This is a genomic window from Coleofasciculus sp. LEGE 07092, from assembly GCF_015207375.1.
Taxonomy (GTDB): Bacteria; Cyanobacteriota; Cyanobacteriia; order Cyanobacteriales; family Coleofasciculaceae; genus LEGE-07092.
In genome coordinates this window covers 1-41,001 of the sequence record NZ_JADEWY010000052.1, presented here as the reverse complement: position 1 = coordinate 41,001, position 41,001 = coordinate 1, and the positions used below count along the sequence as shown (strand labels likewise).

Here is a 41,001-nt window from a genome sequence, read left to right as displayed (position 1 = left end):
CCCCAACTTCCCCAACTTCCCCATCCAGAGGATTTTGAAAAAAGTCTCCTGTCTGAGGGGGTAGGGTTGGATCGAATACTATTTCCGCTAGACTTTTCACCACACCGGTCAGGGGAATTGCCAAAATCACGCCTAGTATTCCCCCTAATCTGGCTCCCAATAGCAGGGATACAAAGATAATGACGGGAGATAAACCTGTCAACTTGCCCATAATGCGGGGCGCAATCAAATTGTCTTTTACCTGTTGTAGTGCTACCGACACCACCAACACTTCTACTGCTAGCCACCAATTTATAAATGCTACAACTGTCACCACTGTGAAAATTCCCAAGGTTGCTCCGACAAAGGGAATCACCTCCATAAAGCCGATAAAGACGGCAAATAGCAGGAAAAACGGCACTTGCAGCAGGCGAAAGGCAAGGGTTAAAGTTGTTGCCATAAATAAACCCAGCAATAGCTGACCCGATACAAACCGCTGGAGATTGCGTTGCAAGGCTTGGGTTAAACCCTCTCGGATTCTGGGGGAGAAAAAACTCGTCAGACCTTGCCAAAGCCGCTCGCCATCGATGAGCATATAAAAGGAAATTACCAGCACTAAAATTAAGTCTAAAAACCAGTTAAATGTCCCCACTACTAAGCCTAAACCCGTTGAAGCGATCGCTTCTGCCTGGGCTTGGACTCTTGCCAGCAGTTGATTTCCCAAAATTCGCACGTCAAAGGGCAGCTTGTGTTCGACGCTCCAAGTTTGGAAGCTCGTCAGTTGCTGTTGACCTTGTTCGACCAACTCCGGGAACCTGACTATCAACTGCCGCCCTTGGTTGAGTACAGGCGGTGCTAGGGTCAATGCCAGAAATACTACCGCGAAGGCAGCCGTTAAATAGACAAGGATTGCGGCTATTGTCCGAGGCAAGAACGGTCGCAATGCAGCGACGGCATAGTTAAGCAAAAAGGCAATCAGTGCTGCCGTGAGCAGAATACTGATGAGTTCACCCACGTAACTCAGCGCACTCAGTGTTACCCAACCCGTTACTAAAATCAGCAGCCACGTAATTAGGAACTGTTGGAACGGTGAAAATATAGACTTCATTGTAGTTCTTTGATTTGGCAGTTCCCTGCTTGCACAGCAATTGCTCCTATAATTCAGTCGTTTCACTTTACGAGTGAATCAATTCAGAAGACTTCAAGTTCAGGGTAGCAGGTTAGAGCTGACAACTCAGAATTTCTCGATATTTTACCAAATAACTAGTACAAACAACTATTTAAACGTCTAAGTTATTATTTAAGTAAATAGGCGATCGCTATATTTTTGGAGCAAACTAAAGTAACATTTATGAATACATTCAGAGGTAAAAAGCTTGGCAAAAGTCTTGAACCAAAAATACCAGAAAGTGAAGACAACAACACAAATACAGTAATGTCCTACACCCATGTAGGCAGTCAGGCTGTATAGCTTGGCAGCTTGGCGGCAGATCTGAGTCTACTTACCCTGGGCGATACACCCAAGGGATAGGTTACACTCGCTAGAGAATGTAGAAATTCTCTCACTATTATCCCAAATACTACCCATCTTTACCTTGTACCTTGTGGTTTTTGGACAGAGGCAAATGTCGTAAAGACGTTCCGGTGGAACGTCTCCCTCGCCAGGGAATCCCGCGAACTTGTTGAAGTAGGGGAGCTGGGGACCTGGGGAGCTGGGGAGCAAGTAAAACTCTTGAAAAACCTTGACCGAAACTGAGTTCCGGGTAACTTCCCCATCTTCCCCACTTCCTACTCCCTATTGAAGCTGGAGTTGAGGTTCTGAAACGGGCCAATCGCTACGTGGGGGAAAGGTTTGCTGGGTGTGTAAGATTGTCGATCCCGGATCATTCGGTCGGTTGAGCCGCAGGGCAAAGCCAAAGCCTATTCCAGCAGATGCTGCGACAGCTCCCGTCATTAGCAGCGCTTGGAAGGGCAATAGGATTTTAGTTTTAGCAGTTGTGGCTTTTGAGCGTTTACTTGGCTGAGGAAACTCTTTTGCAACACGAGCAAAAGCCGGATTGTAAGATTGGAGCTTTGTTTCTGAGGGTTGTATGAAAGTACGAACTGGGCGACTTCCTATGTATATATTGTCGTGCTGTCCTGGAAGTGAGGATTTGTGGCTGGGGATGGGAGCTTGAGGGTGGGTTGGTCGATTGTCGAGCAGACGCTGTTGAGAGGGTTGTTTTTCGGCTCTAGATAAAGGTTCCTGTTTTTTCTGGTGTTTAGTGACGTTTTGCCCTGGGGTGAGGGCTTTTGTTGAACCTGGAAGCTGGGACAGCCAAGGTGCTAAAGTTTGGGGGCGTTTTTGAGGGATTAGTTCCAAACCCGATTCCAGTACTCGTTTAATCCCTGGACTGATTTTATGCTGGTAGTTGTGCCAGTCTGAGGAAAAAAGATTGTTGTCTGTGTGGGATTGCAACGCCTCTCGCACGGGTGCTGGTAAGGGTGGACGTCCTGTCAGTAAGCAGTAGAACGTTGCTGCCAGAGCATAGAGGTCTGTTGCCGGGGTGCGCTTACCCTGCAATGTATGCTGTTCTATGGGGGTATATCCTGCCGAAAGGAGATTGGCATGGGTTTGCATCACGCCTGGTGTAAACTCACAGGTAATCCCAAACTCACACAGTACTAAGCGATCGCTCTCTGGACGCCGAATAATCGTTTCAGGCTTGATATCTAGGTGCAGTAAACCCGCTTGGTGCAAAACGTTCAGAGCGCTACCAATTTGGCGGATATACTGAATCGCTTTAGCTGGGGACAATCCATTGGCTCGAATAAGTTCAGCGAGAGTCTGCCCCGGAATATCTTCCATTACCAGATAGGGGTATCCGCCCTCTTCAAACCAGTCCAGTACCCGAACTAGACTGGGGTGTTGGCATCGGCTCACTCGTTCGGCAAAGTCTAGAAATTGCTGCTTGAACTGCTCAACATCCGGGTGCTGGCGCAGAGATTCGCCAAGGGTTTTGATGATGACAGTTTCACCCGACTCGCTCTGAGTGGCTCGGTAAGTGAGATGGAAGACACCCCTACCTAGTCGATTGCCGAGGATGTATTTGCCTTGGTGCAGAGCTGGTTTTGACGTTACGTTCATAAAAGTTCACTCCCCACATTTCCACTTAATGCTATAGCTTAGCTGGAATTTATGAAAGTTCGGTCAATCAAAAAGTTTAAGTTCTGTAGACAAAAGCCGAGCGAACTTGTAATTGCGATCGCCCTTAGCGTGAGAAGGGGTTTGGGTAAGGTGTCATATCCATCATTACCTTGACCTTGACCAAGAGGATCAAATGATAGCTGGCTTGCGTAAGCTTACTCAAGACCTATGATAGTATAATTTTTAGCTTTAGACTTACAAAACTTAAATTCCACCAAGCTGCATCGTGATAAAGTGCTGACAATTTAGACGTTCTTAATAGTTCAATCAACCAGTTAGTCGGTTTTTAGCTCAAGACAAATTCGTTCAAAAAACAACCATTCATTATTGCGTTCAGGGGATGTCTAGCAATGAAGTCTGCATGGTTTTCCTTTCGTTGGTTGTCTGTCCGTTTATCCCTAGTCCAATCTCTTCTCTATGGGATAGGGATAATTTTTTCTGCTTTGCCCACACTCGCTCAATCCATTACTCCAGCAGCAGATGGCACGGGTACGGTTCTTACTCCTGATGGTAATCGTTTTGATATCAACGGTGGCAGTCTTTCGGGAGATGAGGCGAATCTATTTCACAGTTTTGAACAGTTTGGGTTAGATGCGGGACAGATTGCTAACTTTTTAGCAAATCCTAACCTGGAAAATATCTTGGGACGGGTAGTAGGAGGCAACCCTTCTATTATTAATGGTCTGATTCAGGTCACGGGAGGTAATCCTAACTTATTTCTCATGAATCCGGCTGGACTTGTTTTTGGTGCAAATGCCAGTTTAAATGTCCCGGCTGACTTTACGGCAACAACTGCCACAGGTATTGGTTTTGGTGATAATAAGTGGTTTAATAATTCTGGTATAAATGACTACCAATTATTAAACGACAACCCCAGTCAGTTTGCCTTTGATGTATCACAAACAGGCAATATTATCAATGCTGGTAATTTAGCGGTTGCAGAGGGTCAGACTTTAACTTTACTTAGCGGTAATGTTATCAATACAGGGCAATTAACCGCACCGGGAGGCACGATTACTATAACGGCAGTGCCTGATTCTAATCGAGTCACAATTAGCCAAGATGGGCAATTACTGAGCTTGGAAATTGAGCCACCCAGAGACACTTCTGGGCTAATTTTACCAATTACACCCTTGGACTTAGCCACACTCCTGACAGGTGTACCGGAAAACGTGGAGACAGGAGTTAGTATGTCTCCAGGGGGTAATATTCAACTAACGAGTTTCAATACAACTATTCCCAATGAAACGGGAACTGCCATTGTATCCGGTACAATTGATGCTTCAAATTTAACAGCCGGAAACGTTGGAGGTGAGGTGAATGTATGGGGTAACTCCGTTAGTTTGATTGGCGCAAATGTAGAAGCTTCTGGTGACAACGGTGGCGGTACAGTAAGAATTGGGGGAGATTATCAAGGAAATGGAACTGTACCCAATGCTCTACAGACAACGATTAGCAGTGATTCGATCATTCATGCTGATGCTTTGCTCAATGGCAATGGGGGTAGAGTCATTGCTTGGGCAGATGGAACAGCAGACATTCAAGGACTATTAACAGCAAGGGGAGGAGAAATTTCTGGGAATGGGGGGTTAATTGAAACGTCTGGCGAGCAGCTTCTCCATCTCAATCTCATCAGTACTCCTGATGCTAGCGCCCCTCATGGCATCGGTGGCATTTGGTTAATTGATCCGACTGATATCACGATTGTGAATCGTGGTGGCGGTGGGATTGGTACGAATCAAGTGGATGTTGCTAATATCAACAATGCGCTAAACCTTGGCACTAACGTTACAATTACAACTGATATCGGTGGAACTGACCAAGGCAATATCACCCAGGATGCTGATGCAGCTATTAATAAGACAGCAGGTGGAGACGCTACGCTTACCTTGAATGCCGATAACGATATCACCGTAGATGGGGGAATCAGTTCTAGTAGCAGTAAGCTGAATTTGAACCTGAACGCACAGGGTAGAGTTGTAATTAATAGTGATATTTCGACGTTGGGTGGGGATATCCTTGCCCAAGGGAGTAGTACTGACAGTACTGGTATTGAAGTTCGAGGGGATATCATCTCAGGGGGAGGGGAAATTGCCTTCACCGGAAGTAGCGATGATACAGGCATTAATATCTTCAACCCAATCGACTCCGGGGGTGGGACGATTACCTTCTACGGGACTGGCACCGGCAGCGGGGGTATTAGGGGTAGGGGCATCAACATTCAAGGGACTATCACCTCAGGGGGCGGTGAGATAATCTTCACGGGCAATAGCAGCAATGAAATTGGCATTATTAATTTCAACCCCATCAACTCTGGGGGAGGGAAAATTACCTTCAATGGAACTAGTACCGGAACAGGCAACACTGCTGGCATCTTTGTTGATGGAACTATTACCTCAGGGGGGGGCGAGATCGTTTTTACTGGTAATAGCACTAGCTATGTGGGTATCTTAAGCAGGAGCTTGCTTGACTCTGAAGGTGGAACAATTACCTTCAATGGGACTAGCACTGGAACTGGCACCTCTGCTAGGGGCATCAGCGTTGAAGGGAATATCTTCTCAAGAGGTGGGGAACTTATTTTCATTGGCAATAGCCTCAGCGAGTTTGGCATCTTTAATAACAGCCCAATTGACTCTGGAGGGGGGACAATTACCTTCAACGGGACTAGTACCGGGACTGGCACCGATGCTAGGGGCATCTTTGTTAATGGGACGATTACCTCAGGGGGCGGGGAAGTTATTTTTACCGGTAATAACGGTAATACTGGTATTTATGTTTCAGGTGCAACAATAACATCGGGCAACGGCGACCTTACTCTGACAGCAGACAGAATTATCTTAGATGATGAGAATTCTAATTGTGGGTGTGAATCTGCAAGCGGCACTGGCAATCTGCTGTTACAGCCGTTGAACCCTAACCAGTCCTTAGAAATTGGCGGAACGGGTGACGCGAATATAGCGTTTCTGAATACAGCCGAATTGGGTCAATTAGCGGATGGCTTTGCTTCCATCACTATTGGACGCACGGATAGTAATGGTGCAATTACTTTAGCAGGTGATGTCACATTTAACGATCCAGTAATATTGCGATCGCCCATTGACTCCGGTTCCATTGACACTACAAGTGGCACCCTCACTGGGGCAGACAACGCCACGATTACCTTAGAAGCCAGTCAAACTATTACCACTGGCGATATTATCAATCCTGGTCGAGATATTACCATAACCAGCACCAATGGTGCGATCGCTACAGGCAACCTCAACAGTTCCGGAGCCAGTGGCGGCACTATCTTGCTGGATGCCGCACTAGGCATTACCACGAGTGCAATTAATTCCAATGGGAGTTCTACCGACGGCGGTAATGTCACCCTAAATTCTAGAGGTAATAGTCAAGTGAGTTCCATTAACGCCCAAGGTGGTAGCAGGGGCGGTGAAGTTAATATCACAACAGAGAAATTTTTTCAATCTCTAGATACATTTATTGACCGCAATGGCACCCAAGCCAGTATTTCTACGGCTGACGGGAATGGCGGGGGAGATATTACCATTCGCCAGGGTGGAACCAATGCGACTCCCTTTGAGGTTGGAAATGCTACCACCAATGGCACAACAGGTGCTATTACCAGTGGTGAGTTTACTATTGCCCCCTTTCAATCATTTCCTTTCAGCTACAAGTTAGGCAATATTGAGATTATTCGAGATGACCTTCCCTTCAATATCATAGATAACCCACCTGTAAATCCTGTAGATCTCATCCAACCGAGCGAAGTTGGCAAACAATTACTAGAAGATGTTAGTCAACCCTTAGAATACAATTCTTTCTCCTCTACAACTAGCACCACCGCCCTAACAACTGAGCGTGAAATCATCCAACAAGAAACTAACTTCACCGACGCCTATGAGAATTATCTGGGCATCAGCGATACCCGCATTGTCACGACAGCAGAAATCCAAGCCACTCTCGGTCAAATCGAACAAACCACTAAGATTAAACCCGGTTTAATTTACGTCTTCTTCAAACCCCAAACCCCGTCTCAAGACCAAACGTCAGAAGCAGCAGACACACTTTGGCAGTTCAAGGCTCCAAGTTCCACCAACCCCCAAGAACGAGCAACTGACCAGCTAGAATTAATCGTCGTCACATCTTCTGGAAAAGCGATTCAACGACAAGTCAAGGGAGTCACACGCGAGCAAGTCCTTCAACTGTCAAACCAACTGCGTCGGCTCGTTACCGATATCCGCATTCCCCTTCCCTACCAGGAAGAAGCTCAACAGTTGTATCAGTGGTTAGTGGCTCCCATTGAGGCAGAATTACAAGCTCAACAAATCACTAATTTGACATTTGTCATGGACGAGGGGTTGCGTTCTCTGCCAATTGCTGCACTGCATAATGGTCAGGGATTTATCGTCGAGAAATATAGCGTTGGCTTAATGCCCAGCTTCAGCCTCACCGATACTCGTTACAAAAGTGTGAGGGGCTTGCAAGTTTTGGCAATGGGAGCGTCTCAATTTCAGGAGAAGTACGATTTACCAGCAGTGCCAGTAGAGTTGTCAATTATTGCCAGTCAGTTGTGGCAAGGTCAATCTTTTCTCAATCAAGCGTTTACCCTAAATAATCTCAAGCAAGCACGCGCCTCTCAGCCTTTTGGCATTATTCATTTGGCAACCCATGGCGACTTTATACCAGGAAAACCCGCTAATTCCTATATCCAGTTTTGGAATACCAAGCTGAAACTGAGCCAATTGCCTGAGTTAAAGTTAAATGACCCACCCGTGGAACTGATGGTTTTGAGTGCTTGTCGTTCCGCTTTGGGTGATAAAGAAGCGGAATTGGGATTTACAGGGTTGGCAGTGCAAGCGGGAGTGAAGTCAGCGATGGGGAGTCTGTGGTATATCAGTGATGAAGGCACATTGGGCTTCATCACACAGTTTTACGAGTCTTTGAAAACAGCCCCCATGAAAGCCGAAGCACTGCGGCAGGCACAATTGGCAATGCTTCGGGGTGAAGTGCAACTAAAAAACGGGCAGTTAGTCACTCCACAGGGGACGTTTTCTTTACCGCCAGAGCTAGGGGAGTTGCCAGACGCCGAATTCACCCATCCCTACTACTGGAGTAGTTTCACCCTAGTTGGCAATCCTTGGTAAGGTACACTCGATTTGTATTTCCCACACCCCACACCCGAGCAAAAACCTATAGATGAGGATGGGGCATCTTGGACGCGACACGTTGAAGGTTGGTCTGGTGGGTCGATGTTGCCATTGGCTGGTAGAATACTTCTCCAATCCCCTGCACGCCATCTACCTTAATTCCCAAGTTAAAAAGTATTTCCCAACCGTCTCCTAAAAGATTCAACCCTAGTAAGGTTCCGTCTTCAAAGAAAACTCCTTGCTCTTGAAATCGGCTTACCTCTATTTCTTTTTCATTCCACACCAGAGATTCTAAGGGTGCAGACTCTAAACCATTATTATGCAAATGACTTTCAGAGTAGCGAAAAGACCCACTACCTAAGTCCGGTATCTGAAACCAGACCTGGCTCAATCCGGCTGGCAGAGAATTGTCAGGGGTTGCAACGTTGACTGTCTGGTGATTTGTATTCATGGGAATCTACCTAGTTAAACAGCAAGTGAAGGATAATTGGCGCACCTCGTACAACACCCTGGAAAGGATTGAGTATTTACTTCTTATTTTGTGTACTTTCATTAAGAATAGTAACGTGAAATATTCCAGCTCGTCTAGTGTTTCACAAAAACTTCATCAAAACAACAAAAATTAACTGAGCAATGTAATTATTTACTTCAACAAAAAGGATTGAATTAACGATTTAATTTTTGAAAAAAATAGAGAAGTTTCCATGACTGTGGTCAAAATCAGAGAATTGGTCTAGATTAGATGCGCACGAGAACTCAATCCGGGTTCCCACAAGCTTAGAGATTCTGCCGATAAAAAATTCAATCATGCCCGATGGAAAACGAACTGCACGGGAAACAGTGATACTGGAATCAGGCACTCTGTGGTCAAAGGTTACAGAGCGAACCGAACACGCACTCCGATGCGGCGCACTCCAGCCGATATCGACAGAGTACGAATTTGTAGAGCAAAGCGGTATTCGTTTCCTGGTTCGCATTTTATCTAACCTAGTCCGCAAGGATGAAGCCCACAAAAAACAGGAAAAAGAAGGCAACTCTTCCAAAAAAGAGTTCAACCCGTTCCTTCCTTACGAAGAAGACCTATTTGTTACCGACATTTCCGAGACACATCTGTGTCTTTTAAACAAGTTTAATGTCGTTGACCATCACCTACTCATCGTTACACGAGAATTTGAGGAGCAAGATAACTGGCTTAACATCCGAGATTTTGAAGCGATGTGGGCGTGCCTTGCCGAAATCGACGGCTTGGCATTCTACAACGGTGGAAAAGTAGCGGGTGCCAGTCAGCGACACAAGCACCTACAACTTGTCCCCTTTCCCCTCACACCTGAAGGACTAAAGATACCTATTGAACCCGCCATTACATCTGCCAGGTTTCGGGATGCGGTTGGGACAATACCAGATTTTAAATTTAAACACGCTCTTGTCCAACTAGACTCCCATTCGGCAGAGTCTCCGTTAGACGCTGCGGCAGGAACGCTAAAACTTTACCATACCCTATTGCGTGCAGTGGGTTTGCTAGAGAAAGAAGCGATCGCTCTCCAGCAATCTGCTCCTTATAACCTACTCGCCACACGGCAATGGATGCTCATTGTACCGCGATCGCAAGAGGATTTCGCCTCAATTTCTGTAAACTCCCTAGGATTTGCGGGTGCTCTGCTCGTGCGAAACCAGCAGCAAATGCAGATTCTCAAAGAGCAAAGTCCCATAACCATCCTACAAAACGTTGCCCAATCCCATTAATATTCTTTGTCCTTGGTCATTAGTAAACTAACAGAAAAATTCGTAGGTAACGAGGGATTAAGTTCTCACTACAAGCCTTCAGTCAGCAACATTCGACGGCAGAACAAATGACCAACCTACTAATGGATAGCGGCAGCCGGAGGCAGGACTAATTTAGGGGCAGGAGTTGGCTTGCGACCGTTAGAAATCTCCTCCCCAGGCGCATTCTGGAGTAATGTCTCCCGAATCAGCCGCGCTATCACCCGCTGGGCTAAACCTCCTGCAATTTTTTGCCCCATTTGCTGAGTTTCCGGCTTTGCCAATAGAGGAGGAATAACACTAACTAGCTGTAGCGGGTCAAAACCTGGAGTATCTTGGAGAATTTGCCAAATCCGCTTAATATGCTCCGTATTATGAGATACTTCCACCGTCTTAGCGGGTGTTTTCAGATCTTGCTCCCATCCAACTCGTCGGCGCAGAGAATAGGTAACATTATCAAACGTCCGCCGTCCTACGCTATCGACAGCCTTCACAATTTCCTCAATTAACTGTTCCCGAATGAAAGTCCCACGATCTGAAAACAGAAACTCTAGCGTTTGAGTCAACACTTTGTTCAGGTCGTAATCGTCAGAATTTGCCGCATTGCGCAACAAGTTTTCTAGACGGTTCCAGCGAAAATTGCCATCTTTGATCAGCAAATCTTTCAAAGATGCCCGCAAACGGGGCGAAGGGTCAGTTAATAGGCGCTTCGCCACATAGGGATAGGCTTTACTCAACACCTTGAAATTAGGATCGACATTAATAGCAATTCCTTCTAACGTCACCAAGGAGCGAATAATTAAGGCGTAGTAAGCAGGCACCCGGAAAGGATACTCGTACATCAGCGCCGACAACTGGTCGGTAATGCTCTTGAAGTTAAGTTCTGCCACACTTGCTCCCAATGCATTGTTAAAAACATTTGTCAATGCCGGGATAATTGGAGCCAAATCGGTATCGGGGGTCAGAAACTCCAGCTTCACATAGTCATGAGCCAACCCAGAAAAATCACGGTTTACTAGATGAACGACTGCCTCAATCAAACCGTAGCGCTGATAAGGCTTAACTTCGCTCATCATGCCGAAGTCCAAGTAAGCTAGCTTGCCCTCAGGCGTTGCTAACAAATTTCCTGGATGGGGGTCAGCATGGAAAAACCCATGCTCTAATAACTGCCGTAGAGAACACTGCACCCCAACTTCAATCAAGTACTTGGCATCGATATTTTGCGCCTGAATTGCCTCCATATTCGTCAGCTTTGTACCCCTGATCCATTCCATGGTTAGCACACGCCGCCCTGTGTATTCCCAATAAATTCGAGGCACGTAAATATTTTGAAGGTGTCCGTAGAGCTTCATAAAGCGCTCGGCATTGCGCCCTTCATGGTTGTAGTCCATTTCTTCAAAAATGCGGGTGCCAAATTCGTCCATAATGGCAACCAAATCGCTGCGCACCTGCTTGATGTTCTTTTTCGCCCACTTAGCAATGCGTCGCAGGATGTAGATATCCAAGGCAATGCGCTGTGCCAGCCCCGGTCGCTGCACCTTCACCGCCACGGTTTCCCCAGTCTTCAACTTGCCTTTGTAAACTTGTCCTAAGGATGCCGCTGCGACCGGTTCGGAGGTGAGTTCGGCATAAATTTCATGGGGATGAGCACCCAATTCTTCCTCAATAAATTGGTAAGCTATCTCATTGGGGAAGGCAGGCAACTGGTCTTGTAGCAGAGACAACTCTTCTAGGTAAACGGGCGGAACCAAATCCGGTCGTGTTGAGAGTGCCTGTCCTACCTTGATGTAGGCTGGACCCAAGTTAGTGAGTAGTTTTCGTAACTGAATCGCTCGCTGTCGTTCATTTTTGGGATTTCGACCCCGGACGCCATCCCACCACAGTTGAATCACAAAGTAAATAGACGGTAGGGCAATACCGAGCAACCGCCCTAAAACTTGCAGAGGTGCCTTACGATATTGGGCTTCGATTGCCACAGGGTCGTAGCGCAATGCGGCTGTTTCCAGTACGGGTGGCGTTTCTGATAAAGCTGACTCTAACTCTGATGTCGGGTTCAGTTCGTACTCAACCGCTATCGGCTCGGCTGGCACCTCTACAACTGACTTATCCAGCTCGGCTTTTGAATCTATGGGGTAGGAGGCTGGGGAAACTGTTTTAAGATTCATATTTATAATTCACCGATAGGAGCGACTCTGTAAAGAATTGTAACAAAAATCAGTAGAAACACCACGCCACTTAGTTTATCTTGACTGGGTTTGAGAACGAACGAGAACAGTTGCTTTCGGCTTATTCCTTTACCCTTGAGACTAAACTGCCTTTGGGTCGTAACTTCTGCTATGAGAACCTGACTGTACCGATTATTTGTTGAGTGTTCCTTTTCTTCATTCAGTATCCACGCTTATCGGTCTGTATTGCCTCTTCCTTATCGGTGAAATTTTTCAAACAAGAAAGAGTACTCAGGCAATATAGCTGAACTCCTGTATTCTTCTAAGTCAGTTCATGTCCGTCACTCATTCCCAATTTAATCTTTAAACGCTCTATGCTGCTGTCTTTGCGGATTCAAAACTTTGCTTTAATTGACAAGCTGGAACTGGAATTTGACGCGGGTCTGAATGTATTGACTGGCGAGACGGGTGCAGGTAAGTCAATTATTCTAGATGCTATCGATGTGGCGTTAGGGGGAAAAGTCTCTAGCCGTCTGGTTCGCACGGGTTCCAAACGCGCTTTGGTAGAAGCCAATTTTCGGGTTGATGCTCCCTTGATGGCGTGGTTAAATGAGCAAGAAATAGACTTGCTCGACGAGGCAGATTTGGTTTGCAGTCGAGAAATTACGACCAACCCGAGCAGTTTGCGTTCTCGTTCACGCATTAACGGTATTTTGGTTAACCGACGATTTATGGAGCTGTTGCGCGATCGCATTGTAGAAATTACCGCCCAAGGTCAAACCGTACAGCTCACAGCACCTGCTCGCCAGCGCTTACTCCTCGACCTCTACGGAGGTTATCCCCTCATCCAACAGCGAGACAAAGTTGCCAGCACTTACTTAGCCTATCAAGAAGCTGAAAATGCCCTCCAGAAACGGCGACAGTCTGAGCAAGAACGCTTACAACGACTAGACTGGCTAGACTATCAAATTCAAGAATTGAGTGCTGTCAACTTCGGCGAACCCAACGAACTCGAACAACTTGAACAAGAACACCAGCGGCTCTCTCATGTAGTGGAACTGCAACAGCAGAGCTACCAAGTTTATCAGGCACTTTATCAAAACGACAGCGGTACTCCAGCTTGTGCTGATTTGTTAGGAGAAGCCGAAGCAAGGCTCACAGATATGGTGAACTATGATCTTCAGTTACAATCTGTTTTGGATCTCGTCAGTGGCGCACTCGCCCAGGTGACAGAAGCTAGTCATCAAATCAATACCTACGGTGATGGACTCGAAACCGACCCAGAGCGTCTGGTGGAGGTGGAGGAGCGCATCCAAGCTTTAAAGCAAATTTGCCGCAAATATGGACCGACTTTAGGCGATGCGATCGCTCACTATGAAAAACTCCAACAGGAACTGGCAGAACTCCGTGGCGAAGGTCAATCTCTAGAAGAACTCGAAAAAATCTATACTCGCTGTCAAAGAACGCTGACAGATGCCTGCGATCAACTGACGCAATTGCGCCGCACGGCTGCCGAGAACCTGGAACGCCATTTAGTGGCTCAACTGAAACCACTGGCAATGGACAAGGTACAGTTTCAAGTTGCGATCGCTCCTATTCCCCCCACCACGACAGGTGCTGACCAAGTAATCTTTCAGTTTTCTCCCAACCCCGGAGAACCCTTGCAACCCTTAAGTGCTACCGCATCGGGTGGCGAAATGAGCCGCTTTTTACTAGCGCTGAAAGCTTGTTTCTCAAGTAGCACCGAGCGTTCGGATACCCTAATTTTTGATGAAATTGACGCCGGCGTTTCCGGTCGCGTAGCCCAAGCGATAGCCGAACGACTTCATCAACTCAGCCAACACCATCAAGTCCTCTGTGTTACCCACCAACCCTTAATTGCTGCCATGGCAGACCGACACTTCCGAGTTGAAAAACAGGTGATCGACCAACCCCTTCAACTCAACGAGCAACAATCCGTTTCCAAACGTAACGGTAAAACTCATTCAGAGGTAAATGAACTTGTCCCCGACTCCGAACTTCCCGATCTGCGCACTGTAGTCCGCGTCAGTCTCCTAGATGATCGCACCCACCGCCAGAAGGAAATTGCTCAGTTGGCTGGGGGTGACTCGGGTCAAGAAGCCATGACGTTTGCCGCGTCTCTGTTGAGTCAAGCCCGTCACTGGCGTCAAAATTAGTGCAGGGGAGCGGGGGAGCGGGGGAGCAGAGGAGCAGAGGAGCAGAGGAGCAGAGGAGCAGGGGAGCAGAGGAGCAGGGGAGCAGAGGTGCAGGGGAGCAGAGGAGCAGAGGTGCAGAGGAGCAGAGGAGCGGATTCTCCCACTGAGAGCGATCATCTAGAATTGGCTCATAGGGCAAAGGATATCAACAGTGGTAAATCTTAAACCTATAGAGTACTCTTATTCGTATGCCAGGAACGTTCTCTGACGCTAAAAAGAGATATGCAAGCTCCATCTTCCAATCGGTCTGCGGCTCGCAGTGAAACAACTATTGATGTTTCTCCTACCTACACCGAAGACCAAGTAGTTTATCAGCAACAGCAAGCATCTTCCGGTGCATTAACGACGACGACGGGAACTTTTACGGCTTTTCTCGCTCCCCTCACTCAGGATAGTTTCAAAGAAGTTGTCACGGGGGTAGAAAAGAAACTTGAAGTCGTCAACCAAACCCTGTCAATGCTGCTTGACAGTCAAGGGTTTGAGACGATCCTCCAGGAGATGTTGAATGCCATCACCTTGAAAACAGCGGAGCTATTGGCTGCAGACCGGACAACGATATTTTTACTCGATGAAGACAAGAATCAATTATTTTCGATAGTAGCTGAGGGTGAAGACGGCAAAACCATTGAACTGCGGATTCCAGCGGACAAAGGAATTGCAGGTGAAGCAGCTACTTTAAAGACCGTTGTTAATATTCCTTACGATTTCTATGACGACCCGCGCTCAGTTTTCGCCCAGAAGAAAGATCGCGAAACGGGCTACCGCACTTACACGATGCTGGTTTTGCCCCTGTTGGGTGAGAATGGAAATCTAGTTGCTGTCGTCCAATTACTCAACAAACTCAAAAATCCGTTTGACCCCAGCGCTCCCTTAGAGCAAAAAATCGATCAGAAAGGCTTTACCGAAGTCGATCAAAAACTGTTTGAGGAATTTGCCCCGTCGATTCGCTTGATTCTAGAGTCATCCAAATCCTTCTACGTGGCAACCCAGCAACAACGGGCAGCCAATGCCTTGATGAAGGCAACAGAATCTCTCAGTAAGAGCAGTTTGGATCTCGAAGACACCCTCAAACGGGTGATGAATGAAGCCAAGGAGCTGATGAATGCAGATCGCAGTACCTTATGGCTAATTGACCATGAAGCCAATGACCTGTGGACAAAAATTCCCCAGTCAGACGACTCAATGATGGAACTGCGTGTGCCAATGGGAGTTGGCTTTGCTGGAAAAGTCGCTGAAACGGGAGAAATTTTAAATATCCCCTTTGACCTTTACGAACATCCTGACTCAGATAACGCCCAAAGAACCGATCCCCAAACGGGTTATCGCACCTGTAGCTTGCTGTGTATGCCTGTTTATAATGCTGATAATAAGTTAATTGGCGTTACTCAGCTACTTAATAAGAAAAAGAAAGGTGAGTTTCCCCCCTACAATCCTGAGGATTGGCCCAAGGCACCAGAATGCTGGAAGGCGAGTTTCGACCAAAGTGATATTGCCTTTATGGAGGCGTTTAATATTCAAGCAGGTGTCGCTCTCCAGAATGCTAAGTTGTTTGCGATGGTCAAGCAACAGGAACAACTCCAGCGCGATATCTTGCGCAGCTTGACCAATGGTGTCATTTCCACTGACAAAGGGGGTAAAATTATTGCTGCCAACGAAAGCGCCAAAGAACTGCTGGGCTTTAGCAAGGAAGACAGCATAGAGGGACTATTGGTGCCGGAGTTGATCAAGATTAAAGAGGGGAATTTTTCTAACTGGTTCCGAGAGGCTTTAGATGCCAAAGATGATAAAGCCCGCAATCAGTACTACCCCGACCAAACTTTAAGGACTAAGAATAAGAAAGAAGAACACAGCGTCCACCTGTCAATCAACTCGATTGCTGATGCTAACGATTCGAGTAATGTTTACGGTGCGTTGGTGGTTATGGATGACATCAGCGATGAAAAACGCCTTAAGAGTACCATGTATCGCTACATGACTCAGGAGTTGGCAGAGGAGCTACTTAAACTCGGCGATGCCAAAATGGGAGGCGATCGCAAAGAAGTGTCTATCCTCTTTTCTGATATTCGCAGCTACACCTCTTTGACTGAAAAGCTACAGGCAGAAGAGGTGGTAAGTATGCTCAACGAATATTTTGAGTCGATGGTTGAGGCAATTTTTAAGCACAAAGGCACCCTGGATAAATACATTGGCGATGCGATCATGGCGGTCTTTGGTTCGCCCTTACCCCTGCCGGATCATGCCTGGAAAGCGGTGCAAACGGCTGTCGAAATGCGCCACCGATTAGCAGAATTTAATGCATGTCGCCTTAGCAATAAAAAGGAAGAGATCCGTATTGGGATTGGCATTAACTCCGACTGTGTTATTAGCGGCAATATCGGTTCGAGTAAGCGGATGGAGTTCACCGCCATTGGAGATGGCGTAAATCTGGGTTCTCGCTTGGAAAGTGCTAGCAAGCAGTACGGTAGTGACATCATTATCAGCGAGTACACCTTTGAACCCTGCAAGAATCTGATTTGGCACAGGGAACTAGATTGTATCCGCGTTAAAGGCAAAAATAAACCGGTCAAAATCTATGAAGTTGTCGATCTCATCGAACCCAATCGCTCACTTCCAGAGGAGAAAGAAAAAATCATCGAACTTTACCATAAAGGACGCGAGTATTACCTGAAGCGTATGTTTCGCAAAGCCTGGAATGAGTTTGCCACGATCGTCGAAGAAATTGACCCGGATGATAAGGCAGCAAAGTTACAGATGGAGCGGAGTCAGCATTTTCTGCAAGAATCTCCACCAGATGACTGGGATGGTGCCTGGACAATGACTGAGAAGTAGTTGAGAAAGACTAGGTGCTAGGGGCTAGAGAGAGATTTTCCCAGTCCCTATCTCCTGATCAGAATTATTTTTAAAGTCCGCTCTAGGAAACTCGAAAAGATAGATTATCCCATGGGATAGGCAAGATGCCTGCCTTACAAAAATACTGGGGTATTTTTTTATTTGGAGAGTTTTTAGCAGAGTTTATCGTTGTGTTACAGTTTGCGAAAATTATTGCTAGCGTTGAGGTGTTCGTTATGGGTAGTCAGGTACGTGAAATTGACGAGTGGGGAGTTAACTCAAAATTCAACAGACGAGATATCCCTTCTTGAGACGCCTCAAAAATCGAAACTCTCTAGAGTGGTGTCCCATTTCAAACGCATCAGTAGCTTTGTCGTCAAGCATCCGGCATTGGTGGCAAGTCTGACGGTAACAGGGATGTTGCTAGGAGTACGGCAGCTTGGTTTGTTGGAGCCAATGGAACTGAGTGCTTTTGACCGAATGATGCAGGTGCGTCCAAGCTTACCACCAGACCCGCGCCTTTTGGTGGTGACAGTAACTGAGGAGGATATTCGGTCTCTAGAGCGGTGGCCCATGCCTGATGCGGTGATGAATCAGCTTTTGCAAACCTTAGAGCAATATCAACCCGCAGCAATCGGCTTAGATATCTATCGGGATATTCCAGTGCCACCCGGTAACGCTGAACTATCTGAGCGGCTGCAAAAAAGCGATCGCATTATCCCCATCTGCCAACTCAAAGATGCTGAAAATCCTGGCACTCCACAACCACCAAGAGTGCCAGAATCCCGTGTTGGTTTTTCTGATCTAGCCGTCGATGCGGGTGGCACGGTTCGCCGGGGTCAGTTGTTTCAGTACCTACCTGCCTCCCCTGGTTGCACAACTCCCTATTCTTTGAGCTTTCAGCTAGCACGGCGCTATTTAGAGGAAAAGGGGATTAAGCCAAAAACGATCCGAAAAGACCAGCAGCAAGAGTATCTACAAATAGGTCGAGCTGTCTTCAAACCGCTCTCCTCTACCTCGGGTGGCTACCAGAAAGCAGATACAGGTGGCTACCAGATTTTGCTGAATTACCGCTCTCCCGAAAAGCTAGCCCAGCGCGTTACCTTGACCGAGGTTCTCCAAAACCGCATTGATCCGACTTTGGTCAAAGATCGCATTGTTTTGATTGGGGTTACTGCTCCCAGCCTAAAGGATACCTTTTACACTCCCTACAGTACCGAAGAAGAACGCCTCCGGAAAATGCCAGGAGTTGAGGTACACGGTCAGATTGTCAGCCAAATTCTCAGTACAGTGTTGGATGGACGACGGCTGTTTTGGTTTTGGCCTGAGTGGGGGGAAGTTTTGTGGATTTGGGTCTGGTCGCTGACTGGCGGTCTCCTTGTGCAGGTGACTCGCCATCCTGTCCAACTCGTGTTGATTGAAAGTTTGGCTGTTGGTCTTTTGTTAGGAACATCTGTCGTTCTGTTTTTCGAGTCAGGATGGATACCCGTCGTAGCTCCCGTATTGGGGTTGGTTGCTAGTGGTACTGGGGTTCTTGCTTATAGTGCCTATCAAGCTCAACGAGAAGCAGAAATAGCAGAGGAGATCCGTCAAGAAACCGAGAAAAAAGCTCGGGAACAAGAAAATAACATTGCAATGTTACAAGCTCTTTTGAGGGAGAGAGCGAACAATCCACCGATAACGACTGAAGAAGAAGTACAAACGGAACAAATCCAAGTACCCGAAGATGATTCAACAGCGATTTGGAATGCTCAAGGTGATTCAACGGCGATTTGGAATGCTCAAGGTGATTCAACAGCGATTTGGAATGGTCAAAACGCTGAACAAACTCCTTCAAAAACCCAGAATCAAACAGACAATCCTAACCTGCTGTCTAGACGCTACAAAATTAATCGTGTTCTAGGCTCTGGGGGATTTGGACTAACTTATTTAGCAGAAGATATACTCAGACCTGGTAAACCCAAATGTGTGGTCAAGCATTTGAGACCCGCTCTTCGCGATGAAAAATTCTTAAGTATTGCTAGACGGTTATTCCACACGGAAGCAGAAATTTTGGAAAAGTTGGGTCGGCATTCTCAAATTCCTCAGTTGCTGGCTTACTTTGAAGAAACTCAAGAGTTTTACTTAGTCGAAGAATACATTCAAGGTGATGCCCTGAACGAAGAACTGCCAGTGGATAAGCGACTCCCAGAAGCAGAAGTTGTGGAATTAATCCAGGGAATCTTAGAGGTGCTGATGTTCATTCACGAACACGGCGTTATTCACCGGGATATCAAACCGAGTAATATTATTCGTCGTCACCCCGACGGTAAAATTGTCTTAATCGATTTCGGAGCCGTTAAAGAAATTCAACCCCAAGGGCAGACGGATGAAGAACATCACACCGTCGCTGTTGGGACTCGCGGTTATTCGCCAGCAGAACAGTATGCAGGACATCCGATTTTTAGCAGTGATATTTATGCAGTGGGGATGATTGGGATTCAAGCCCTGACAGGTATTCCTCCCCACCAGTTACCCGTTTTCGAGGAAACAAACAATGTAGACTGGCGTAATTTAGCTAATGTCAGTGAAGAACTTGCCCGAATTTTAGATAAGATGGTTCGCTACCATTTTCCTGAACGATATAAGTCAACTACGGAGGTTCTAGAAGAATTGAATAAGATTGAAGTATAACGATTCAACCCACATTCCGCCCTTTCAACTGTCACAGTCGATAATTTGGACAGGTAGAGCTTAAGCTCTGGCAGCACTTCTTGAAGAAAAAAGAAAGCAACAGTACAGACAATCAGCACAAGATGCGATCGCACCTTTCAACAAAAATTAATAAATCTTGTGTAAACCTTGAGTGTCTTGACCCCATTAAACCTTATATGATAGAGAAATTAGACGACTGACGCACCCACTCTTCAATCGTGAGATATGTAGATTCACAAAATTATAGAAGAGTGGTGTTTCTGCCGAAGTCCCCTATAAACCCCAATTAAGTTAGAGGCGCTGGCGATGTCTTCTCAAAAGCCAATCTGGAAAAAAGCGTCCGTTCAGTCCAATTCGACGCCAGTACCCAATCCCCTCCAGACGCGACCTTTCTCCGCCCCAAAACCGTCCTCAGCTCAACAAGAAACGCCATCCATCCAAGAGCAACTCGAAAGAGCATCCCGTTTTGGTTACAATGCCTCCAATATTCCCATTAATGCCCCAGGTACACCCCCCCCGCCACCACCGATTCAGAGTAAGTTAACCTTTAATGGCTTATCCCATCCGTATCAGCAGCAGGTAACACCAAGAGCCAATGTAATAGAAACTCAGGTCAATTCACCCCAACTTCAGCAAAAACCTATCGAGCGACAAGAACTATCTTCAGAAGAAGCATTCGATGAACCGGAGTCAAATGGTAGCCTTCAGCGTCAGAAAATACCCGATGGTGGAGACGGGATAATACCTAAATCCGAGGCAGATAGCATCCAGAATCAGGGGGGAAAAGGCGAATTACAATCTAAAGCTGCACAAAAAACCCATTTTTATCATAATTTCTTAGAAATCCCCGTCCATTCTCCAAGCACACCACCATCACCAATACAAAGACAGGTCATCTTTGACAGGTTAGACAACCAATATCAGTATCAGCTACAGAGGACACCCGTTGTGACTTCTGTCTGGAATCGGTTGAATCAACTTCAAGTTGAGCAAGTTAGTCAAAATCAGACTCTTGAGCGAAAGGAAATTGCTGAGGAGGAAGAAGTACAAAAGCAGCCGCTAGCGGAAGAAAAGAAAGCAGAAGTTTCACCACAGCCTAAAGAATCCACTGCCGAGCAATTGGCTAAAAATGAGGGTTCTCAGGAGAGCCTCAATACTCATGACGAACAGACTGAGATAGCTGACGAATCGCCGATTCCCAGCAAAGAGGCAACAGCGAAGACAACATCTCCTAGCACTGAGCGTCCTCCTGACAATCCACAGGCACAAGCCGTAGCGAAAAAAAATGCCCTGAAAGCAAAAGCCAAGGCAGTTAAGTCGGATAAGTCTAAGTTGTCCCAGCCTATTGAAACCGTTCCACAACGGGAGCAATCCCCATCGGCTGCTGAAAATGTCCCAGATGGGCAGGCAAAAGATGGGGCTAGTCCCGTAGCCGCCGAGATGGAAGCGGCTGCTCCTAAAGCGATTGAGTTACCCCAAGAGGCAGCCGCCAAATCTGAAGGAGAAAAAGTTCAAGGGGAAGAGGATGCCCAAGGAGCGGGTACAGACAATGGCGCAGCAGTAGAGGGTGTACCAGAAGCGCAAGCTCTTGAACAAAGTGTCGCTAAAGACGAATCGGCAAACCTTAATCCCGAAGGCAGTGGTGAGGCAGCAAGTCCTGAAACAGTAGCTCAGAAGGAAGAAGCCACAGCCCAAGCTTCAGAAGCCAATGCCAAGCTGGAAGCCACCAACGCTGAGGCGGCTCAGTTAGCCTCTACTGGAATCAGCTTCGCCTTGCCGCAACAGGAAGAAACTGCCCATGCCAATGATGGGCTGGTCATTTCCCGCAAAGCCGATAACCCAGGCGGTGATTCAGCCTTTCTCGAACAGCAACGTGCTGCTGCCAGCAGTATGGCAAGTGGATTCCTCGCCGATGGCGCTGGACGTGTACAGACTATCACCGCCCTTGGGCAAACCATTACACCGAGTATCCAGAGTGCAGCCGAGTCAGCCAAAGCCGTTATTATGGCGGGTATTGAACAACAACGGGCTGCGGTGACAACTCAGATTGCTCAGGTGCGTGCTCAGGCTCAAAGCGAGGCACAGGCGACACTCGCCCAGATTGGATCACAGCATCAGGCGGCTGTAGCGGCGATTGGGCAAGCCACGACGACAGCTCGCGGAAAAGTCGGAACAGGATATACGACAGCGCTCACCACGGTGGATGAGCGTGAAAGTAACCAACTCAAGCGCATCGATGAACTCTATGCCCAAGCTGACAAAGCTTACCGCGCCGCTGGTACAAAGGTCGGTGATGAGGCAGTGGAGAGAGGGGAACAAACGGCAAAGGGCTTTGAAAGCCAAGTCAAGGGTGAAGATGACAGCCTGTTAGACGGTCCGGTGACTGATGATAAATTAAAGGCTAGAGCCAAAGCTGCCAGAGATGTAGCCGGACAATATCAGCAAGGTTTAATTGAAGAAGCAAACAAACAGGCAGACGAGGGTCAAAAGGGCAAGTCGAAAGACCTGGAAACCGTCCGCAAAGCGGCTACTGAATCTCGCCAAACCCTCGAATCACAGCAAAAAGCAGCACTGGATAGTCTGAATACTGCCCAAGAGCAAGCGCTTTCCCAGGCTCAACAGGCACAGACAAGCCTGACTGAATCAGCCAACAAGACCCTCGAAAGTACTCTACAATCCCTAGAGCAACAGGAAGCTGCCCAATTGCAACTGCTGGCTGATTATGGTCAGCGGCAGATATTAGCCATTGACCGAGATGCCCAAAAAGCGATCGCATCTTTACAAGATGGGGTTAACCAAGCCGCTTCTAACCTACAAAGCACCTTACAAGGTTTCCAAGGTGAAATGCAAGGGATGGCAGCTCCTGACCCACAGGCTTTGAGTGCTATTCTAGCTGAAACTCTGGGGCAGATTGACGGTGCGATTGCTACTGTACAAGGTCAGCTTGAGCAGGGCATTGCTGGCTCTGTTCAAGGGATCACACAGGGCAATCAGCAGACGCTTCAGGCACTCACCTCAATGGGTCAGAGCGCAATTGAAGAGTCCACAGCCGCAGGTCAAGGCTTAACCGCCACCCTGACTGGTTTAAAGCAGGGTGCTACTAATACTTTCACTCAGCTTCAGCAAACCCATACAACTACAGTTACCAAGAGTGCCGATACAACCGTTGAAGGCTTCGGCAAAGTCACTGACGGCGTTAAAAATCTTTTCGACCAGATCGACAAAAACCTAGAGAACGGATTCAAGGATAGTGCCAAGGGGTTAGAAGATGGGCTGCGTGGTGCTTTAGACAAAATGGATGCCGATATCCAGAAATATGGTGATGAAGCGGCCGCTCAGGTACAACCCCGCTGGAAAGGGATTCTCAAGATTATTCTCGTTATCGCAGTGATTGTCGTTGTCGCTCTGGTCATTGGTCCGGCTGTCATTGGCGCAGTCGGTGCAGCCGCTGGAGCGCTGGGGGCAAGTGCGGCAACTGCCAGTGCGGTTGGGGCTATTGTGGGCGGTGCGATTGTGGGTGCGGCGTCTGGTGCTGTGATCCAGATGGGCAATAATGTCATCGACGGCAAGAATCTCATGGATGGCGTGGGCAAAGCCGCTCTTGTGGGTGCAATTGGGGGTGCCCTTGGCGGTGCAGGTGGTGTGTTAGGTAACGCTCTTGTTAAAGGTGCGGGACTAACTCAATCCCTCCTGAAAGTTGGGATTGATATGGCATTAGATACGGCTGGCAATATTTTGGGCGATTTAGCATCAGGCAATCCTATCACCTGGGAAGGAATTCTAACGGCTGCTGGTATGGGGTTGGCAATGTCGGTGGGTATGGGTCAGCTCGGTAAGATTAAGAGTATTGAGGGAATTCAAGGCAAATCTTCCCAGTTTGGAGAAGGAGTTGGCGGTTACGCGGGAAGTAAAGTTAAGAGTGGTTTTGGCGGTGGCATAGATGTGCCGACGGGTGGTCGTCCGGATGTTGATCTGCCCAGCGTCAAACAACCTGAAGTGGAGGTGAAAACTCCTGAGACAGAAGTGAAAGCTCCTGATACGGAAGTCAAGGCTCCTGAAACAGAAGTCAAAACCCCCGACACTGAGGTGAAGGCTCCTGAGACTGAGGTGAAAGCTCCTGAGACGGATACACCCAGTGGACGCACAACCCATGCAGATGAACCGGAAGTCGAACCTGGAGTGGTTGCCAAAGAGCCAACTGCTGATGGACGCGAGATCAAAGTTACAAAAGAAGGCGAAGTCCTCCGTTGTACGGGTAAATGTGACCTGATAGATAATCCTGAAGTTGACAGTATATCTAACCCGAAGCGAAAAGCTGAAGAGGCAGCAGAGCTTGTTGAGCAAGGAGGGAACAAAAAACCCAGGCTTGACGACGAGGCATCTACAGTTAAATCTGAGGAACCAGTATCAACGACAAACGAGCAAGTCGGTTCTTCGGGTAAGCGTTGGGATGATCCCACGATGACCGAAGCCGAGTTCATTGCCGACTATAAAAGTCGTTATCCCAAATCAACACTATCTGACGCCGAGCTGAAACAATACTATCAGAATGGACAGCGCCTCAACCCTGAGACTGGACGGCTTGCAGCACCCATACGACCCATTGAACCAACTGGTACTAGACAAAATCTGCCCACAGAAGGAGAAGTGTTTGAGGCTTGGCAAGCTTACCTCAAGGGTGACAAATCCAAACCGCCTTGCTTCCCTGCTGGAACTTTAGTCAAGACTCCAGAAGGTGATCAAGCGATCGAAAATCTTGCTCCTGGCAAATTCGTATTTGCCTATGACTTTGATGCAAATTGTGTAGTAGAACGCCCAATTACAGCAGTTCACAAAAACTGGACTCAATTTATAGTAGTTATTGAAACTGAACAAGGAAAACTTTCTTCTACCCGCAGTCACCCCTACTGGGTAGAAAGTGAAAGTAAATGGCTTCGAGCAGTAGACATACAAAAAGGTATGATGCTGAGGTTAATAAATAGTGATTTACTCACAGTCCACTCAGTGGAAACCTATGCTGCTGAAGAAGACACTTACAATTTCGAGGTAGAGCAATTCCACAACTACTTTGTTAACTCGTCAGGTGTTCTTGTTCATAATGGTGATGGTGACGGGAATACATCAGGTTTCGAAAAAACAGATACCTTTGCAACAGATATATACGCAGTTCGAGATTTGAATACTGGTGAGGTCATTTATATAGGTAAATCTATTCAGGGAGTCGATACCAGGTTTGAACATCACCTAAACGATCCAAAGAGTGCCGTTCACGACTATATCAATAATCGAGAGAGCAAGGGTTATATCCCACTGGATGATCCATTGCGTAGAGCACCAGATTTCCCTAAAAATCTCATTGATACTGTTCTTGAGTCAAAGAGTATACGCTCAAGTCCAGACAGCGGCTGGACTCGTTATGAAACTGCTGTTTGGGAACAATATTATATCGACAAACACGGCGGCGTTGGGGTAGGGAAACTGATAAACCGCATCAATGCAATAACACCAGAAAAATTTGTATTATATAGCCAAGGTCATAACCCTTGTATGTAAAATTCAAAATGACAAAGTTCAAAGCTGGCGATATCTTTACCTTCAAACTCCCCACAAGCGAGTATATGTGTGGTCGTATTATGCTGGATGTTAAGCAGCAGTGTATACGTCCGAAGTTAATCAAACCTGAGTCACCATTGGTTTTTTTCAATGGTTCTGTCCTAGTAGAAATCTACAAATCAACTTTTTCTGAACCTACTGCAAATCGTTCAGAGGTTCTAATTCCAGGTGTTTTTATTAGTTCAAATTCCTTAGAGTCAGGTGAATGGAGCATCATCGCTCACGAAACTATCGATCCAAAAGAGGTAGAGTTTCCAGAGTCATTGGTTGCTCGGGGACTACGCGCTCAGTTTATTAGAGGAGAAATTGCTTTAGATATTGATTTAAGAGAGGAAGAACTTGAGCGTATAAATGTATATAGAACCAAAAAGCCATCAGGCATCATAGGTGAAATATGTCTTTACTATTTGGGAAGAGCAGATGAAATCAATAATCCTCGACTGAAAGACATTGAATTGCGAAGTTTAAAGGACTCTGATTTACGCTTTGCAAAGCATAGAAGTGAGATATATCATCTGCTTGGCGAGGATGAGAATCAGTCATATTACGAGATGTCTACTCGTCTAGGTTATGATATCCAGCGATTTTACTCAACCAAGAAATGAGGAATCACCAGTGACGAATATGTCAGGAGAGGGAGAGGTACAGATAATGATTCTTTGTCCCTACTGTCTAAGCCCAGTTGATGAGAATGTCAAATTATGTCCTACCTGTGGTGAAGATACTACTCGTGATGCGCTTGTGGAAATGATCCAAGAACAGTACTTAAACAAGGAACGCAAAAATTGTCGCTTTTGCGGTAAATCTATGTTGAAACTCGCACCTCTTTGTCCCTCTTGCCGAAAGTGGCAAGCTAGATAGTAGAACTTAGCTATAGCGGTTCTCATACTCATGAGGTACAGTAATTTCTCCTTTTAGTCAGCAGTCATGGGTTTGAAATTCAAAGTGTACCTCACAACCGTGAGAAAGGCTATATCTTAATAAAGATACGCAGGGAGGTATAAAACTCGTCCCATGCCTGACAGAGTTGAAATAGTTGTAATTACCAAAAGCTCCCTTCGCAGCAGCCCAGGTCTAGAGCATTTAGTAAATGCTTTTGAAAGTGTCAAAGAGTTTGTCCCTACTCACTGGGGTGTAGATGAACGTGCACGTAATCCATACGACCGTAATGAAGTACTCACTACAGTCAGCGATTTCAAAACCGATTTTTATATGCCTGGTCTGCACCGAGGGCAATCCCCCCGTTACAAAGCTTATTTTTCAGCCAGAAATCAGGGTCTTAATTATGTCAATGTAGAGTTTGGCTCCAGCCTTCGCCAGAAGGACTTGCCTCGCGTCTTTGCACTTGGGGATGCTCTCGCCGCAGAGCTAGAGGCAGAGTTCGGATTAGTTCACCCCGTCTGGCTTGAAGGTAGCCAAGAATACTGTGCATCTGGAAAAATCAACGCTGATGAACTGCAAAAGTATGGATTAAACCCTGTGTGCGCTCGTACCTGGTTTGGTTCGCACTTGGTACAGCTAATTGGTCGCGAACGCTTGTCCAATTCCGGTGCAATAATCCAGGATACACCTTGGGGTGGCATCCAGTTGGATTTAGTGCAGCAGCCGTGGGAATCAGATGTGGAAACGTTAAGCAGCCGTCAACATGAGGTGATGAAGCACCTTCAGCCCTCTGGTGTCTTCGGTGACTATACTACAATCCTCGCATACAAGCCTGGAGCTAACTGGATACCGATTCCGGAAAAGAGTTCCAGCCAAGTAGCATAACGGACAATACACCTCCCTAGAAAGAGCGTAACCTATGAGCAAATCTTCCATATTAGAGCAATTGCACCAAGCTATTGGTCTTAAACAAACCGTCCAGGACGTTGATTTGTCGGGAGTAGATTTGCGTCGGGTGGATTTAACAGAACTCGTCGCAGAGGGTCTACTGGCTCGGGGTACACGGTTCGACTATGCCTTACTGACGCAAGCACAGTTGATCGAAGCTGACTTCAGTGAAGCCAACCTTGATGGTGTCCATCTGGCAAATGCGAACGTGGGATTAGCAACCTTTGACCGGGCATCTATGCGTGAAATCTGCTTAGAGCACGCGATCTTCATTAATGGCTACTGCAAAGATGCCAACTTGGAGGATGCTGACCTAACGGGTGCCGATCTAGAGGGTTCTCTGTTCTTCGGTAGTCGGCTGAACCGGGCAATGCTTCGGAACGTCAAGGCAGACGATACAGGTTTCAACCGCGTTCAGATGGTACAGGCTGATCTGCGGGGCGGAAGCTTTGTAAAAGCCACTTTTAATAAGGCTGATTTGACCCAAGCCAACCTTTCGGGTGGGGATTTCTCTGAGGCTGACTTCCGGGAGGCGAAATTGGAAGGCGTAAACTGGGACGGAGCCAAGCTAACAGATGCGCTGTTCGATTCCGGAGCAGCACCGAGATAGGAACGATAGGACTACAAGCCAGATGGCATCAATCACAAGCAACGAGAGAGTAAAGATTAGGCTGGATATTAGTAGATTCCTATGAGCAGTGATAACAAACATTCTCTTTGGTTGGATTCCACCCGATCGCGTTACTTCCTCATTCCCGACGACCAAGATCTGGTAACTGGAGACTTTATCCTTTGTAATCTCAGTGGGGATGAAAAAAATGTTGATTCTGCTTCCATAGCCTCCTTTGAAATTACAGAATCAGAGGCAAAAGCTTACCTCCAAGCTGAAATGAACCAAGCTTTAGAGGAAGCTAAAAATGCCTTTTCCAACTTCGTGGCATTCTCAACACAGAAATCACAAGCCGCTCCATCAAATCCTACTCCATCATCTGACGATACTCAATCAACTCATAATCTCATCTCCACACTTCTGGGTGTCACTCCTGAAGAACTCCAAAATAATCCTGAAGCTATCCAAACCGCCTTTCTCAATCTTTACACTGAACTAAAGGAATTTGTCAGTGCCTCAACGTCTAAAAACCCTACCGAAGTTGAGGCTGCCCGAGCTCGTTTACACTCCCTACGAAAAACGCTCTCCACCCAGGGAATCAACCTCAGTGAGGACATAGAGGAATTTCCCGACAAGCTGCAAGAGGTGCTTTCTTCCTCAAATATCGAGGGGTATCTCAAAGAAATTGTATCTAAGCTGCGAGATTTGGCAGACAAAATCAACCAGTCACCTGATGCAATTGGGCAGACAATTGATGAAACGATTCAGACGTTGAGCCAAGATTTATTCATTGATGAAGAGAAGCGCTTAGAAGAAAAAAGAAAGCAACAGTACAGACAATCAGCACGGGATGCGATCGCACAATCCTTTAGATCGCGGGGAATTCCCTCATTTTCCGGTGGCGATTTGAAGCCTGATTCCAGTCAGCCGGATGAAAAGACACAGAAATAGCAGATAGATGTTTCGTAAAGGCGAATAGCTTCGCTTCACACTCAAATCGAAAACTACCCCACCCTACAAGAGTTGAGGGTGGGGTATCCTGCCAAAAAAGAAGATAAAGGATGAAATTAAGCATCCAGCATTCTTAGCGTTTGGCTTAATATTTCATACTTCATACTTGTTGAGCTTACGCCCAGAGAACTAAGCCAGGTTCGTAGAGACTTGACAGATTGTCGTGCTTGGGTAGCACGCGCAGGGACAACCCCTGCAAGCCACTGGATTCATACAGGATATCAGCCGTATAAATACTGACATTGTGTTCGTCCGTGCCTTGGTAATCCATAACCACTGGCAAACCGTTTATAATCTGTCCGTCAGCATTGACTTCACCTTGATAGAGTTCAACCTGCACGTCGTTTGCCGTCAATCCTGCTAGATTAAGGCGGGTTTTGACAGCAACGGATTGATTGACGACCAATTCATTGGGTGCGGCAATGTCAATATCTTCAATTTTGATGGTGTACCACTGTTCAAATAGCCCCTGCTTCCACTGGGCTAATTCTTTGGCGGGTTTGTAATTATCCCTAGTCATTGCCGAGTAGCGATCGCTAGCAGGGAAATAGCCACGCATCGCGTAATCCCGCAACATTCTGGCTGTATTAAAGAACGGAGTATTAAGCTTAATGGCATCTTTCATCTTCGCAACCCAGCCGCGAGGAATCCCATCATGGTCGCGATTGTAGAATAGAGGCACAACTTCTTGCTCTAGCAAATCATAAAGAGCATTGGCTTCTACCTTGTCCTCGTAGTCGGGGTCGTCGTATTCTTCCCCATGACCAATGGGCCAGCCCGTGCGGATATAATCGGCTTCATTCCACCAACCATCAAGGATGCTGAAATTGGGCAGACCATTCATTGCCGCCTTCATCCCCGAAGTACCAGACGCTTCCCTCGGACGGCGGGGGGTATTTAACCAAACATCGCAACCCGCAACCATCAGCCGCGCTATGTGGATATCGTAGTTGGGAATGAAAACCACCCGATCGTCAATTCCAGCTTCCCGAACGGTATGGATAATTTCGCGGATTAATTCTTTTCCGGGCATATCCTTGGGATGGGCTTTGCCAGCAATGACAAACTGCACTTGTCGAGCTTTATTGCCCATCATAATTTTCTTAATCCGTTCCATGTCCTGTAGGAACAAATTGGCTCGCTTATAGGTGGCAAACCGACGGGCAAAGCCAATTGTCAAGATGCTGGGGTCTAGGACTTCCTTCGCGTGAGCGAGTTCTGCTGGCATCGCACCGCGATCGCGCAAATGGTTTTGCAACCGTTCTCGCAAAGACACCACCATTTCCGAGCGGCAGCGTTCGTGATTGCGCCACAACTCCTCATCTGGAATTGAGTCAACCCGTTCCCAGAGGGGGTCTTCAGAACCTTTATCCGACCAGCTTGGACCTAGATAGCGATCATACAGTTCCTGAGTAGACTTGGCTACGACACTACGAGCATGGGTGCCATTGGTAATTGCAGTAATCGGGACTTCTATTAATGGCAGCTCAGGCCACAGCCCCTTAAACATTTGCCGCGATACATCTCCATGCAACTGACTCACCCCATTGGTAAAGCTGGATGTCTTGAGTGCCAAGGCTGCCATGCTAAAGGGGGATTGTAAACTACCCGTATCTTCCCGCCCCAGCGCCAGAAATTCCTCTCGTGATAAGCCGAAGATGTCGGCGTAATGTCCGATGTAGTACATCGCTTTATCCGGGGGGAATAAGTCAAATCCAGCGGATACAGGCGTGTGGGTAGTGAAAGCTTGGGTAGACTGAGCGACCTGTTTGGCTTCATCAAAGCTCAAACCATCTTCCTGCATGAGCTGACGAATGCGCTCCAGAATCAAAAAGGCAGAGTGACCTTCATTGAGATGATAGACTGTGGGCTTGATGCCTAATGCTTTTAACGCCTGAACCCCGCCAATTCCCAACATGATTTCTTGGTGAATTCGCAAGTCTTGGTCACCACCGTACAACTCATCGGTAATGTCGTGGTCGTAGGGATTGTTAGGTTCAATATTGGTATCGAGCAAGTAAAGGGGTACGGTTCCGACTTGTACCCGCCAGACTCGAGCATAGACAGTGCGACCTGGATAGTCTACTGCAATCCGCAGCTCTGAGCCATCAGGGTTACGCTCTAGATGCAGTGGCATATTGTAGAAGTCGTTGATCGGGTAGCGCTCTTGCTGCCAACCATCAGCATTCAGATACTGGGCAAAATAGCCTTCCTGATAGAGTAAGCCAACGGCAACAAGAGGCAAACCCAAGTCAGAGGCTGATTTGAGATGATCACCCGCCAAGACTCCCAAACCGCCGGAGTAAATGGGTAAGCAATCGACTAAACCGTACTCAGCACAGAAGTAGGCATAGCATTCATCGACCTCACTTTTGCCGCGATGCTTGCGATACCACGTCCGCTCTGTCAGGTAACTATCCAACTGTTGGGATGCCCGTTCCATTTGCGCCAAAAAACCTTCGTCTTCGGCAACTTCAGTGAGCCGCGCTTGGCTGATGGTGCCCAGCATCAATACTGGATTGTGGCGGCTTGACTCCCACAAGTCACGGTCTAGCCGTCGGAATAAATCTTTGGTCTCGACATTCCAATCCCAGTGCAAGTTATACGCTAGCTTCCGCAAGGGTTCAAGCGCCTTAGGCAGGGAAGGGGAGACATTAAATGTACGAATGGGCTGCATAGAGCGAGAAATTTCTATGTTTTACACGGATAACATTGTGTACCTACTTCTGTACAAAGGAAGAGACTTTTAATACTGTTTTTAATGACACTCTCTACTGGAGAATTGGAACGTCAGACAATTGTACTTCGTCAGGGTTGACCAACAGCCGAGCTAGCGAGGATGATCGATATCTTGAGGAACTTAAGCTTTGATTCGCCTTCCCAGCCCAAAAGGACACCACCTTTGGGTATGATTATGTAAAGTTGTTGCATTTCGCAACACAAATTTTCATTCAGCCATTCGCAACCCTGGGAGATATCAAAATGCTTACCCTCAAAATTGTGGTCTATATCGTTGTTAGTATTTTCGTTGGCTTATTTGTGTTTGGCTTTTTGTCAAACGATCCGGCTCGCAACCCCAAGCAACGGGATTTGGAGTAAATAGTTACGCTTCATCCCTGAGTTTGTCAAAGGGGCGAGGCGTGCCTCGCCCCTCTACTTAGTGTTATGTGCGGCGAACGGTCACGCTTCGGAGCTGTCCCTTCGACTGTTAGTGTTAAAAAATGCCCCAACCCGTTCAGCCGCCTGAAACACCTGCCATTATTCAATCCGTTACCTTAGAGGATGGCGCTAACCAAAACCCATCCTCTGAGGTGATAGTGGTATCGCCCAAGACTCAAACCCAGCCTACGGGGTTAATCGCCACACCCAGCCCACCAGAAACTCTACCACCAGAGTCTTCATCCTTGATGGCTCCCCGTAGTGCGGCGTTGCTCGGTCCGCCGATTTGTGTCAGTCATTCCCAACCCAAAATACCAGTGGCGACACCAGTATTGCCCGTAGCTCAGGTCAATGTCGAAGGTGCCAACCTCCCTAACCCTAGTCCCGAAACTGAGGTTGATGCTCCCTCAACAGAAACCGTTGTGGAGAATGACAATATCGACAGAGAAATTCCTTCAACGTCAAAAAATCCGCAATTAACGTTTGGAGTAGTCAGGGAAGTATCGGTTAAGACGGACTTGCACCCAGCTCGACAGGATGCTACTCCCGCCTCCCCGTCTCCTCATCTCCCCCTCACTAACCCACCAATTAGTTCTGCAAACCCAACTCAGACTAAAAACTCATCCCCTTCAATCCCAAATCTTGCCTCGAATACCACACCAGTGACTCTCGATTTGTCTAATGTCGAGCGTCTGGTGACTCAAGAGCGCTCTGGGGAGGTGAGAGAGTTTGAATTTACCGTGCCTGCACCTGAGACTCAATCAACGCCCGAGGAGGAAGTACCCAATGAGGAAGTCACACCGACATCCCCATCCCCTGGCACTCCAGAGTCTGAAACAACTGAACCTGCCAATCCTGCTGGCATCAGTGGCGTGATCGAACTGACCGCCGACCGACAGGAGTATGATCAAGAACGGCAAGTTATTACGGCAGAAGGAAACGTTGAGCTGCTATTTCGCGGAGCGTTACTGAATGCTGACCGCGTGCAAGTGAACTTGCCCAATCGTATTCTCGTGGCTGAGGGCAATGTGGCGCTGACTCGAGGCGATCAAGTGCTGCGCGGGGAACGGTTTGAGTATTATTTTGTCCAGGATAGTGGTGTCGTTTTAAATGCGAATGGCGAACTGTACGTGCCGACAGCAGGACGCGATTTGACAATCTTGCCCTCTCCGACTGACCCTAATGCTCCAGAGGAACAGCGACCGATTAGCGATCGCATTACCACTAACCAACCTCTACAAGGAATAACTAATCCCGGCTTTTATTCCTTCTTTCTTGGGGGATCTTTTGCTCTAGACAATCAGAATGTCCCTGCATCTGGGGGAGTGATTAACCGATTTCGTTATGAAGCCGACCGAATTGACTTTGAGGGATCAGAAACTGTTGCCACAAATGTGCGACTAACGAATGACCCTTTTTCACCCCCAGAGCTGGAATTACGAGCCGATACTGCCCGATTTCGTCGGATTTCACCTTTAGTGGATGAAATCGTTGCCACCCGCCCCCGCTTGGTTTTTGATCAAGGATTGTCAGTGCCAACATTCCGTAATCGCGTTGTGATTGATCGCCGTCCGCGATCGCCTGGTTTGGTAAACTTTGGCTTTGATGATGATGATCGCGGCGGTTTGTTTGCCGAGCGTACCTTTGAGGTAGTGAATACTCCCGCCGTGCGATTTAGACTCACGCCCCAGTATTTTATCCAAAAGGCGATCTTGGGGGATGATAACCCGAATACGCCGGGAATGGATGAGGGGGGTATTTTAGACCCGTCGTCCTTTGGGCTCAAGGCTCAACTTGATGCCGTACTGACGCCGCGCACAACCTTGGTAGGGTCGGCAGTATTCACCAGCTTCGATCCCGATGAAATAGAAGACGAACTACGAGCCAGCGTTCGACTTCGGCAGGTAATCGGCACGGGTTTACCTCACAATCTCAATCTAGAATACAGCTACCGCGATCGCCTATTTAACGGTTCTCTTGGCTTTCAAACCGTGCAGAGTAGTTTGGGAGCGGTCATCACTTCACCTGTGATTCCGTTAGGGAATACTGGCATTAACCTTACCTACCAGGGAGGTGTTCAGAATATCAACTCCGAGACAGACCGACAAGACTTGCTCCCACCACCTCCTCGAGATAACAATCGGATTAACTTGACGCGCTATCAAGCTAGTGCTAACTTGAGCCGAGGTTTTTTACTCTGGCAAGGTGAAGCTCTGCCACCCACTCTCACCGAAGGACTACGATACACACCAAGACCCGTGGTTCCTTATTTGTCACTCAATGGAGTTGTAACAGGTGTGGGTAGTTTCTATAGTAGTGGCGATACTCAGGGTTCTCTGAGCGCCACCGTCGGGCTATCAGGACAAGTCGGGCATTTTTCCCGCCCGTACCTCGACTACACTGGGTTTAACATCAGCTATACCCAGGTAGCCCTCGGTGACTTATCTCCATTCCTTTTTGACCGAGTTGCAGATAATCAAGTGCTTTCCTTGGGCATCACTCAACAAATCTACGGTCCCTTTCGATTGGGGTTTCAGACTTCATACAACATAGATACGGGTGAGCAAATCAGCACGGATTTCTTCTTGGAATACAGCCGTCGCACTTACAATATCCTGCTGCGTTACAACCCAGTTCAGGAATTGGGTTCTATCAGCCTCCGGATTAACGATTTTAACTGGGCAGGTAATCCGGGATTGTTTGATGGTTCCGAAATTCGTCCGGTGGTACAGGGGGTGACTCGGTGATTGGGGACTGAGGACAAGGGGTAATAGTAAAAAATAACTCAGCCTTGTTCTTTCAATCCAGGAACGGTATTGAGGGGATGTTCAGAAGGGTTTTGTCAGATTTTACCAGATTTCCTTGTCTCTGAACCACTCTCAACACCGCTCAAAATATTGGTAGTTAAGGATTTCTGTTTTTTGCAGCCAGCCCTAAATATTTCCCTTCTCCCCGACTCCCCTAGTGAGGTGTTAGTCCATTTCCATTTTGAGGGTTTTGCCGCTCTTCGATTGAAATGTAAGGGGCATCGTGGAAACCCGTATAGATTTGAGTAGGGCGGTAAATCCGGTTGACGTTTAGCTGTTCCTTCCAGTGCGCTAGCCAACCTGCCACCCGAGCGATCGCAAATATAGGTGTAAACAAGTCTGTGGGAATGCCCAGTTTCCGGTAAACCAGACCTGAATAGAAATCAACGTTTGCGTAAATCCCTTTATACGCCAGTTTTTCTTCAACAGCTCGTTCTAGCTCCACGGCAATCTCATAATATTTGTCGTGTCCGAACTTCTCAAACAGTTGTTCGGCTAAGTTTTGCAGAATCGTAGCTCGTGGGTCTTTTACTTTATAAACCCGATGACCAAACCCCATAATCTTTCCCTTACGCTGCAAGCGATCTTCGAGATAGGGGCGGACGTTCTCTACCGAGCCAATGTCTTCGAGCATCTGTATCACTTCTTCATTCGCTCCTCCATGCAAAGGTCCAGCGAGAGTTCCCACGGCTGAAGCTATCACAGCATAGGGATCAGTCAGGGTTGAAGCCGTTACCCTTGCTGAGAATGTGGAGGCATTCATAGTATGTTCGGCATGAAGCGTCAAGCATACGTCAAAAATTCGGGCAGCTAGCGGATCAGGTTTCCGCTCGTTCAGCATATACAAAAAGTTGGCGGAGTAGTCTAACTCATCATTAGGCTGAACAGGATCATTGCCTTTCCGCATCAGCTTGAACGCTGCCACCATTGTTGGAATTTTCGCTAACAGACGCACCACGGCTTCCCGAATGTATTCCGGGTTATCTAAGGCGCGTTTGGAATAAAAAAGACCTAAGGCTGCTGCTGAGGCTTGCAGGGCGTCCATCGGATGACCCGTTTCGGGAAAGCATTTCATCATATCCCGAATCCGGTACTTGATGCGTCGATGGTAGCGAATTTCAGTCTCAAACTTTTTGAGTTCTTCCTTAGTCGGTAATTCGCCCCAAATCAGGAGATAAGAGGTTTCTAAGAACGTACTTTTGGTTGCGAGTTCTTCAATGCGAATACCACGATACTCCAGTATTCCCTTTTGCCCATCAACGTGGCTAATACTGGATTTAGCAGCAGGGATTCCTTCTAGACCTGGCTTATACTCGCAGACAGTCATAGGTACTACCGAACTAGTTTGAAACTTACTCAGGCTACATTACCAGAAACAAGCAGATTAGTAACAAGCATTACAAAATTTATTAATTTTTTATTTAGAGTAACCATTTGGGAGCAGCCAGCAAAAACAGATCGCTTTGTCCTACAGGGTTTCCAGAAGCTGGTACCTTTACCCCAATAACTCCTGCTTTTTTGAGGACAAGTTTCTCTTTAGCCTCGCCCCAAACTAAGGTTTCCGCCCAATTTCCCAAATTCGGTTGATGACCCACCAGTGCCACACATCCCTCACCTGTGGCGTTTTGCCGTCGTACCTCTAACCAATGAACCCAGCCATAGATATCCCCATCTGGTGCCAGAGCGGGAAACTCTTCAACCTCTGAACCCAGACCGACTTCTTGCAAGATGATAGCCGTTTCCCGCGCCCTTACCAGAGGACTGGTCAAAATCCGGTCAAAATGCAATCTGCGATCGCGCAGTTGCTTGGCAACCTTGGTGGTTTTCTGACGCCCTTTGCCAGTCAGGGGACGTTCCTCATCGTTGGCGTAATCTTCGCCCTCGGCGGCAATGCCGTGGCGAATCAAGTATAGTTCCATCGTTAGGAGTCAGAAGTCATTGAATCTTGCCCAGGTAGAGTTTGGATGATAAATTATACCACAGATTAGCTAGTATGAATCAAATTATCCTTCGGATTGACCAACCGCCAGAGCTTTTGCTTAATTTGAATATCAAACACTTCCCACTTCAGCTTGGCGTATTCCCCATTGTCATTAAATCCGCCCAAAAATCCAATCGGAATTTCAAAACCGCCTGCCATCATCCGTCCACCACCGAAGAAGCGTCCTTGATTGTCTTGACCGAAAGCTTCTTTAATAAACTCATCAGGATCGAGGGTTAATTTGCTCGTTCTCAATGAGCCAATCACGACTTCTAATTCTTCGTCTTCGTCGTGAACAATCCCGTAAACCACGGCGGTATGAACGTTTTCTTCTGTTACCAAAAAATCTGCCGCTTGGGGAATAGCATCTCGATCATCGTAGCGCAGGTAGCCAACGCCAGCGATGGAGAAATTATTCTGGACAATACGATTTTTGAGCGATCGCTCGATCACATCCATTACCCGTCGAGATCGCGCTGTTTGCAGTACCGCATTCAACAACTGAGCATCATAGAAACGGCTGAGATAGCCAGCCGCCAGAAAATCTTCTTCGGTTGCTCGCATTAAGCGATCGGTATCTGATCGCAAACCGTGCATCAGTGCCGTTGCACACTTGACGTGAGCGCTGATGCTGCTGTCGAGCTTGAGCAATCCTGCCTGAAGGTACTGAGTTAAAATAGTGGCAGTGGCTCGTGTTTGCGGTCGCACGTCGGTAAATTCTGCCTTAAGATCTTCCTGAGTACTGTGATGATCAATCAGCACAGCCATTGGAATACCTGCCTGTTTCACAAAAGACATTAGCTGTGTTGTCGTTCCCTGATTGTCAATCAGAACACAACCCTGATATACTGAGAAGTCGCGTTCCTTGAGGCTCTGAACACCCCAGCGTTTAGCGGGCAAGTTGGTCAGTTTCACCAAAGCGATATTTTCTTGGTGAGAGAGAGTTCCAGCGTAGACGATATCACACTGGATATTGTACTGTTCAGCGATTAGCTGATAAGCCCAGGCACTCGAAAGAGCATCGGGGTCGGGAAAATCTTGAATAACAACAAGTTGGCGCTCGGATTTGTGACCTTCCAAAGCCTGTTGCAGTTCGGCTACTTTTGTTTCTAGCAAGTCTATTCGTGACCGATGATCGTGGGAACTTCCGTTTTGGCTAAGGGAGTTTTTATCAGAGGATTCCTGCTGTTGAGAGATACCCGTGAGGGAATCGGCACTAGAGGCAGACTCTGAAAAGGAATCATTAAGAGGTGTGAATGTGGAGTTGGATGTCATGTCAGTGAGTAGTCAACGTGTTCGGCTCACATCAGCACTGTATTGAATTCAGTGCTAGAGCAGGTTGTGATTGAGTGGATATTAACCCTCTTCACATTTTTGCAAACTAACTCATCACCTATAGACTACCTGTTGGCTGAGATTTGTGACATTCATCCACCAGCTTGTTAGCTCAATACCCTGTTTACTTCCTCCTTTGCTCGACAAAACCCAATGTCAAATTCCGATTACATACTTTCGCCACTCCTGATGCAAACCCCCTTTGATGTGTTTGGCAACTTCAAAATAAAGGCTGCTGTAAGGTTTTCGGGGTTGATGTCGCAACATCATGTTGGCTTCTTTTGGGGTACGATTGCCTTTTTTGACATTGCAGCGCACGCAGGCGGTAACAATGTTTTCCCAGGAATCTCCCCCATGTCGAGAACGGGGAACAACGTGATCGAGTGTTAAGTCGTCACCGATGTAACCGCAGTATTGACACGAATGACCATCACGGTGGAGGATATTACGGCGCGTCAGAGGAATTTCTTTATAAGGAACCCGAACGTAATGACGCAACCGGATAACTGTGGGGAGTGGTAACTCTGGATAGACATACTTGCCGTTATGTTCAACCTGCTCCGCTTTCCCTTTAAGCAACAAGACAACCGCCCGTCGCCAATTGGTGATGTTGAGCGGTTCGTAGGAGGCGTTTAACACCAGAACCTTGCCCATGTGCAATTGAGAATTAGAGGATTGTTTCCCAGAATATTAACACAGGTCTGTTTGGCTTGGTTATGGGAAGCAGCCTTGTCAAGGTGGTAGGTATATGGAGAGGCAGAATAATTCGGTATATAGCACTACAAGTTTAGGTTAGGACATCCCTACATACTGAAACCCATTCACAGCTTACTGTTCCCTGTTCCCTGTTCCCCGTTCCCTAGCGCGTAGCGCTATAACACCCCAATTTTACTGCTTATACAGATTATTTCTGCATAATACGCCGCTCAAGCTGAATAGCCAGAATCTTTCCACATATTTTCAGATTCCTGGCGGAGGTTAGCAGATGTACTATCGGATACGACGTGAAGACATTACAACCAGCTCGAAGCCAGCGATCATATCCTGACTACCTGAAACCTTGACAGGGCTAGAACACATTAGCTATCCGATGCCACTTTTGCGCCTTCGAGCCAGTAGGTGATCATCTCTCCCTTCCCTTTAATCTGAATAGATCCTCGCCTTTGGAACCGAAACCGATCGCGCAAGAGCTCGTAGGTAACATCTGTCACCTGAATGTAACCCGGCAACCCGTGGGATTCCATTCGGCTAGCAGTATTCACCGTGTCTCCCCACAAGTCGTAGCTAAATTTTTTGATACCGATGACGCCTGCAACCACAGGTCCACTATTAATGCCGATTCTGAGCTTGAAGTTGCGACCCGTCTCAGCGTTGAACTGGTTAATCGCCGCTTGCATATCCAAAGCCATTTGAGCGATCGCCTCTGCATGATCTAGGCGGGATTTCGGCAAACCCGCCACAACCATATAGGCATCACCAATCGTTTTTATTTTCTCAATCCCGTGTTCTTCAGCCAAGCGGTCAAACTTCGAGAAAATTTGATTGAGGATACCCACTAGTTCTGTCGGAGAGGTTTGGGTCGAGAATTTGGTAAAGTCAACCAAATCACCAAACAGAATTGTTACTGCCTCAAAACTTTCGGCAATCGTCTGTTGACCCCGTTTCAAAAGCTCGGCAACCGGTTGAGGCAAAATATTGAGTAGCAAAAGTTCGGCTCTCTTGCGAGCCAGGGTCAAGTCCGTTTCTGTTTTTTTGCGGTGGGTAATGTCGGCAACCGTACCTTCGTAGTAGAGAAGGTTGCCTTTCTCATCTTTAACTATGTCTATATTCTCGGCAATCCAAATAACACTGCCATCTTTGCGATACACCTGAGACTGAACATCCGACACTTTGTCATACCGCTTCATGAGCGCCGCTAACTCTTCTGAACGCTGGGGTTTGACGTAAAGTTGCTGTCCGATATTCGCAATTTGAGCCATGAGTTCTTCTGGGGAGTCATAGCCTAAAATGCGAGCCAGTGCAGGATTAGCGGTGATGTACTGCCCCTCAAGGGTGGCTTGAAAAATACCCTCGGTGGCGTTTTCAAAGATGCTGCGATATTTTTCTTCGGCTTGCCGCAAGGACTTTTCTATTCGGTTTCGTTCCTGAATTTCTCCTTGTAACTGTAGGTTTTGCGCTTCCAGTCGTTTTTGTAGGTTCCGAAGAGTTAGGTGAGTGATGACTCTCGCTTTCACTTCTTCCTGCTGTACCGGTTTAGTGATAAAGTCTACCGCTCCCAGCTCAAATCCTTTGACCTTATCCACTGTTTCAGAAAGGGCTGACAGAAAAATAATGGGAATATCTTGAGTGGATGGGTTAGCCTTCAATCGCCGACAGGTTTCAAACCCATCAATACCAGGCATCATCACATCCAGCAGGATGAGGTCAGGCTTGGCATATTCGACTTTCTGGATAGCACTTTCACCATCCTGAGCCACTAAAACTTTAAAGCCAGAATCAGTCAAAAAGTCAAAGAGTACTCCTAAATTGTGAGGAGTATCATCAACAATAACAATGACGCCTTGATAGGAATTTTCATCACTCATGAGGTTAGGCTTACTGCCTTAAATTTAGTATACGGAGGTTGTTGGTTGGCATCAGGATAAAGCCATAGCGGGGGAGTTGGGGAGCGGGGGAG

23 protein-coding genes are annotated in these 41,001 nt (G+C 47.2%); 13 read left to right on the top strand and 10 right to left on the bottom strand.

Going from position 1 to position 41,001, the window contains the following annotated elements:
* Nucleotides 1-1,087 (bottom strand): AI-2E family transporter (locus IQ257_RS14475; RefSeq protein ID WP_193933080.1); only part of this gene is annotated, 1,087 nt, incomplete at its 3' end.
* 687 nt (nucleotides 1,088-1,774) lie between these two features.
* Nucleotides 1,775-3,106, bottom strand: a complete 1,332-nt coding sequence (locus IQ257_RS14470; RefSeq protein ID WP_193875674.1) for a serine/threonine protein kinase — start codon at nucleotides 3,104-3,106, stop codon at nucleotides 1,775-1,777.
* 410 nt (nucleotides 3,107-3,516) lie between these two features.
* Between IQ257_RS14470 and IQ257_RS14465 the strand changes: the two genes are divergently transcribed.
* On the top strand, nucleotides 3,517-8,310 hold the full coding sequence (locus IQ257_RS14465) for a CHAT domain-containing protein (RefSeq protein WP_193933078.1): 4,794 nt from the start codon (nucleotides 3,517-3,519) through the stop codon (nucleotides 8,308-8,310).
* Between the two features lie 46 nt (nucleotides 8,311-8,356).
* Here the strand turns inward: IQ257_RS14465 and IQ257_RS14460 are convergent, their stop codons facing one another.
* Nucleotides 8,357-8,764, bottom strand: a complete 408-nt coding sequence (locus IQ257_RS14460) for a hypothetical protein (RefSeq protein WP_193881317.1) — start codon at nucleotides 8,762-8,764, stop codon at nucleotides 8,357-8,359.
* A 356-nt stretch (nucleotides 8,765-9,120) separates the two neighbouring features.
* On the opposite strand from IQ257_RS14460, the gene IQ257_RS14455 reads away from it, so the two are divergent.
* Nucleotides 9,121-10,056, top strand: coding sequence for an ATP adenylyltransferase family protein (locus IQ257_RS14455; protein WP_193881314.1), 936 nt, complete (start codon nucleotides 9,121-9,123; stop codon nucleotides 10,054-10,056).
* 119 nt (nucleotides 10,057-10,175) lie between these two features.
* Here IQ257_RS14455 and IQ257_RS14450 read toward each other — a convergent pair whose 3' ends face one another.
* A complete protein-coding gene (locus IQ257_RS14450) occupies nucleotides 10,176-12,239 on the bottom strand; it encodes an ABC1 kinase family protein (protein ID WP_193881311.1) in 2,064 nt (687 codons plus the stop codon).
* A 374-nt stretch (nucleotides 12,240-12,613) separates the two neighbouring features.
* Here IQ257_RS14450 and recN point away from each other — a divergent pair, with 374 nt between their 5' ends.
* The 9 genes from recN to IQ257_RS14405 all read left to right on the top strand — a co-directional run bounded on the left by recN (nucleotide 12,614) and on the right by IQ257_RS14405 (nucleotide 28,982).
* Complete coding sequence (gene recN, locus IQ257_RS14445; RefSeq protein ID WP_193881308.1) at nucleotides 12,614-14,416, top strand: DNA repair protein RecN; 1,803 nt, start codon at nucleotides 12,614-12,616, stop codon at nucleotides 14,414-14,416.
* Between the two features lie 261 nt (nucleotides 14,417-14,677).
* Nucleotides 14,678-17,284: an adenylate/guanylate cyclase domain-containing protein gene (locus IQ257_RS14440; RefSeq protein ID WP_193876249.1), complete on the top strand. Its 2,607-nt coding sequence runs from the start codon at nucleotides 14,678-14,680 to the stop codon at nucleotides 17,282-17,284.
* A gap of 125 nt (nucleotides 17,285-17,409) precedes the next feature.
* Nucleotides 17,410-17,595, top strand: coding sequence for a hypothetical protein (locus IQ257_RS14435; RefSeq protein WP_193876247.1), 186 nt, complete (start codon nucleotides 17,410-17,412; stop codon nucleotides 17,593-17,595).
* A gap of 31 nt (nucleotides 17,596-17,626) precedes the next feature.
* Nucleotides 17,627-19,957: a CHASE2 domain-containing serine/threonine-protein kinase gene (locus IQ257_RS14430; protein ID WP_322744337.1), complete on the top strand. Its 2,331-nt coding sequence runs from the start codon at nucleotides 17,627-17,629 to the stop codon at nucleotides 19,955-19,957.
* Between the two features lie 327 nt (nucleotides 19,958-20,284).
* Nucleotides 20,285-25,531, top strand: a complete 5,247-nt coding sequence (locus IQ257_RS14425; protein ID WP_193876245.1) for a Hint domain-containing protein — start codon at nucleotides 20,285-20,287, stop codon at nucleotides 25,529-25,531.
* 8 nt (nucleotides 25,532-25,539) lie between these two features.
* Complete coding sequence (locus IQ257_RS14420) at nucleotides 25,540-26,196, top strand: Imm26 family immunity protein (protein ID WP_193876243.1); 657 nt, start codon at nucleotides 25,540-25,542, stop codon at nucleotides 26,194-26,196.
* Nucleotides 26,197-26,605: 409 nt separating this feature from the next.
* Entirely contained in the window at nucleotides 26,606-27,358 is a 753-nt protein-coding gene (locus IQ257_RS14415) for a hypothetical protein (RefSeq protein WP_193876241.1), read from the top strand.
* Between the two features lie 34 nt (nucleotides 27,359-27,392).
* Nucleotides 27,393-28,031, top strand: coding sequence for a pentapeptide repeat-containing protein (locus tag IQ257_RS14410; protein ID WP_193876239.1), 639 nt, complete (start codon nucleotides 27,393-27,395; stop codon nucleotides 28,029-28,031).
* An 81-nt stretch (nucleotides 28,032-28,112) separates the two neighbouring features.
* The gene (locus IQ257_RS14405) at nucleotides 28,113-28,982 is read left to right on the top strand and encodes a hypothetical protein (RefSeq protein WP_193876237.1); all 870 of its coding nucleotides are present in this window, start codon (nucleotides 28,113-28,115) and stop codon (nucleotides 28,980-28,982) included.
* Between the two features lie 175 nt (nucleotides 28,983-29,157).
* Here IQ257_RS14405 and glgP read toward each other — a convergent pair whose 3' ends face one another.
* Nucleotides 29,158-31,719 (bottom strand): alpha-glucan family phosphorylase, encoded by a 2,562-nt coding sequence (gene glgP, locus IQ257_RS14400; protein ID WP_193876235.1) that lies wholly within the window; start codon nucleotides 31,717-31,719, stop codon nucleotides 29,158-29,160.
* Nucleotides 31,720-32,024: 305 nt separating this feature from the next.
* Between glgP and IQ257_RS14395 the strand changes: the two genes are divergently transcribed.
* Both IQ257_RS14395 and IQ257_RS14390 read left to right on the top strand, forming a co-directional pair.
* On the top strand, nucleotides 32,025-32,141 hold the full coding sequence (locus IQ257_RS14395; protein ID WP_193876233.1) for a photosystem II reaction center protein I: 117 nt from the start codon (nucleotides 32,025-32,027) through the stop codon (nucleotides 32,139-32,141).
* A 122-nt stretch (nucleotides 32,142-32,263) separates the two neighbouring features.
* Nucleotides 32,264-34,948 carry a DUF3769 domain-containing protein gene (locus tag IQ257_RS14390; RefSeq protein WP_193876231.1) on the top strand — a complete coding sequence of 895 codons (2,685 nt, stop codon included), beginning with the start codon at nucleotides 32,264-32,266 and terminating at the stop codon, nucleotides 34,946-34,948.
* A gap of 214 nt (nucleotides 34,949-35,162) precedes the next feature.
* On the opposite strand, the gene IQ257_RS14385 is transcribed toward IQ257_RS14390, so the two are convergent.
* The 5 genes from IQ257_RS14385 to IQ257_RS14365 all read right to left on the bottom strand — a co-directional run bounded on the left by IQ257_RS14385 (nucleotide 35,163) and on the right by IQ257_RS14365 (nucleotide 40,909).
* The gene (locus tag IQ257_RS14385; protein WP_193876229.1) at nucleotides 35,163-36,335 is read right to left on the bottom strand and encodes a citrate synthase; all 1,173 of its coding nucleotides are present in this window, start codon (nucleotides 36,333-36,335) and stop codon (nucleotides 35,163-35,165) included.
* A 94-nt stretch (nucleotides 36,336-36,429) separates the two neighbouring features.
* Nucleotides 36,430-36,927 carry a phosphohistidine phosphatase SixA gene (gene sixA / locus IQ257_RS14380; RefSeq protein WP_193876227.1) on the bottom strand — a complete coding sequence of 166 codons (498 nt, stop codon included), beginning with the start codon at nucleotides 36,925-36,927 and terminating at the stop codon, nucleotides 36,430-36,432.
* Between the two features lie 65 nt (nucleotides 36,928-36,992).
* Complete coding sequence (locus IQ257_RS14375) at nucleotides 36,993-38,264, bottom strand: DHH family phosphoesterase (RefSeq protein WP_193876225.1); 1,272 nt, start codon at nucleotides 38,262-38,264, stop codon at nucleotides 36,993-36,995.
* 216 nt (nucleotides 38,265-38,480) lie between these two features.
* Nucleotides 38,481-38,978 carry an HNH endonuclease gene (locus tag IQ257_RS14370; protein ID WP_193876223.1) on the bottom strand — a complete coding sequence of 166 codons (498 nt, stop codon included), beginning with the start codon at nucleotides 38,976-38,978 and terminating at the stop codon, nucleotides 38,481-38,483.
* 425 nt (nucleotides 38,979-39,403) lie between these two features.
* Nucleotides 39,404-40,909: an adenylate/guanylate cyclase domain-containing protein gene (locus tag IQ257_RS14365; protein WP_193876221.1), complete on the bottom strand. Its 1,506-nt coding sequence runs from the start codon at nucleotides 40,907-40,909 to the stop codon at nucleotides 39,404-39,406.
* Nucleotides 40,910-41,001: the final 92 nt, after the last annotated feature.

Coding starts and splice junctions, on each gene's coding strand:
- IQ257_RS14385 (WP_193876229.1), bottom strand. CDS start 36,335: ATGACTGTCTGCGAGTATAAGCCAGGTCTAGAAGGAATCCCTGCTGCT.
- IQ257_RS14410 (WP_193876239.1), top strand. CDS start 27,393: ATGAGCAAATCTTCCATATTAGAGCAATTGCACCAAGCTATTGGTCTT.
- IQ257_RS14375 (WP_193876225.1), bottom strand. CDS start 38,264: ATGACATCCAACTCCACATTCACACCTCTTAATGATTCCTTTTCAGAG.
- IQ257_RS14420 (WP_193876243.1), top strand. CDS start 25,540: ATGACAAAGTTCAAAGCTGGCGATATCTTTACCTTCAAACTCCCCACA.
- IQ257_RS14450 (WP_193881311.1), bottom strand. CDS start 12,239: ATGAATCTTAAAACAGTTTCCCCAGCCTCCTACCCCATAGATTCAAAA.
- recN (WP_193881308.1), top strand. CDS start 12,614: ATGCTGCTGTCTTTGCGGATTCAAAACTTTGCTTTAATTGACAAGCTG.
- IQ257_RS14470 (WP_193875674.1), bottom strand. CDS start 3,106: ATGAACGTAACGTCAAAACCAGCTCTGCACCAAGGCAAATACATCCTC.
- IQ257_RS14460 (WP_193881317.1), bottom strand. CDS start 8,764: ATGAATACAAATCACCAGACAGTCAACGTTGCAACCCCTGACAATTCT.
- IQ257_RS14370 (WP_193876223.1), bottom strand. CDS start 38,978: ATGGGCAAGGTTCTGGTGTTAAACGCCTCCTACGAACCGCTCAACATC.
- IQ257_RS14405 (WP_193876237.1), top strand. CDS start 28,113: ATGAGCAGTGATAACAAACATTCTCTTTGGTTGGATTCCACCCGATCG.
- IQ257_RS14435 (WP_193876247.1), top strand. CDS start 17,410: ATGCCTGCCTTACAAAAATACTGGGGTATTTTTTTATTTGGAGAGTTT.
- sixA (WP_193876227.1), bottom strand. CDS start 36,927: ATGGAACTATACTTGATTCGCCACGGCATTGCCGCCGAGGGCGAAGAT.
- IQ257_RS14415 (WP_193876241.1), top strand. CDS start 26,606: ATGCCTGACAGAGTTGAAATAGTTGTAATTACCAAAAGCTCCCTTCGC.
- IQ257_RS14455 (WP_193881314.1), top strand. CDS start 9,121: ATGCCCGATGGAAAACGAACTGCACGGGAAACAGTGATACTGGAATCA.
- glgP (WP_193876235.1), bottom strand. CDS start 31,719: ATGCAGCCCATTCGTACATTTAATGTCTCCCCTTCCCTGCCTAAGGCG.
- IQ257_RS14465 (WP_193933078.1), top strand. CDS start 3,517: ATGAAGTCTGCATGGTTTTCCTTTCGTTGGTTGTCTGTCCGTTTATCC.
- IQ257_RS14390 (WP_193876231.1), top strand. CDS start 32,264: ATGCCCCAACCCGTTCAGCCGCCTGAAACACCTGCCATTATTCAATCC.
- IQ257_RS14395 (WP_193876233.1), top strand. CDS start 32,025: ATGCTTACCCTCAAAATTGTGGTCTATATCGTTGTTAGTATTTTCGTT.
- IQ257_RS14425 (WP_193876245.1), top strand. CDS start 20,285: ATGTCTTCTCAAAAGCCAATCTGGAAAAAAGCGTCCGTTCAGTCCAAT.
- IQ257_RS14440 (WP_193876249.1), top strand. CDS start 14,678: ATGCAAGCTCCATCTTCCAATCGGTCTGCGGCTCGCAGTGAAACAACT.
- IQ257_RS14365 (WP_193876221.1), bottom strand. CDS start 40,909: ATGAGTGATGAAAATTCCTATCAAGGCGTCATTGTTATTGTTGATGAT.